General features: G+C 70.9%; 56 protein-coding genes (2 of these 56 cut by a window edge). 39 read left to right on the top strand and 17 right to left on the bottom strand.

The features are described from left to right. From typA to ACIRF9_RS28690, 13 genes are all read left to right on the top strand, one after another. Positions 1-231 carry the end of a translational GTPase TypA gene (gene typA, locus ACIRF9_RS28630; RefSeq protein WP_403827861.1) on the top strand. It extends 1,677 nt beyond the left edge of the window, so the window shows 231 of its 1,908 coding nt (coding positions 1,678-1,908); its start codon lies beyond the left edge, outside the window; it ends in the stop codon at positions 229-231. A gap of 635 nt (positions 232-866) precedes the next feature. Next, entirely contained in the window at positions 867-2,492 is a 1,626-nt protein-coding gene (locus tag ACIRF9_RS28635) for an ABC transporter substrate-binding protein (RefSeq protein WP_403827863.1), read from the top strand. A gap of 142 nt (positions 2,493-2,634) precedes the next feature. Beyond that, complete coding sequence (locus tag ACIRF9_RS28640) at positions 2,635-3,567, top strand: ABC transporter permease (RefSeq protein WP_403827864.1); 933 nt, start codon at positions 2,635-2,637, stop codon at positions 3,565-3,567. Continuing rightward, positions 3,560-4,507 (top strand): ABC transporter permease, encoded by a 948-nt coding sequence (locus tag ACIRF9_RS28645; RefSeq protein ID WP_403827866.1) that lies wholly within the window; start codon positions 3,560-3,562, stop codon positions 4,505-4,507. The genes ACIRF9_RS28640 and ACIRF9_RS28645 overlap by 8 nt, the downstream gene beginning before the upstream one ends. 11 nt (positions 4,508-4,518) lie before the next feature. Then, positions 4,519-5,571, top strand: a complete 1,053-nt coding sequence (locus ACIRF9_RS28650) for an ABC transporter ATP-binding protein (protein ID WP_403827868.1) — start codon at positions 4,519-4,521, stop codon at positions 5,569-5,571. After that, positions 5,564-6,712, top strand: coding sequence for an ABC transporter ATP-binding protein (locus ACIRF9_RS28655; protein WP_403827870.1), 1,149 nt, complete (start codon positions 5,564-5,566; stop codon positions 6,710-6,712). The genes ACIRF9_RS28650 and ACIRF9_RS28655 overlap by 8 nt, the downstream gene beginning before the upstream one ends. A gap of 76 nt (positions 6,713-6,788) precedes the next feature. Beyond that, positions 6,789-7,175 (top strand): VOC family protein, encoded by a 387-nt coding sequence (locus ACIRF9_RS28660; protein ID WP_403827871.1) that lies wholly within the window; start codon positions 6,789-6,791, stop codon positions 7,173-7,175. 785 nt (positions 7,176-7,960) lie between these two features. Next, the gene (locus ACIRF9_RS28665) at positions 7,961-8,176 is read left to right on the top strand and encodes a helix-turn-helix domain-containing protein (RefSeq protein WP_403827873.1); all 216 of its coding nucleotides are present in this window, start codon (positions 7,961-7,963) and stop codon (positions 8,174-8,176) included. A gap of 192 nt (positions 8,177-8,368) precedes the next feature. Then, positions 8,369-9,994, top strand: coding sequence for an ABC transporter substrate-binding protein (locus ACIRF9_RS28670; protein WP_403827875.1), 1,626 nt, complete (start codon positions 8,369-8,371; stop codon positions 9,992-9,994). Between the two features lie 6 nt (positions 9,995-10,000). Next, positions 10,001-10,924 (top strand): ABC transporter permease, encoded by a 924-nt coding sequence (locus ACIRF9_RS28675; RefSeq protein WP_403827877.1) that lies wholly within the window; start codon positions 10,001-10,003, stop codon positions 10,922-10,924. Further along, positions 10,917-11,897: an ABC transporter permease gene (locus ACIRF9_RS28680; RefSeq protein WP_403827879.1), complete on the top strand. Its 981-nt coding sequence runs from the start codon at positions 10,917-10,919 to the stop codon at positions 11,895-11,897. The genes ACIRF9_RS28675 and ACIRF9_RS28680 overlap by 8 nt, the downstream gene beginning before the upstream one ends. A 7-nt stretch (positions 11,898-11,904) precedes the next feature. Beyond that, entirely contained in the window at positions 11,905-12,879 is a 975-nt protein-coding gene (locus ACIRF9_RS28685; RefSeq protein ID WP_403827881.1) for an ABC transporter ATP-binding protein, read from the top strand. After that, on the top strand, positions 12,872-13,915 hold the full coding sequence (locus ACIRF9_RS28690; protein ID WP_403827883.1) for an ABC transporter ATP-binding protein: 1,044 nt from the start codon (positions 12,872-12,874) through the stop codon (positions 13,913-13,915). Before ACIRF9_RS28685 ends, ACIRF9_RS28690 begins: the two co-directional genes overlap by 8 nt. 175 nt (positions 13,916-14,090) lie before the next feature. Here the strand turns inward: ACIRF9_RS28690 and ACIRF9_RS28695 are convergent, their stop codons facing one another. Beyond that, positions 14,091-16,235: a prolyl oligopeptidase family serine peptidase gene (locus tag ACIRF9_RS28695; RefSeq protein ID WP_403827885.1), complete on the bottom strand. Its 2,145-nt coding sequence runs from the start codon at positions 16,233-16,235 to the stop codon at positions 14,091-14,093. Positions 16,236-16,414: 179 nt separating this feature from the next. Here ACIRF9_RS28695 and ACIRF9_RS28700 point away from each other — a divergent pair, with 179 nt between their 5' ends. From ACIRF9_RS28700 to ACIRF9_RS28735, 8 genes are all read left to right on the top strand, one after another. Continuing rightward, entirely contained in the window at positions 16,415-16,609 is a 195-nt protein-coding gene (locus tag ACIRF9_RS28700) for a hypothetical protein (protein ID WP_189934182.1), read from the top strand. Positions 16,610-16,672: 63 nt separating this feature from the next. Then, positions 16,673-17,545 (top strand): N-acetyl-1-D-myo-inositol-2-amino-2-deoxy-alpha-D-glucopyranoside deacetylase, encoded by an 873-nt coding sequence (gene mshB, locus ACIRF9_RS28705; RefSeq protein ID WP_403827888.1) that lies wholly within the window; start codon positions 16,673-16,675, stop codon positions 17,543-17,545. After that, the gene (locus ACIRF9_RS28710) at positions 17,545-17,955 is read left to right on the top strand and encodes a DUF6113 family protein (RefSeq protein WP_403827890.1); all 411 of its coding nucleotides are present in this window, start codon (positions 17,545-17,547) and stop codon (positions 17,953-17,955) included. The genes mshB and ACIRF9_RS28710 overlap by 1 nt, the downstream gene beginning before the upstream one ends. A gap of 154 nt (positions 17,956-18,109) precedes the next feature. Then, positions 18,110-20,584: a hypothetical protein gene (locus ACIRF9_RS28715; RefSeq protein ID WP_403827892.1), complete on the top strand. Its 2,475-nt coding sequence runs from the start codon at positions 18,110-18,112 to the stop codon at positions 20,582-20,584. 177 nt (positions 20,585-20,761) lie between these two features. Next, positions 20,762-21,679 (top strand): ABC transporter ATP-binding protein, encoded by a 918-nt coding sequence (locus tag ACIRF9_RS28720; RefSeq protein ID WP_403827894.1) that lies wholly within the window; start codon positions 20,762-20,764, stop codon positions 21,677-21,679. Beyond that, entirely contained in the window at positions 21,676-22,431 is a 756-nt protein-coding gene (locus ACIRF9_RS28725) for an ABC transporter permease (RefSeq protein WP_403827896.1), read from the top strand. Before ACIRF9_RS28720 ends, ACIRF9_RS28725 begins: the two co-directional genes overlap by 4 nt. Positions 22,432-22,436: 5 nt before the next feature. After that, complete coding sequence (locus ACIRF9_RS28730; protein WP_403828243.1) at positions 22,437-23,639, top strand: sensor histidine kinase; 1,203 nt, start codon at positions 22,437-22,439, stop codon at positions 23,637-23,639. Further along, positions 23,632-24,249: a response regulator gene (locus ACIRF9_RS28735; protein WP_403827898.1), complete on the top strand. Its 618-nt coding sequence runs from the start codon at positions 23,632-23,634 to the stop codon at positions 24,247-24,249. Before ACIRF9_RS28730 ends, ACIRF9_RS28735 begins: the two co-directional genes overlap by 8 nt. A 34-nt stretch (positions 24,250-24,283) precedes the next feature. Here the strand turns inward: ACIRF9_RS28735 and ACIRF9_RS28740 are convergent, their stop codons facing one another. Both ACIRF9_RS28740 and ACIRF9_RS28745 read right to left on the bottom strand, forming a co-directional pair. Continuing rightward, the gene (locus tag ACIRF9_RS28740) at positions 24,284-25,126 is read right to left on the bottom strand and encodes a tetratricopeptide repeat protein (protein WP_403827900.1); all 843 of its coding nucleotides are present in this window, start codon (positions 25,124-25,126) and stop codon (positions 24,284-24,286) included. Next, entirely contained in the window at positions 25,123-26,340 is a 1,218-nt protein-coding gene (locus ACIRF9_RS28745) for a GNAT family N-acetyltransferase (protein WP_403827902.1), read from the bottom strand. Before ACIRF9_RS28745 ends, ACIRF9_RS28740 begins: the two co-directional genes overlap by 4 nt. A 296-nt stretch (positions 26,341-26,636) precedes the next feature. Here ACIRF9_RS28745 and fdxA point away from each other — a divergent pair, with 296 nt between their 5' ends. After that, on the top strand, positions 26,637-26,957 hold the full coding sequence (gene fdxA / locus ACIRF9_RS28750; protein WP_007495984.1) for a ferredoxin: 321 nt from the start codon (positions 26,637-26,639) through the stop codon (positions 26,955-26,957). 130 nt (positions 26,958-27,087) lie between these two features. Next, positions 27,088-28,185 carry a bifunctional succinyldiaminopimelate transaminase/glutamate-prephenate aminotransferase gene (locus tag ACIRF9_RS28755; protein WP_403827904.1) on the top strand — a complete coding sequence of 366 codons (1,098 nt, stop codon included), beginning with the start codon at positions 27,088-27,090 and terminating at the stop codon, positions 28,183-28,185. 74 nt (positions 28,186-28,259) lie between these two features. Here ACIRF9_RS28755 and ACIRF9_RS28760 read toward each other — a convergent pair whose 3' ends face one another. Together ACIRF9_RS28760 and ACIRF9_RS28765 are read right to left on the bottom strand one after the other, a co-directional pair. Then, positions 28,260-28,709: an ATP-binding protein gene (locus ACIRF9_RS28760; protein WP_403827906.1), complete on the bottom strand. Its 450-nt coding sequence runs from the start codon at positions 28,707-28,709 to the stop codon at positions 28,260-28,262. Positions 28,710-29,011: 302 nt separating this feature from the next. Then, positions 29,012-30,010 carry a heavy metal transporter gene (locus tag ACIRF9_RS28765; protein WP_403827907.1) on the bottom strand — a complete coding sequence of 333 codons (999 nt, stop codon included), beginning with the start codon at positions 30,008-30,010 and terminating at the stop codon, positions 29,012-29,014. A 94-nt stretch (positions 30,011-30,104) separates the two neighbouring features. Here ACIRF9_RS28765 and dapE point away from each other — a divergent pair, with 94 nt between their 5' ends. Together dapE and ACIRF9_RS28775 are read left to right on the top strand one after the other, a co-directional pair. Further along, a complete protein-coding gene (dapE, locus tag ACIRF9_RS28770) occupies positions 30,105-31,187 on the top strand; it encodes a succinyl-diaminopimelate desuccinylase (protein WP_403827909.1) in 1,083 nt (360 codons plus the stop codon). Between the two features lie 76 nt (positions 31,188-31,263). Continuing rightward, positions 31,264-32,022 (top strand): TIGR00730 family Rossman fold protein, encoded by a 759-nt coding sequence (locus ACIRF9_RS28775; protein WP_403827911.1) that lies wholly within the window; start codon positions 31,264-31,266, stop codon positions 32,020-32,022. 10 nt (positions 32,023-32,032) lie between these two features. Here ACIRF9_RS28775 and folP read toward each other — a convergent pair whose 3' ends face one another. Then, a complete protein-coding gene (gene folP / locus ACIRF9_RS28780; protein WP_403827913.1) occupies positions 32,033-32,893 on the bottom strand; it encodes a dihydropteroate synthase in 861 nt (286 codons plus the stop codon). 131 nt (positions 32,894-33,024) lie between these two features. Between folP and ACIRF9_RS28785 the strand changes: the two genes are divergently transcribed. Next, a complete protein-coding gene (locus ACIRF9_RS28785) occupies positions 33,025-33,378 on the top strand; it encodes a DivIVA domain-containing protein (protein WP_403828245.1) in 354 nt (117 codons plus the stop codon). Then, positions 33,375-33,956 carry a DNA-3-methyladenine glycosylase I gene (locus tag ACIRF9_RS28790; protein ID WP_403827915.1) on the top strand — a complete coding sequence of 194 codons (582 nt, stop codon included), beginning with the start codon at positions 33,375-33,377 and terminating at the stop codon, positions 33,954-33,956. The genes ACIRF9_RS28785 and ACIRF9_RS28790 overlap by 4 nt, the downstream gene beginning before the upstream one ends. Before the next feature lies 1 nt (position 33,957). Here the strand turns inward: ACIRF9_RS28790 and ACIRF9_RS28795 are convergent, their stop codons facing one another. Continuing rightward, positions 33,958-34,749 (bottom strand): enoyl-CoA hydratase/isomerase family protein, encoded by a 792-nt coding sequence (locus ACIRF9_RS28795; protein ID WP_403827917.1) that lies wholly within the window; start codon positions 34,747-34,749, stop codon positions 33,958-33,960. A 380-nt stretch (positions 34,750-35,129) separates the two neighbouring features. Between ACIRF9_RS28795 and ACIRF9_RS28800 the strand changes: the two genes are divergently transcribed. Beyond that, positions 35,130-35,297, top strand: coding sequence for a DUF3117 domain-containing protein (locus ACIRF9_RS28800; protein WP_003966491.1), 168 nt, complete (start codon positions 35,130-35,132; stop codon positions 35,295-35,297). A 108-nt stretch (positions 35,298-35,405) separates the two neighbouring features. Here ACIRF9_RS28800 and ACIRF9_RS28805 read toward each other — a convergent pair whose 3' ends face one another. After that, on the bottom strand, positions 35,406-36,104 hold the full coding sequence (locus ACIRF9_RS28805; protein WP_403828247.1) for an O-methyltransferase: 699 nt from the start codon (positions 36,102-36,104) through the stop codon (positions 35,406-35,408). Between the two features lie 235 nt (positions 36,105-36,339). On the opposite strand from ACIRF9_RS28805, the gene sigE reads away from it, so the two are divergent. From sigE to ACIRF9_RS28830, 5 genes are all read left to right on the top strand, one after another. Beyond that, complete coding sequence (sigE, locus tag ACIRF9_RS28810) at positions 36,340-37,038, top strand: RNA polymerase sigma factor SigE (RefSeq protein WP_403828249.1); 699 nt, start codon at positions 36,340-36,342, stop codon at positions 37,036-37,038. Further along, positions 37,035-38,003, top strand: a complete 969-nt coding sequence (locus ACIRF9_RS28815) for an anti-sigma factor family protein (protein ID WP_403827919.1) — start codon at positions 37,035-37,037, stop codon at positions 38,001-38,003. Before sigE ends, ACIRF9_RS28815 begins: the two co-directional genes overlap by 4 nt. 307 nt (positions 38,004-38,310) lie before the next feature. After that, complete coding sequence (locus ACIRF9_RS28820) at positions 38,311-40,305, top strand: trypsin-like peptidase domain-containing protein (protein WP_403828251.1); 1,995 nt, start codon at positions 38,311-38,313, stop codon at positions 40,303-40,305. Between the two features lie 235 nt (positions 40,306-40,540). After that, positions 40,541-40,963: a sec-independent translocase gene (locus ACIRF9_RS28825; protein WP_403827921.1), complete on the top strand. Its 423-nt coding sequence runs from the start codon at positions 40,541-40,543 to the stop codon at positions 40,961-40,963. A 211-nt stretch (positions 40,964-41,174) separates the two neighbouring features. After that, complete coding sequence (locus tag ACIRF9_RS28830) at positions 41,175-41,837, top strand: hypothetical protein (protein ID WP_403827923.1); 663 nt, start codon at positions 41,175-41,177, stop codon at positions 41,835-41,837. A gap of 85 nt (positions 41,838-41,922) precedes the next feature. Here the strand turns inward: ACIRF9_RS28830 and ACIRF9_RS28835 are convergent, their stop codons facing one another. Genes ACIRF9_RS28835 through ACIRF9_RS28845 form a run of 3 tightly spaced genes read right to left on the bottom strand, consistent with a single transcriptional unit; the run spans position 41,923 to position 44,987 of the window. Continuing rightward, positions 41,923-43,056, bottom strand: a complete 1,134-nt coding sequence (locus ACIRF9_RS28835) for an Mrp/NBP35 family ATP-binding protein (protein ID WP_403827925.1) — start codon at positions 43,054-43,056, stop codon at positions 41,923-41,925. Positions 43,057-43,099: 43 nt separating this feature from the next. Continuing rightward, positions 43,100-43,708, bottom strand: a complete 609-nt coding sequence (locus ACIRF9_RS28840) for a DUF1003 domain-containing protein (RefSeq protein ID WP_403827927.1) — start codon at positions 43,706-43,708, stop codon at positions 43,100-43,102. Continuing rightward, on the bottom strand, positions 43,698-44,987 hold the full coding sequence (locus tag ACIRF9_RS28845) for a magnesium transporter MgtE N-terminal domain-containing protein (RefSeq protein WP_403827929.1): 1,290 nt from the start codon (positions 44,985-44,987) through the stop codon (positions 43,698-43,700). Before ACIRF9_RS28845 ends, ACIRF9_RS28840 begins: the two co-directional genes overlap by 11 nt. A gap of 232 nt (positions 44,988-45,219) precedes the next feature. Here ACIRF9_RS28845 and ACIRF9_RS28850 point away from each other — a divergent pair, with 232 nt between their 5' ends. Beyond that, the gene (locus ACIRF9_RS28850) at positions 45,220-45,960 is read left to right on the top strand and encodes a hypothetical protein (protein ID WP_403827931.1); all 741 of its coding nucleotides are present in this window, start codon (positions 45,220-45,222) and stop codon (positions 45,958-45,960) included. Here the strand turns inward: ACIRF9_RS28850 and ACIRF9_RS28855 are convergent, their stop codons facing one another. Together ACIRF9_RS28855 and ACIRF9_RS28860 are read right to left on the bottom strand one after the other, a co-directional pair. Further along, positions 45,961-46,473, bottom strand: coding sequence for a hypothetical protein (locus tag ACIRF9_RS28855; RefSeq protein ID WP_403827933.1), 513 nt, complete (start codon positions 46,471-46,473; stop codon positions 45,961-45,963). Positions 46,474-46,508: 35 nt separating this feature from the next. Next, complete coding sequence (locus ACIRF9_RS28860) at positions 46,509-47,654, bottom strand: magnesium and cobalt transport protein CorA (protein WP_403827935.1); 1,146 nt, start codon at positions 47,652-47,654, stop codon at positions 46,509-46,511. 454 nt (positions 47,655-48,108) lie between these two features. Between ACIRF9_RS28860 and ACIRF9_RS28865 the strand changes: the two genes are divergently transcribed. Continuing rightward, on the top strand, positions 48,109-48,693 hold the full coding sequence (locus ACIRF9_RS28865) for a suppressor of fused domain protein (protein ID WP_403827937.1): 585 nt from the start codon (positions 48,109-48,111) through the stop codon (positions 48,691-48,693). A 40-nt stretch (positions 48,694-48,733) separates the two neighbouring features. On the opposite strand, the gene ACIRF9_RS28870 is transcribed toward ACIRF9_RS28865, so the two are convergent. Beyond that, positions 48,734-49,981, bottom strand: a complete 1,248-nt coding sequence (locus ACIRF9_RS28870) for an MFS transporter (protein ID WP_403827939.1) — start codon at positions 49,979-49,981, stop codon at positions 48,734-48,736. A gap of 127 nt (positions 49,982-50,108) precedes the next feature. Here ACIRF9_RS28870 and ACIRF9_RS28875 point away from each other — a divergent pair, with 127 nt between their 5' ends. The 3 genes from ACIRF9_RS28875 to ACIRF9_RS28885 all read left to right on the top strand — a co-directional run bounded on the left by ACIRF9_RS28875 (position 50,109) and on the right by ACIRF9_RS28885 (position 52,388). After that, positions 50,109-50,750, top strand: a complete 642-nt coding sequence (locus tag ACIRF9_RS28875) for a DUF6758 family protein (protein WP_403827941.1) — start codon at positions 50,109-50,111, stop codon at positions 50,748-50,750. Positions 50,751-50,871: 121 nt separating this feature from the next. Continuing rightward, the gene (locus ACIRF9_RS28880; RefSeq protein WP_403827943.1) at positions 50,872-51,729 is read left to right on the top strand and encodes a PHP domain-containing protein; all 858 of its coding nucleotides are present in this window, start codon (positions 50,872-50,874) and stop codon (positions 51,727-51,729) included. Positions 51,730-51,782: 53 nt separating this feature from the next. Then, positions 51,783-52,388 (top strand): MarC family protein, encoded by a 606-nt coding sequence (locus tag ACIRF9_RS28885; RefSeq protein WP_403827945.1) that lies wholly within the window; start codon positions 51,783-51,785, stop codon positions 52,386-52,388. Positions 52,389-52,472: 84 nt separating this feature from the next. Here ACIRF9_RS28885 and ACIRF9_RS28890 read toward each other — a convergent pair whose 3' ends face one another. Then, the gene (locus ACIRF9_RS28890; protein WP_403827947.1) at positions 52,473-52,625 is read right to left on the bottom strand and encodes a hypothetical protein; all 153 of its coding nucleotides are present in this window, start codon (positions 52,623-52,625) and stop codon (positions 52,473-52,475) included. Between the two features lie 193 nt (positions 52,626-52,818). On the opposite strand from ACIRF9_RS28890, the gene ACIRF9_RS28895 reads away from it, so the two are divergent. Beyond that, entirely contained in the window at positions 52,819-53,715 is an 897-nt protein-coding gene (locus tag ACIRF9_RS28895; RefSeq protein ID WP_403827949.1) for an NYN domain-containing protein, read from the top strand. Here the strand turns inward: ACIRF9_RS28895 and ACIRF9_RS28900 are convergent. Together ACIRF9_RS28900 and ACIRF9_RS28905 are read right to left on the bottom strand one after the other, a co-directional pair. Then, the gene (locus ACIRF9_RS28900; protein ID WP_403827951.1) at positions 53,712-54,596 is read right to left on the bottom strand and encodes an alpha/beta fold hydrolase; all 885 of its coding nucleotides are present in this window, start codon (positions 54,594-54,596) and stop codon (positions 53,712-53,714) included. The two genes, ACIRF9_RS28895 and ACIRF9_RS28900, sit on opposite strands and share 4 nt — an antisense overlap. 188 nt (positions 54,597-54,784) lie before the next feature. Continuing rightward, positions 54,785-56,645, bottom strand: the 3' portion of a protein-coding gene (locus ACIRF9_RS28905) for a DEAD/DEAH box helicase (protein WP_403827953.1). Its footprint extends 965 nt past the window's final position; only the last 1,861 of its 2,826 coding nucleotides appear in the window; the start codon falls outside the window, past its right edge — the gene reads right to left on this strand; its stop codon occupies positions 54,785-54,787.

A 56,645-nucleotide genomic window follows, 5' to 3' on the forward strand; every position in this document is an offset into this window, starting at 1 on the left:
GACATGGACGTCAACATCACCAAGGAGAAGAAGCTCACCAACATGCGGTCCTCGACCGCCGACGTGGCCGAGTCGATCGTCCCGCCGCGCAAGCTGTCGCTGGAGCAGTCGCTGGAGTTCTGCCGTGACGACGAGTGCGTCGAGGTGACCCCGGAGGCCGTCCGCATCCGCAAGGTGAACCTGGACGCCCGCGAGCGCGCCCGCGCCGCGAGCCGCGCCAAGCACGGCTGACGGGTCCCGAAGTGAGGAGAGCCAGGTCCCGCGTGGCGGGGCCTGGCTCACTTCGTTCACGCGGAGTCACTGGACAAGCAGGCGCGTGAACACAGTTTTTACTCGGCGAGGACATAGGGATAACCCTTTGATCCCGCCCGGAACCGCCCACCGGGGGCCGTTCGGTACTAGCCTCGGGTGAGTGCGCATTGTGCGCCTGCGGGTGCGGTGTCGACGAACGACCGAACGACCGTACGGCCAAAGGTCGTTGGCGGCGGACATGACGAGTCGACCCCCTTGCACAGCGGCCACGGTAGCCGCAACTGATTTTTCTCTCCCTCGCGTCCGGAATGCGGACACTCATCGTCGATAGATGTGTAACAAGTCCGTTTCGCAGGGATCTTCCCTCTATCCCTTTGTCCGGATTTTGGAAGAAGTAGCCGCAAGGTGTGATCGAACCGAGACCTCGGTGGTGTGGTTCGGCCTTCGCTCATGGCAGATAGTTAGGCGCGTAGAGCTCGGATGGACGGGTCACGCGCCGACAGGCGGCGCAGGCTCGCGAGCGCTGGCGGCACCGATCATTTTCAGGCACTGGCAACGGTGTTGAGTCGTGTGCTGCCCCTGCGCTGAACCTATGGATTCTTGAGGAGGAACCCATGCGCGGTGCGAGGAGTGCCAAGTGGGTCGCGATAGCCGCGGTGGTGGCACTGGGAGCGACCGCCTGTGGTGGTGGCGACGACGACAGCAAGGGCGACAGCAAGGCCGCCGTCGACCCGAACGGCACGTTCACGGTCGAGTCGGGTGAGCCGCAGAACCCCCTGCAGCCCGCCAACACGATGGAGTCCTACGGCAGCATCGTGATCAACTCGCTGTTCACCGGTCTGGTCGACTATGACGACAGCGGCAAGATCGTCTACATGAACGCCGACTCGATCAAGACCACGGACAGCAAGACCTGGACGGTCAAGCTGAAGGCGGGCTGGAAGTTCCACGACGGCACCCCGGTCACCGCCGAGTCCTACGTCAAGGCCTGGAACTGGGCCGCGAACCCGGACAACAAGCAGACCAACAGCTTCTGGTTCTCCGACATCGCGGGCTACGACAAGGTCGCTCCGGAGAAGGGCAAGGCCACGGCCACCGAGCTCTCCGGTCTGAAGGTCGTCGACGACACCACCTTCACCATCGAGCTGACCACGGCGATCCCGTACTACGAGTACAAGCTCGGCTACCAGGCCTTCTCGCCGCTGCCCGACTCCTTCTACAAGGACCCGAAGGCCGCCGGCGAGAAGCCGGTCGGCAACGGCCCCTACCAGTTCGTCAGCTGGGACCACAAGAAGGCCATCACGGTCAAGAAGTACGCCGGCTACAAGGGCTCGAACGCCGCGAAGAACGGCGGCGTGGTCTTCAAGAACTACTCCACCCCGGAGACCGCGTACGAGGACCTGAAGTCCGGCAACCTCGACGTCATCACCCAGATCGCCCCGAAGGACCTGCCGGTCTACAAGCAGGACCTCGGCGACCGCGCCGTGGACCAGGCGTACTCCGCCATCCAGATGATCACCCCCGCCTTCTACACCAAGCAGTGGAAGGACATCGACCCGAAGGTCCTCCAGGGCCTGTCGATGGCGATCGACCGCGACACCATCACCAAGACCGTGCTCCAGGGCACCCGTGAGCCGGCCACCGGCTGGGTCGCCAAGGGCGTCCTCGGCTACCAGCCGGACGTCGCGGGTGACGTCACCAAGTACGACCCGACCAAGGCCAAGGCGCTCATCAAGGAGGGTGGCGGCGTTCCCGGCAACGCGATCACCATCCAGTACAACACCGACGGCGGTCACAAGGAGTGGGTGGAGGCGGTCTGCAACTCCATCACCAACGCCACCGGTGTGAAGTGCGCCACCGACCCGAAGGCCGACTTCCAGGCCGACCTCGACGCGCGTGACGCGAAGGAGGTCAAGTCCCTGTACCGCTCGGGCTGGGTGCTGGACTACCCGGTGAACGCCAACTTCCTCCGTGACCTGTACGGCACCAAGTCGTCCGGCAACCAGAGCGGCTTCTCCAACAAGACGATCGACGCGGACATCGCCGCCGCCGACAGCGCCACCACGCTGGACGACTCGGTGAAGAAGTACCAGGAGGTCGAGAAGCAGCTCGTCAACTACATGCCGAGCATTCCGCTCTGGTACTACAAGGTCAACGCGGGCTACTCGGAGAAGGTCTCGGGCGTCAAGTTCGGCCAGGACGGCGACCCGATCCTGACCGGCGTCCAGGTCAAGAAGTAACCGCAGACAGCCCGTAGCCCGGGGCGCGCACGCCGCGCCCCGGGCACGGCAGCGGCCGGGGGGCCCTTTCCACACGCATCGCGAGACGGTGCGCGGGGAAAGGGCCCGCCTGCTGCCGCTGTGACTTTTTTATGGAGGCACGATGGGGCGCTACGTCGCACGACGACTGCTCCAGATGATCCCGGTCTTCTTCGGGACCACCCTGCTTATCTTCCTCATGGTCTACGCCCTGCCCGGTGACCCCGTCCGAGGGCTGTTCGGGGACAAGGGCGGCAGCCCACAGGTGATTGCCGCGCTGAGGCACGAGTACGGCCTGGATAAGAACATCTTCGTGCAGTACTTCGACTACATGAAGGGCATCCTGCTGCACGCCGACTTCGGCACGCAGATCGCCAGCGGCCGGCCCGTGACCGACGTCCTCGGCGACGCCTTCCCGGTCACCCTGCGGCTGGGCGGCTTCGCCTTCGTCATCGAGCTCGTCCTCGGCATCGGCCTCGGCGTCTTCGCGGGCCTGCGCGCCGGACGCGCCGCCGACACCTCGGTCCTGCTGGTCACCCTGCTGCTGATCTCGGTCCCGGTCTTCGTCCTCGGCTTCATCCTCAAGTGGATCTTCGCCGACGAGCTCAAGTGGCTGGAACCGAACGTCAACGACCCGACGAACTACGGTCAGTTGCTGATGCCTGCGATTGTGCTGGCCACGGCGTCACTCGCCTATGTGTCCCGGCTGACCCGTACGTCGATCGCGGAGAACATGCGCGCCGACTACGTCCGCACGGCCATCGCCAAGGGCCTGCCCCGCCGTCGGGTGGTCGGTGTCCACCTCATGCGCAACTCGCTGATCCCGGTCGTCACCTACCTGGGCACTGACATCGGCGCCCTGCTCGGCGGTGCGGTCGTCACCGAGGGCATCTTCAACATCCAGGGCATCGGTGGCACGATCTACCAGTCGATCGTCCGCCGGGAAGGCACCACCCTCGTGGGCCTGGTGACCATCCTCGTCCTCGTCTACCTCGTCGCCAGCCTCCTTGTCGACCTGCTCTACGCGGTCCTTGACCCGAGGATTCGCTATGCCTGACATGACCAAATCCGACACCGCCACCGCCGCACCGGACGCCGTGGCCACCGCCGCCCCTGCCGGAGCTCCGGTCAAGGCCGAGAAGGTCCGCAGCCTGTGGGGCGACGCCTGGCAGGACCTGCGCCGCAACAAGATCTTCATCATCTCGGCGGTGCTGATCCTGCTGCTGCTGACGATCACGTTCTTCCCCGGCTGGTTCACCAGCGCCAACCCGACCTACGGCGACCTGTCCAAGCACTACCTGCAGAAGCCGCAGCTCGGGAAGGTGTTCTCGCCCGACTGGCTGGGCTACGACGCGCAGGGCCGCAGTGTCTACGCCCGGCTCATCTACGGCGCCCGGGCCTCCATAGCCGTCGGCTTCGGCACCACGATCGTCGTGACGGTCGTGGGCGGTCTGGTCGGCATGATCGCCGGCTACTTCGGCGGGATCGTCGACTCCATCCTGTCCCGGCTCGTGGACGTGTTCTTCGGTATCCCGTTCCTGCTGGGCACCATGGTCGTCCTCAACTCCTTCCCGGAGCGCACGGCCTGGGTCGTCATCGGCGCCCTGGGCTTCTTCGGCTGGACCCAGCTGGCCCGTGTGATGCGCGGCGCGGTGATCACCACCAAGCAGTCCGACTACGTCCAGGCGGCCAAGGCGCTCGGCGCGAGCACCACGCGGATCCTGTTCCGGCACATCCTGCCGAACACAATGGCCCCCGTGATCGTCGTCGCGACCATCTCGCTCGGCGTCTACATCGGCTCCGAGGCCACGCTGTCCTTCCTGGGGCTCGGCCTGAACGGCGTCTCCTGGGGCAACGACATCTCCGACGGCGGCAACTCGATCCGAGTCGCCCAGTGGATCATGCTCTACCCGTCGATCATGCTCACCATCACGGTGCTTGCGTTCATCATGCTCGGCGAAGCGGTCCGCAACGCCCTTGACCCGAAGACGCGCTGAGGGAGGCGTACGTGACCACCATCGAAGAAGTCGCCCCGGTTCCGGCGCCCCGCGACGGCGGGGACGCCCCGCTGCTCGAAGTGCGTGACCTGCACGTCGAGTTCGTCACCCGCGAGGGTGTCGTCAAGGCCGTCAACGGCGTCAACTACAGCGTGAAGGCCGGCGAGACGCTCGCCGTGCTCGGCGAGTCCGGTTCCGGCAAGTCGGTGACCGCGCAGGCCGTCATGGGCATCCTGGACATGCCCCCGGCGCGGATCCCGCAGGGCGAGATCCTCTTCCGCGGCCAGGACATGCTCAAGATGTCCGCCGAGGAACGCCGGCGCATCCGCGGCCAGCGGATCGCCATGATCTTCCAGGACGCGCTGAGCTCGCTCAACCCCGTCCTGACCGTCGGCTACCAGCTCGGCGAGATGTTCCGGGTGCACCAGGGCCTCTCCAAGAAGGAGGCCAAGGCCAAGGCGATCGAGCTGATGGACCGGGTGAAGATCCCGGCCGCCGCGGCCCGCGTCGACGACTACCCGCACCAGTTCTCGGGCGGTATGCGCCAGCGCATCATGATCGCCATGGCGCTGGCGCTGGAGCCGGACCTGATCATCGCCGACGAGCCCACCACGGCTCTCGACGTGACGGTCCAGGCCCAGGTCATGGACCTGCTCGCGGAACTGCAGCGCGAGTACAACATGGGTCTGATCCTCATCACCCACGACCTCGGCGTCGTCGCCGACGTCGCGGACAAGATCGCCGTGATGTACGCGGGCCGGATCGTGGAGCGCGCCCCGGTGCACGAGCTCTACAAGCGCCCGGCGCACCCGTACACCCGGGGGCTGCTGGACTCGATCCCGCGCCTGGACCAGAAGGGCCAGGAGCTGTTCGCGATCAAGGGTCTGCCGCCCAACCTGCTGCGCATCCCCACCGGTTGCGCCTTCAACCCGCGCTGCACCAAGGCGCAGGACATCTGCCGTACGGACGTTCCGGCCCTGCAGCCGGTGACCGAACAGGACGGCAGCGAACTGGTCGGCCGCGCCTCGGCGTGCCACTTCTGGAAGGAGACGATCCATGGCTGAGCTCAGCAAGACCGACGAGCCGCAGGAGGCCACGCCGAACGTCTCCGAGGTGGAGACCGCGGACGTCCACTCCGAGACGGAGGCGGTCGCCGCGATCGAGGCGCCGGTGGACCGCGGCGAACCGATCCTTCAGGTGCGCAACCTGGTGAAGCACTTCCCGCTCACCCAGGGCATCCTGTTCAAGAAGCAGATCGGCGCGGTCAAGGCCGTCGACGGCGTCTCCTTCGACCTGTACCAGGGCGAGACGCTCGGCATCGTGGGCGAGTCCGGCTGCGGCAAGTCCACGGTCGCCAAGCTCCTGATGAACCTGGAGCAGGCCACCGCGGGCGAGATCTTCTACAAGGGCCAGGACATCACCAAGCTGTCCGGCCGCGCCCTGAAGGCCGTCCGCCGCAACATCCAGATGGTGTTCCAGGACCCGTACACCTCGCTGAACCCCCGTATGACGGTCGGCGACATCATCGGCGAGCCCTTCGACATCCACCCGGAGGTGGCCCCCAAGGGCGACCGGCGCCGCAAGGTGCAGGAACTCCTGGACGTCGTGGGTCTCAACCCGGAGTACATCAACCGCTACCCGCACCAGTTCTCGGGCGGTCAGCGGCAGCGCATCGGCATCGCGCGCGGTCTGGCCCTCAACCCCGAGGTCATCATCTGCGACGAGCCGGTCTCCGCGCTGGACGTGTCCGTCCAGGCCCAGGTCATCAACCTGATGGAGGGACTGCAGGACGAGTTCAACCTCTCCTACATCTTCATCGCGCACGACCTGTCCATCGTGCGGCACATCTCGGACCGGGTCGGCGTGATGTACCTCGGCAGGATCGCCGAGATCGGCTCCGACGAGCAGATCTACGAGCACCCGACGCACCCCTACACCCAGGCGCTGCTGTCGGCGGTCCCGGTGCCCGACCCGGAGGCCCGTGAGGGCCGCGAGCGGATCATCCTCACCGGTGACGTGCCGTCCCCGGCGAACCCGCCGTCCGGCTGCCGCTTCCGCACCCGCTGCTGGAAGGCGCAGGACAAGTGCTCGACCGAGGTGCCGCTGCTCGCCGTACCCGAGCGCTTCCGCGGCGAGGACACCCCGGCCGCCCATGAGTCGGCGTGCCACTTCGCCGAGGAGAAGGACGTCGTGCACGCGGCGTGACACCTGATCGGCGACATGCCGGTGCCCGGCACCTCGGCGAGAGGTGCCGGGCACCGGTGCGTTGCCAGGAGGAAGCATGCTTCACCACATCGAGCTGTGGGTCCCCGAGCTGACCCGGGCGGCCCGCTCCTGGGGCTGGCTGCTCGGCCGGCTCGGCTACGAGCCGTACCAGGAGTGGGAGCACGGCCGCAGCTGGCGGCAGGGCACGGCCTACGTCGTCGTGGAGGAGTCCCCGGCGATGCGCGGGGGCGTCGGCCACGACCGGCTGCGCCCGGGGCTCAACCACCTGGCGTTCCACGCGGGAAGCCGGCCCGAGGTCGACGCGCTGGCGGCCGACGGGCCGGCCCACGGCTGGACGCCGCTCTTCGCGGAGCGATACCCGCACGCGGGCGGCCCGGACCACTACGCGGCCTACCTCGAGAACACGGACGGATTCGAGGTCGAGCTGGTGGCCGGCCCCTGAGCCCGCGCTACTTCCACTCCAGGCCCACGCGTTGGCGTCCTCGCTCACGGTGGACTTGTTGGTGATTTGACATCCTCCCGTGGCTGAAGCCAAGGGATTCCAGCCCTTGTGGGCTGAAGTTCACGGGCACTCGAACCCTCACGGGTTGTCACCCCTCCGGCGTGTCCCGCCGCGACGTGAGTGTTGTGCAGTTCGGCGCCCGCTTGGTTGTCGCTCAGCCCCGCGGTGACCTTATCGCTTGTGCGCCGGGGCGTCGAAGCGCCCTGGTGGCGATTCGACGCTTCCTGCCCCGCTCCGCCGGGAGCGGGCATTCCCCCAGGCCCCCGGGATCAGGAGGACAGACGGCGGAGGCCGGAGCGGCCACGCCCGTCACGATGCCGCCCGCGACAACGGCGGTGGAGACGACGGTACTTGCGATTCTCAGCACGAACGATTCCCCCTTCAGGAACTCTGCGCTCACCGGAGCGCGGAGTCAGCATTGGCCGCGTACGGACAAGCCTGCAAACGGGTTGCCGGGGTGGCGGAACACGCCCATGCACTTCGATGCATTGACAGCCCCGAGCGTCGGCGGGCAAAGCGTGCAGACGGGAAGTCACCTCAGGTGCGGGCGCGTTGAATTGGCCCGTCTCCGTGCGAAAGGTCGCTATCGCATCACCTGTATGAAGTGATCAGCGTCTCACCGCGGAGCCGTATGCGCTTTGCGGTATGAAAGGCGTGCTCAAGACGAATTGTTGGTTGCGGCGGATCACAGAGGCGCCGGCGTCGGGACGCCCTTCGGTGCGGCCGTGCGCGCCAGACGGCTGGAGTTGGGGCTCACCCAGGAACGCCTCGCCACCCAGGCGGGCATGACCCAGGGCGCGCTGTCGCGCACGGAGTGCGGCCACGGGGTGCCGACCCTGCCGCTGCTGGAGCGGCTGGCGGCGGCCCTGTCGTCGAACCTGCTGATCTCCATGTCGCCGCACGGCAGTGTCCACGTGGTCTTCAAGGCGCTTCCGCGCTGACCGCGCCCCATGCCCCATCGGTGCGAACACCGACCCCGAACGGCTCAGTCGAGCCGTTCGGGGTCATCCTCCTGACACCCCTTTGAACCCGTACGGGTGGGGTGAAAGTGCACGCAAAGCGCCATGTGCCGATATTGACTGGTAAAGGATCAAGGCACCCCTGGGTCCGGCGCAGTCAAGAGGAGGCACTCCATGCGTGGAGCCACGCACGCCAAGTGGGCCGTATGCGCGGCGGTGGCCGTGCTCGCGGCGGCGGCCTGCGGGGGCGGGGGGAGTGACGGCGGCGAGGGCGGCGCGGTGCTCAGCTCGTCCTGGGGAGACCCGCAGAACCCGCTGGAGCCGGCCAACACCAACGAGGTGCAGGGCGGCAAGGTCCTCGACATGATCTTCCGAGGGCTGAAGCGGTACGACCCCGACACCGCCCAGGCGCAGAACATGCTGGCGAAGAGCATCGAGACGCCGGACTCGCAGAACTTCACGATCACCCTCGAGGACGGCTGGACGTTCAGCAACGGCGAGAAGGTGACGTCGAGGTCGTTCGTCGACGCCTGGAACTACGGGGCGAGCCTGAGGAACAGGCAGAAGGCCGCGGAGTTCTTCAAGTACATCGACGGCTACGCCGAGGTGCACCCGGAGACGGGCACCCAGACCGCCGACACCCTCTCCGGACTGAAGGTCGTCGACGACCGCACCTTCACCGTGCGGCTCAGCCAGAAGTTCTCGTCCTTCCCGGACACCCTCGGCTACGCGGTCTTCGCGCCCCTGCCGCGGGCGTTCTTCGACGATCACGACGCCTGGCTGAAGAAGCCGGTCGGCAACGGGCCCTACACGATCGCGTCGTACACCCGGGGCTCGCAGATGAACCTGGTCCGCTGGGCCGGCTACCCCGGGGCGGACAAGGCGCAGAACGGCGGGGTGACCCTGAAGGTCTACACCGACCCGAACACCGCCTACACCGACCTCCTGGCCGGCAACCTCGACCTCACCGACGACGTGCCCGCCGCCCAGCTCAAGAACGCCCCGAGCGACCTCGGCGGCCGGTACCTCAACCAGCCCGCCGGCATCATCCAGACCATCGCCTTCCCCTACTACGACAAGGAGTGGGGCAAGGCCGGCATGGACAAGGTCCGCAAGGGGCTGTCCATGGCCATCGACCGCGGCCGGATCACCGAGACGATCTACCAGAAGACGAGGGTCCCGGCCACGGACTGGACGTCACCGGTCCTCGGCCTGAAGGGCGGTGACAAGCAAGGGCTGTGCGGCCAGTGGTGCACCTATGACCCCGCCCGGGCCAAGGAGCTGATCCAGGAGGGCGGCGGACTGCCCGGCGGGCAGGTGAGGATCACCTACAACGCGGACTTCGGATCGCACAAGCAGTGGGTCGACGCCGTCTGCAACTCCATCAACAACGTCCTCGGCGACGACAAGGCCTGCGTCGGCAGCCCGATCGGCACCTTCGCCGACTACCGCAACAAGACGACCCAGCAGAAGCTGAGCGGCCCCTTCCGGGCCGGCTGGCAGATGGACTACCCGCTCATCCAGAACTTCCTGCAGCCGCTCTACTACACCGACGCCCCCTCCAACGACGGCAAGTGGTCCAGCGAGAAGTTCGACCGACTCGTCGACCGGGCCAACGCCGAGACCGACCCCGCGAAGGCCGTCGAGCTGTTCCAGCAGGCCGAGGAGGTCGTCCGGGACGACATGGCCGCCATCCCGCTCTGGTACCAGAACGGCACGGGCGGCTACGCGGAACGCCTCTCCGACGTCCGGCTCAACCCGTTCTCCGTCCCCGTCTACACCGACATCAAGGTCGGCTGACCCGCCGTGGGGCGGTACGTCCTGCGGCGTCTGCTGCAGATGGTCCCGGTGTTCATCGGGGCGACGCTGCTGATCTTCCTGATGGTGAACGTGCTGGGCGACCCGGTCGCCGGCCTGTGCGGCGACCGGGCGTGCGACTCGGCGACGACGGCCCAGCTGAAGAAGGAGTTCGGCCTCGACCGGCCCGTCTGGCGGCAGTACCTGACCTACATGGGGAACGTCTTCACCGGCGACTTCGGTACGGCGTTCAACGGCCAGCCGGTCACCGAGCTGATGGCGACGGCGTTCCCGGTCACCGCGCGGCTGACGGTCGTCGCGATCCTCTTCGAGATCGTCATCGGGATCACCCTGGGCGTGATCACCGGCCTGCGCCGGGGCCGTCCCGTCGACACCGGCGTCCTCCTCGGCACCCTCGTCGTGATCTCCGTCCCGACCTTCGTCACCGGTCTGCTGCTCCAGCTGCTGCTCGGCGTCGAGTGGGGCTGGATCAGGCCCTCCGTCTCCGCGGCCGCCGGCTTCGACGAACTCCTGGTGCCCGGCCTGGTGCTGGCCTCGGTCTCGCTGGCCTACGTCACCCGCCTCACCCGTACCTCCATCGCCGAGAACCGGCGCTCCGACTACGTCCGTACGGCCGTCGCCAAGGGGCTGCCGCACCGCCGAGTCGTCACCCGGCACCTGCTGCGCAACTCCCTCATCCCCGTGGTGACCTTCATCGGCGCGGACATCGGCTTCCTGATGGGCGGCGCGATCGTCACGGAGCGCATCTTCAACATCCACGGCGTCGGCTACCAGCTGTACCAGGGGATCCTCCGGCAGAACACGCAGACCGTGGTCGGCTTCGTCACCGTCCTCGTCCTGGTCTTCCTGCTCACCAACCTGCTCGTCGACCTCCTGTACGCCGTGCTCGACCCGAGGATCCGCTATGCCTGAACTGGAGCCCGAGGGCGACATCGCCGCGACCGGCGCGGGAGCCGCGGCCGACTTCGCGGCGAGCGAGGCACTGCCCCTGGAGAAGGCGACCGCAGGGGTGGCGGGAACCGGTGCGGGGGCCACGGGCCGGCCCCGTTCCCTCTGGTCCGACGCCTGGCGGGACCTGCGCCGCAACCCGGTCTTCCTCGCCTCCGGCCTGATCATCCTCTTCCTGGTGTTCGTCTCCCTGTGGCCCTCGGCCCTCACTTGGGAGAGCCCCCTCAAGTGCGACCTCGCCAGGGCCCAGGAGGGCTCCCGGCCCGGCCACCCCTTCGGCTTCGACGGCCAGGGCTGCGACGTCTACACCCGCACGGTCTACGGCGCCCGTACGTCCGTCACGGTCGGCGTCCTCGCCACCCTCGGGGTGGCCGTCCTCGGCAGCGTCCTCGGCGGCCTCGCGGGCTTCTTCGGCGGCGCCGGCGACGCGATCCTGTCCCGGATCACCGACATCTTCTTCGCGATCCCGGTCGTCCTGGGCGGCCTGGTCCTGCTGTCCGTGGTCACCAGCGACACCGTCTGGCCGGTCATCGGGTTCATGGTGCTGCTGGGCTGGCCGCAGATCTCCCGCATCGCCCGCGGCGCCGTGATCACCGCCAAACAGAACGACTACGTCCAGGCCGCCCGTGCCCTGGGTGCCTCCCACTCCCGCATCCTGCTCCGCCACATCGCGCCGAACGCCGTCGCGCCGGTGATCGTGGTCGCGACCATCGCGCTCGGCACGTACATCTCGCTGGAGGCGACCCTGTCCTATCTCGGCGTCGGTCTGAAGCCGCCCACCGTCTCCTGGGGCATCGACATCTCCGCGGCCTCCCCCTACGTCCGCAACGCCCCGCACGCCCTGCTCTGGCCCTCCGGCGCGCTCGCCCTGACGGTGCTGGCGTTCATCATGCTCGGCGACGCGATCCGCGACGCCCTGGACCCCAGGCTGAGGTGACGGCCGGATGCTGCTCGAAGTGCGTGACCTGCATGTGGAGTTCCGTACGCGGGACGGGATCGCCAAGGCCGTCAACGGGGTCAGCCTCGCGGTCGACGCGGGGGAGACGCTCGCGGTGCTCGGTGAGTCCGGGTCCGGCAAGTCGGTCACCGCCCAGGCGGTGATGGGCATTCTCGACGTCCCGCCCGGAAGGATCACCGGCGGCGAGGTCCTCTTCCAGGGCAGGGACCTGCTGAAGCTGAGGGAGGACGAGCGCAGGAAGGTCCGCGGCGCCGGGATGGCGATGATCTTCCAGGACGCGCTGTCCTCCCTGAACCCCGTGCTCTCCGTGGGCGACCAGCTCGGCGAGATGTTCGTCGTCCACCGGGGCATGTCCAGGAAGGACGCACGGGCCAGGGCCGTGGAGCTGATGGACCGCGTCCGCATCCCGGCGGCCCGGGAGCGGGTCGGGGACTACCCGCACCAGTTCTCCGGCGGGATGCGCCAGCGCATCATGATCGCCATGGCGCTCGCCCTGGAACCGGCGCTGATCATCGCCGACGAGCCGACCACGGCCCTCGACGTGACCGTCCAGGCCCAGGTCATGGACCTCCTCGCCGAGCTACGGCGGGAGTACCGCATGGGGCTCGTCCTCATCACCCACGACCTGGGCGTGGTCGCCGACGTGGCCGACCGGATCGCCGTGATGTACGCGGGCCGGATCGTCGAGTCGGCCCCCGTCCACGACCTCTACAAGGCCCCCGCACACCCGTACACGCGCGGCCTCCTCGACTCCGTCCCACGCCTGGACCGCAAGGGCCGGGAGCTGTTCGCCATCAGGGGCCTGCCGCCCAACCTCATGGACATCCCGCCCGGTTGCGCCTTCCACCCGCGCTGCGTGAGGGCCCAGGACGTGTGCCGGACGGACGTACCGCCGCTGTACGAGGCGGACGAGGACCGCAGGAGTGCCTGCCACTTCTGGAGGGAGTGTCTGCATGGCTAGTGCCCCGTCGGCCGAGCCGATCCTCGAGGTGAGCGGGCTGCACAAGCACTACCCGCTCACCCAGGGGGTCCTGTTCCGCAAGCAGGTGGGCTCGGTGAAGGCCGTCGACGGCGTCGACTTCGCGCTCGGGAAGGGCGAAACCCTCGGCATCGTGGGGGAGTCCGGCTGCGGCAAGTCCACGGTCGCGAGGCTGCTGGTGAGCCTGGAACGGCCGACGCGAGGGAGGATCCGCTACAAGGGCGAGGACATCACCGGGCTGTCGGGCAGGGCCCTGAAGGCCGTCCGCCGCAACATCCAGATGGTGTTCCAGGACCCGTACACCTCCCTCAACCCCCGGATGACGGTCGGCGACATCGTCGGGGAGCCGTACGAGATCCATCCCGAGGCGGCCCCGAAGGGCGACCGGCGCCGCAGGGTCCGGGAGCTGCTGGACGTGGTCGGCCTCAACCCGGAGCACATCAACCGCTACCCGCACCAGTTCTCGGGCGGTCAGCGCCAGCGGATCGGCATCGCCCGCGGCCTCGCCCTGCGCCCCGAGGTGATCGTCGCCGACGAGCCGGTGTCCGCCCTGGACGTCTCGGTCCAGGCCCAGGTCGTCAACCTCCTGGAGCGGCTGCAGGCCGAGTTCGAGCTGTCGTACCTCTTCATCGCGCACGACCTGTCGATCGTCCGGCACATCTCGGACCGGGTCGGGGTGATGTACCTCGGCCGGATCGTGGAGATCGGGCGGGACGAGGAGATCTACGACCACCCCACGCACCCCTACACCCAGGCGCTGCTGTCGGCGGTCCCGGTGCCGGACCCCGGGGCGCGGGAGCGGCGGCAGCGGATCATCCTGTCCGGCGACGTCCCGTCCCCGACGGACATCCCCTCCGGCTGCCGCTTCCGCACCCGTTGCTGGAAGGCGCGGGAGCGATGCGCGCGGGAGGTGCCGGCGCTCGCCCTACCGGCCGGGCCGGGGCATCCGGAGGGACCCGCCGCGCATGCCTCGGCCTGCCACTTCGCGAGGGACGATCATGGGGACCCGGGTGCATAGCAGCACATTTGTGCAGCAACTGCGTTAACACGCAGGCAACTTGGCTGACCCGATTCCGATATACGGACGCGTCAGTCTGAACAGCGTACGGCCGTGCGGGTGCCGTAAACGGGCCGGGGCGCGCCATGTCGCCCCGGCCCGTTGCTTTGCCTCGTCTCTTTGCCCGTTGCTTTGTCTAAGCGAGCGGGGCGAGCCCCAGTGAACGCTTCAGGAAGTCCACCTGGAGCAGCAGCAGGTTCTCCGCGACCTGCTCCTGCGGGGTCATGTGCGTGACGCCCGACAGCGGCAGCACCTCGTGCGGGCGGCCGGCCGCGAGCAGCGCGGAGGACAGCCGCAGGGCGTGCGCGACGACCACGTTGTCGTCGGCCAGGCCGTGCACGACCATCAGCGGCCGGTGCGGCTCGGCGGGCGCGGAGAGCCCCTCGTCGGTGACGAGCGAACTCTTCGCGTACGCCTGCGGGTTCGCCGCCGGGTCGCCGAGGTAGCGCTCGGTGTAGTGGGTGTCGTACAGGCGCCAGTCGGTCACCGGGGCGCCCGCGATGCCCGCGTGGAAGACGTCCGGGCGGCGCAGCACCGCGAGGCCCGCCAGCCAGCCCCCGTAGGACCAGCCGCGGATCGCCACCCGGCTCAGGTCCAGGGGGTACCGCTTCGCGAGGTCCTGGAGGGCGTCGATCTGGTCGTCGAGGCTGACCGTGAGGTCGTGGTGGATCGCCTTCTCCCAGCCGGGGGAGCGGCCCGGGGTGCCGCGTCCGTCGGCGACGACCACCGCGAAGCCCTGGTCGGCGAACCACTGCGAGGTGAGGTGCGCGTTGTGCGCGGCCAGGACCCGGGGGCCGTGCGGGCCGCCGTAGGGGTCGAGCAGGACGGGCAGCAGGGGTGCCGAGGGGTGCGAGGTGTCACTGGGGTAGTCCGTAGGCATAAGCACGGCGCACGGGATGCGTCGTGCGCCCCCTTCGGTGAGTGTCACGCGCGGGGACAGACCGGGATCTTCCGCATACGAGCGGACAGTCGCCGTCAGTTTTCCGTCGCGCAGGACCCGCGCCAGACTCCCCGGTCGGTCCGGCGTCGCCGACACCAGCACGGTCACGCCCCCGGCGCGCACCGCCGAGTGCACGCCCGGCTCCTGGGAGACGCGTTCCACCCCGAGTTCGTTGACGCGGTAGACGTGCACCTCGCCGATCTCCGGCTCCTCGGCCTCCTCCCCGGCCGACGCCGAGACCAGCACGTCGTCGGCCGTCACGTCCAGCACCGCCCGCACGTGCAACTGCGCCCCGGTCAGCGGCCGTTCGCCCACCGCGAGGACCCGGGCGCCGCCCTCGTCCGCGATCCGGACCAGCTGTCCCGAGGGGCTCCAGCACGGCACTCCAGGGAAAAGATCCAGCCAAATCGGATCTTCGTCCGCGTGCACCATCCGGGTGACTCCGGAGTCGGTGTCCACGGCCAGGAACAGCTGGCTGCGCTGATCGCGCGCCTGCACCAGAAGCAGTGGCGCCCCCGCCCCTGACCAGTGCACTCGTGCCAGATACGGGTAGCGAACCCGGTCCCAGACGACCTCCGTGCGCACCCCGTCGAGGCCGAACACGAACAGCCGTACGTCCGCGTTGGCCGTCCCAGCAGCTGGATACGGCACGTGTTGTGGGTCACGTTTCGGCTGTGCCGGATCGGAGATCCACCAGCGCTCCACCGGCGTGTCGTCCACCCGCGCCACCAGCAGCCGATCCGACTCCGGAGCCCACCAGAAGCCCCGCGAACGCCCCATCTCCTCGGCGGCGATGAACTCGGCCAATCCATAGGAAACCGTGTCGGAATCCGGCACCGCCACCGCCCGGTCGCCCTCGCCCTCGGCCCCCACGACCCGCAGCGCGCCTGCGGCGACATACGCGACGAGCCGCCCGTCGGGGGACGGACGGGGATCGACCACCGGTCCCGGGACCGGGAGTTCCCGGGCCGTACCGGCCCGCAGCTCGGCCGCGAAAAGCCGCCCTGACAAGGAGAAAGACGCCAACTCGACGGACTCGTCGGTGGCGTAGCCGACGATCCCGGCGCCGCCCTCGCGGCTGCGCTCACGGCGCGCCCGCTCCTCGGGCGAGAGATCCTCCGCGGTGCCTCCCAGGAGGGCGCGCGGGTCGGCGACCACGCGCTCCGTGCCGTCCGCCGGATCGAGGACCCACAGGGCGCCTGCGCGGTCCGTGCCGGAGCCGGAGCGCAGGAACGCGACCCGGGAGCCGTCGGGGGCCACCGTGAACGAACGCGGCGCGCCGAGCGTGAAACGCTGGGTGCGGGCGTGCCGGCGGGGGAAGGAGTCGGACTCGGTCGTCATCCCCTGACCATATTGGCCATGCGCCCCCTTGTGCGGCTGTGCGCCGAGAGATGCGCACGTACTCATAGTTATGATCACTAGCGCACTGTGGGTATGAACCTGCTGGCAGTTGTATGGATTTACAAGTTCCCTCGTTCTGTTCTGCCCCCACGTTCCCGGGTTCTTGGAGGTGAGCCGCCGTGGCACTCTCGATTTCGGCGGTGGTGCTGCTGGCGATCATCGTCTTCTTGTTGATCAAGAAGTCAGGACTGAAGGGCGGTCACGCGGTCGTCTGCATCCTGCTCGGCTTCTACCTCGCCTCTTCGACGGTCGCGCCCACCATCAGCGACCTGACGACGAGCGTGGCGAGCATGATCGGCAGCATCAAGTTCTGACGCGTGCCGTCCCTGCGTCTGCCCCTGCGCGGCCGAGGTAGTCCTGCCTCGTAGGGTGGGCCCATGACGGAACTGCCCGGCCGGCGTCTGCTGCTGGTGCACGCGCACCCGGACGACGAGTCGATCAACAACGGCGCGACCATGGCCCGGTACGCGGCCGAGGGTGCCCGTGTGACCCTGGTCACCTGCACCCTCGGGGAGCGTGGCGAGGTCATCCCGCCGCATCTGCGCCATCTGACCGGTGCCGCCCTGGGCGAACACCGCCTGCGCGAGCTCACCGACGCCATGGCCGAACTGGGCGTCGGTGACTTCCGGCTGCTCGGCGGCGTGGGCCGGTACGGCGACTCCGGGATGATGGGCATCCCGGACAACGACGACCCCGACTGCTTCTGGCAGGCGGACCTCGACGAGGCCGCCGCCCCGCTGGCCGAGGTGATCCTGGAGGTACGCCCGCACGTCGTCGTCGCCTACGACGACAACGGCGGCTACGGCCACCCCGACCACATCCAGGCCCACCGCGTCGCCGTGCGCGCCGTCGAGCTCGCGGGCAGGGCCGGATGGGCGGTCCCCAAGGTCTACTACAACCGCGTCCCGCGCTCCGTCGCCGAGGCCGCCTTCGCCCGGCTCCGCGAGGAACTGCCGGGGCTGCCCTTCACCAAGAGCGCCGCCGTCACCGACGTACCCGGTGTCGTGGACGACGAGCGGATCACCACCGCGATCGACGGCACCGCGTACGCGACCGCGAAGGCCGCCGCGATGCGCGCGCACGCCACCCAGATCGAGGTCGCCCCGGGCGAGCGGTACTTCGCGCTCTCCAACGAGCTGGCGCAGCCCCTCCTCACCACCGAGTACTACGAGTTGGTGCGGGGCGTACGGCCGGATCGGTCCTCCGAGCGGGAGACCGACCTGTTCGCGGGTGTCGAGGAGGTCGCGTGATGTCCGGTCCCGGTTCGATGCTCGCCCAGCCCCTCCGGCGGCCCTCCGGAGGACGGATCGCCGCCTATGCCGGGCTCCTGCTCCTCGGCGCGGTCACCGGCCTGGCCGGTGCGCTCGTGCAGGCCGGCTGGTTCCCGGGCGGGCTGCTGCTCGCGCTCGCCGGCGCGGCCGGGCTGTTCCTCGGCGGGGCACAGGCCGTCCGCAGCCGTGCCGGAGCCGTCGCCCCCGCCGCGGGCTGGATGGTGGCCGTGATCCTGTGCACCGCCGGACGACCCGAAGGCGACTTCGTGTTCGGCGCGGCAGGCGGCTCCTACCTCTTCCTGCTCGGCGGCATGGCTCTTGCTGTGATCTGCGCCACTCTGGGTTTGGGGCGGCAACCGCTCGGTCCAGACGTCCGACTTGGCAAGTGACGTACCACTTCGCCATGGCGCGAGCGTGCGAGTCCCGTGTGGGTTTCAACGGCGGTCGTGGGATACGGGCCAGAAGTGGCCAGTATGGTGGTGCGCGCCGCCGAGCTGCCCGTGAGGTCGTGGCGGGCGGCGGAGCCAACCTGGAGAACCTGCCTTGAGTCGTGAAACTGACACTCCGTCCTCCGGGCCCAACGGGCGCGGAGGGGCCGCGTACCCCTCGGGTACGCCGCCGTACGGAATTCCCGTGGTGTCCGACAGCGGTGCGGACGCGGGCCGTTCGGCCGACCAGCCGGAGGAACGCAAGACCGAGACCACGCTGACGACCCGGATCCGGATCAACATCCCCGGATCGCGGCCCATTCCGCCGGTCGTCGTGCGCAAGCCCGTCGCGGACTCCGAGGGTGACGACACCGGTACCCACGCGCAGCCGAGAACCTCCACGGGCCCCACGGGCCCCGCCGGCCCCACGGGCTCCACCGGGTCCGACACGGGCACCTTCGAGGCGCCCGCGGAACCCGCGCCCGCAGCCGAGGAGAAGACCAGCGACTGGTTCGCCCCGCGCAAGTCCGGCGCCCCCAAGGGCGGTCAGGGCGGCGGCTCCACCAACGGGGCGGGGATTCCGGGCGCTTCGGCCGCGGGTGCGGGCGGAGCCGGTGCTCCGGGTGCTCCGGCCGCTGCGGGTGCTCCGGGTGCCGGTGGCGCGCGTCCCGGTGCCGGCGGTGCGCGTCCGGGTGCCGGTCGGCCCGGTGGTGTGGTCGGTTCCATGAGCGCGCCGGGCGGCTCCCGCCCGGGCGGCACCAACGGCGCGGGGCTCCCCGGCGCCACCGGCGGCCCGGTGGCTCCCGGGCACGGCGGCGGCACCGGTTCCTTCGACGTGACCGAGGCGCTGGCCGCGGGCCCGCTCGGCACCCCCCGACCGGGGCAGACCCCCGGCCAGGGCGGCGGTGCCGAAGCGCGCCGCGACGAGCTGCCGTACTTCTCGGACAACGGCCGCGGCGACCAGAACGGCTTCTCCGGGACGAACGGCCAGGGCGGCACTCCGGCGGGCCCCGGCGGCCTGCACGACTTCAACGCCCCGGCCGGTCCCGGCAACCGGCACGACTTCAACGGCCCGGACGACCCCACCGGCTCCCACGGCCGAGGCGGCCCGCAGGGCCCCGCAGGACCGACCGGCGGCCCGGTCACCGGCGACGGCCCGATGGTGCCCCCGGTGACGCAGGGCGCGGCCGGCCCGGCGATCGGCGCCCCCGGTGCCCCCGGTGCCCCCGGCGTCCCCGGCGTCCCCGGCGCCCCCGGCACCCAGGGTGGCCCCACAGGCCCAGGCGGGTACGGCCGTCCCGGTGGCCCGGCGGGTCCCGGTGGCCCCCGTGGCGCGGCTCCCGGGACCGGCCCCGGCACGGGCAGGCTCCCCGGTGGCGGTCTGAGCGACGACACCGCGATCCTCACTCCGCAGAAGCCGGCCCCCGAGCCGGGCCCGGGCGGCTACGGCCGTCCCGCCGACAACGTCTCCGGGCACACCGTCACCAGCGGCATCCCGGTCGTCCCCGCCGGCGGTCAGGGCGGCCCCGGCGCGCCCTTCGCGCCCGGCGGCGCGCAGAGCGGCGGACCGGGGGCGCAGACCCAGCCCAAGGCGCCCGCGCCGGCCGCGCAGAAGGCGTCCGCGGGTTCCAAGAAGGCGAAGAAGAAGGGCCGCAGCAAGCTGGTCCTGCTCGGCGGAGTGCTCGTCCTCGGCGGCGTCGGCGTCTACGGTGCCGGGCTGCTGATGAACCACTCCGACGTGCCCAAGGGCACCACCGTCCTCGGCGTCGACATCGGCGGCGGCACCCGCGACGACGCCGTCAAGAAGCTCGGCGACGCCTTCGACAAGCGGTCGGCGCAGACGCTGAAGCTGTCCGTCGACGGCGACACCGTCTCCCTCAAGCCGGACCAGGCGGGCCTGCAGTTCGACATCCAGGCCACGGTCGACGACGCCGCGAAGAGCGACTACAACCCGGTCTCCGTGATCGGCTCGCTGTTCGGGCAGCAGCGCGAGGTCCAGCCCGAGATGCCGGTCGACGAGGAGAAGCTGCAGGCCGCCCTGGAGAGCGCGGCGGGCGGCTCCGGCTCGGCCACCGACGGCACGATCAAGTTCGAGTCGGGCAAGGCCGTCGCCGTCTACGGCAAGGCGGGCAAGGGCATCGACGCGGCGAAGGCCGAGGACGCCGTCGTGGCGGCGTACCGCACCCAGGTGGAGTCGGGCTCGACCAGCGCGGTGAAGGTCCCCACCACGACCAAGCAGCCGACGATCACCGACGCCGAGGTCGACCGGATGATGAAGGAGTTCGCCGAACCGGCGATGTCCGGAAACGTCAAGATCGAGGCCGAGGGCACCGCCCAGTCCATCGAGTTCAGCCCGAAGAACTCCCTGTGGAAGTTCCTCGGGGTCAAGGCCATCGACGGCAAGCTGGTGGAGAGCTACGACCAGGAAGCGCTGAAGGAGCTGTACGGCGGCACCTTCGACGGCGTCCTGATCACCCGTGGCACCGGCCAGAAGACCGCCGTCACCGTCCAGGACGTCATCGGCGCCCTGCGCCCGGCCCTGAAGAGCACCACGGACCGCACGGCGGTCATCGAGACCGACCCGAGCTGACGGTCGCAAAACAGTGAAGGGGGCGTCCCGCGGGGCGCCCCCTTCGCCGTGCCGCATGACAGCCGCGCCGCATGACAGCCGTGCCGCATGACAGCCGTGCCGCATGACATCTGTCATGCGGCACTGTGGACGTCCGGCACTGCCGCCGGGCGGGCCCGCCGGGCGACGATCGCTGTCATGACGACGATGACAGCACCCGTGGTCGGCTTCGACCGGGTGAGCAAGAGCTACGGGGACGTGCGGGCCGTGGACGGACTGACGCTCGCGCTGCACCCCGGGGAGACCGTGGCCCTGCTGGGGCCCAACGGCGCCGGCAAGTCCACCACCCTGGACCTGCTGCTCGGCCTCAAGCAGGCCGACGGCGGCTCGGTCCGCGTCTTCGGCACCAGCCCGCGTGAGGCGATCGTCGCCGGCCGGGTGGGCGCCATGCTGCAGAGCGGCGGACTGATGGACGAGGTCACGGTCGCCGAGCTGGTCGGGCTGGCCTGCTCCCTGCACCCCAGGCCCTACCAGGTCTCCGACGTGCTGGCCCGCGCGGGCGTCGCACCGATAGCGGGCCGCAAGGTCAACAAACTCTCCGGCGGCCAGGCCCAGCGCGTCCGCTTCGCGCTCGCCACGGCCGGCGACAGCGACCTGATCGTCCTGGACGAGCCCACCACCGGCATGGACGTCACCACCCGCCAGGGGTTCTGGGCCACCATGCGCGAGCAGGCCGACCAGGGCCGTACTGTCCTGTTCGCCACGCACTACCTGGAGGAGGCCGACGCCATCGCCGACCGGGTCCTGGTCCTGCACCGGGGCCGGCTGCTGGCCGACGGCACCGCGGCCGAGATCAAGGCGAAGGCCGGGGCGCGGAGGGTCTCCTTCGACCTGGCGGAGGACCGGATCGACGAGACCGCACTGCGCGCGCTGCCCTTCCTGACCTCCCTCGACATAGCGGGCCGCACGGTCCGCATCCAGTCCTCCGACGCCGACGCCACCGTCCACGCGCTCTACGGCCTGGGCGTCTACCCCCGCAACCTCGAAGTCGCCGGGCTCGGTCTGGAGCAGGCGTTCGTCGCGATCACCGCCGCCGAGGAGGCGAAGACCAAGTGAACACGCTCGCCTCGCGAAGCCTCATCCGGCTGGAACTCACCCGCGCCCTGCGCAACCGCAAGTTCCTGTTCTTCTCGGTGATCTACCCGTCGGTCCTGTTCCTGCTGATCGCGGGCAGCGCCGACGCCACCGAGAAGGTCGACGGCACCGGTCTGACCCTGCCGACCTACATGATGGTCTCGATGGCCTCCTTCGGCGCCCTCACGGCCGTGCTGATGGGCAACAGCGAGCGGATCGCCAAGGAGCGCGAGAGCGGCTGGGTGCGGCAGTTGCGGCTGACCACGCTCCCGGGTCATGGGTATGTCCTCGCCAAGACCGCGAGCGCGGCCGTCGTCAGCCTCCCGTCCATCGTCGTCGTCTTCGCCGTGGCCGCGGCCGTGAAGGGGGTACGGCTGGACGCCTGGCAGTGGCTCGCGCTCACCGGCGCGATCTGGGCCGGCAGCCTCGTCTTCGCCGCCCTGGGCGTCGCGATCGGCTATCTCGCCAGCGGGGACGCGGTCCGGCCGATCACGATGATCACCTACTTCGGGCTGTCGATCCTGGGCGGCCTGTGGATGCCCACGACGACCTTCCCGCAGTGGCTGCAGGACATAGCCAAGTGGGTGCCCACCCACGCGTACGCTGCCCTGGGGCAGGCCATCGAACAGAGCCGGGCCCCGCATGCCGAGGACATCGTCATCCTGGCCGTCTTCTTCGCCCTGTTCACGGGCGGCGCGGCCTGGCTGTACCGGAAGGACACGCTGAAGGCGTGAGTGCCATGACGGACGACCCGCTGTCCCAGGAGGCCCGGCAGGGACCGCCGCTCCTGCTCGGCCAGCCGGCCCGCAACCGAAGGGAACTGCTGCGGCGCAAGGTCCTGTGGATCGGCATCTGGCTGGTCTTCCTCAGCTCGCCGGTTCACGACCTGGTCACCGGCAGCCACACCGCCGGCGGCACGGCGGGAGGCTGGCTGGGCCTGGGGGTGTTCGTCGCCGTCTACCTCTCCCTCCTGTTCCGGAACATGGGGGCGGCGCCCTACCCGCCCGGACTCGTCGGCAGCCTGATCGCCGCCCTGGCCGGTCTCGCCACCCTCCTCTGCCTCACCCTGGGCTCCGCCTGGCTGGGCCTGTTCTGCTACGTCTCCGTCGCCTGCGGGGTCGCCCTCCCCCTGCGGGCGGCCTACTGGGCCATCCCGGCCACCGCCGCCTCGATGATGATCGTCGGCCTCCGCGCCGGTGAGGAGGAAGCGGCCGACCTGCTCCTGCTGGTGCTGCTCATCGGGTTCGCGATGACGGGCGTGGTCCAACTCGTCCGTACGACCATGGAGTTGCGCAAGGCCCGGGCGACGGTCGCCCAACTGGCCGCGAACGAGGAGCGGTTGCGTCTGGCGAGGGACCTGCACGACCTACTGGGACACTCGCTCTCGCTGATCACCCTGAAGAGCGAACTGGCGGGCCGGATGCTCCCCGCGCACCCCGAGAAGGCGGCCCAGCAGGTCGCCGACATCGAACAGGTCAGCCGCCAGGCGCTGGTCGACGTCCGCGAGGCCGTCACCGGCTACCGGCGCCCCCGCCTCGCCGCCGAACTCGCCGGCACCCAGGTCGCGTTGACGGCTGCCGGCATCACCGCGGAGGTCCCCGCCGAACCCGACCTCGACGGCGTCCCCCAGGAGAGCGAGTCCGCCCTCGCCTGGGCCCTGCGCGAGGCGATCACCAACGTCGTACGGCACAGCGGGGCCGACCGCTGCACGGTGGACCTCGTCAGACGCCAGACCCTCGACGGTCCCGTCCTGGAGCTCTCCGTCGAGGACGACGGCTCCGGCGGCTCCGGCAAGGGCCCGGGCAACGGCCTCACCGGCCTCACCGAACGTCTGGAGAAGGCGGGCGGCACCCTGGAGGCGGGCCGGGGCGGACGCGGTTTCCGCCTGGTCGCCCGCGTCCCGGCGGGCACCACCCCGGACGTAGGATCCCGCCATGAGTGACGGCACGATCAAGGTCCTCCTGGCGGAGGACCAGTCGATGGTCCGCGAGGCACTGGCGGCCCTCCTCGGCCTGGAGGACGACATCGAGGTGGTCGCCCAGGTGGCCCGCGGCGACGAGGTCCTCGCGGCCGCCCGTGCCCACGACATCGACGTGGCCCTCCTCGACATCGAGATGCCGGGCGCGACCGGCCTCGAGGCGGCTGCCCAGCTCAACAGGGAACTCCCGGGCCTGAAACTGGTCGTCCTCACGACCTTCGGCCGACCCGGCTATCTGCGCAGCGCCATGGAGGCGGGCGCCGACGCGTTCCTGGTCAAGGACGCCCCGGCCGCCCAACTGGCCGAGGCGGTACGGAAGGTGCTGGCGGGGGAGCGGGTCATCGACCCGACCCTGGCGGCAGCGGCCCTGGCGGAGGGGGCCAACCCCCTGACGGACCGCGAACGGGAGATCCTGCGGGCAGCGGCCGACGGCTCGACCAACGCGGAATTGGCGAAACACCTGCACCTGTCCCAGGGCACGGTCCGCAACTACCTGTCGACGGCGATCCAGAAACTGGCGGCGAGGAACAGGGCGGAGGCGGTACGGATCGCCAGAGAGAAAGGCTGGCTGTAGCCAACCCAGCGGCGCGAGGCCGTGCCGGACGGCCTCAGTTCAACATCGCTCGCGCCGCCTGAGCCTGCTCCCGAACCTTCTCGGCGGCGGGCTCATCCACCACTTCCACCAACGACGCGTACTCCTCCAACTCGGTCGCCCCGCCGATGAAGTCCCCCCGCTGAACGAGCAACTTCCCCCTCTCGTACCGCAACCGAGCCGGATGCGAGGGGATGAGCAGCGACAACTCCACCGCCCACAGCCCGACATCCGACCGCTCCGGCCGAGCCGCCGCCCAGGACCGGATGTTGTTGAGGATCCGCGTCACCACCTCCATCGGCTCGGCCGGCGTCAGCATCGACGGCTCCAGCCGGGCCCCGGTCGCCCCGGCGACCAGCAGTTCCGCGTCGCCGACCGTCAGCACCCGCCCCCCGTCGAACGGATCGACCAGCACCTGGCGCTCGATGTCCTCCGGTGGCCCGAAGCCCACCACGAAGTGCCCCGGCAGCGCGACCCCGTACACCGGCGCCCCCGCTCGCCGGGCCACCTCCACCCACACCACCGACAGCAGGATCGGCAGCCCTCGCCGCCGTAGCAGCACCTGGTGCAGGAGGGAGGACTCCAGCCGCTGATAGTCGGCGGCGGAGCCGTGGAAGCCGTACCGTCCGCCCAGCAGCTCCCGCAGGGCCACCGCCCAGGCCCGCGGCCCGCCGGGCCGGTACGGCAGCTCCCCGGCCAGCCGGTCGAGCTCCGCCTGCGCGGCGTCCAGCCCGGCCTCGTCCAGCTGCGGATCCGCCGCCGCGCCCACCAGCAGGCACAGCAGGGACAGATCGGGCCGCTCGGACCGCGCCTCCTCGGCGAACAGCCGCCGCACCTCTGCGGCGTCGTACGCGCTCACGACGGTTCCCGGTAGTGGTGGTAGGCGTGGTGCGCCGAGAAGCCCATCCCGGCGTACAGCGCCCGAGCCCCCGCGTTCTCCTCCTCGACCTGCAGCCAGGCGGCCGAGGCGCCCTCGTCCAGCGCCTTGCGGGCCAACGCGGCCATCACGGTCGTGGCCAGCCCCGTGCGCCGATGCGCCGGATCGACCTCCACGGCGGCGAAACCGGCCCACCGCCCGTCCACGACACACCGCCCAATGGCGGCGAGCCCACCACCGGAGGAGGCGGAGGGGCCGACCGAGCCGGGCAGACCGGCCGGAGCGGGGATGCCGGCCGGGCCGGGCGTGCCGGCCGGGCCAGCCACGTCGGCAGGGCCGGTCATGCCAACCGGGCCAGCCACGTCGGCCGGGGTGGCTATGCCGGCCGTGCCGGTCGCGCCGGACGGGTAGGCCACGCCGGACGGGTAGGCCACGCCAGACGGGTAGGCCACGCCAGACGGGTCGGCCGCACCAGACGGGTCGGCCGCACTGGCCACGTCGGTCGCGCCAGCCGCACCGGCCAGGTCGGTAGCGTCGGCTGCACCGGCTGCACCGGCTGCACCGGCTGCACCGGCTGCACCGGCTGCACCGGCTGCACCGGCTGCACCAGCCGCACCGGCCGCACCGGGTATCGACGCGAACCACACCGACGGGCCGCTCCCCAGCACCTTCAGGGCCACCTCGCTCACCCCCTTGCGCTGATACCGGGCCAGCCACGCCTCGTCGGCCTCCCGGGCCGTCACCACACCCTCAGCGTCCGCCCGGTCGGCGATCGGCGCCAGCGCCCCGATCCACAGTTCCGCGGTCACCTCGCGCACCCAGCCGCGCCGCTCCAGTTCGGCGCAGAGCATTTCCTGGGTGCCCTCGGCGCCGGTAGCGGTCTGTACATAGGCGGGCAGACCGCGCGGCGCGTACCAGCGTCGTACGGCATCGAGGGCCTCGTCGAGCGGCAGGCCGGGGTCACCGAGCGGCAGTACGGAGTTGGCGCGGCGGGTGAACCCGGCCGCGGCCCGCAGCTCCCACTCACCGAGCCGCTCGCTCTCCACGGGCCGCCAGGCCCGGGAGGAGACGCGGGCCAGCTCCTCGTAGGTGGCGGCGGGCCCCCGGCGGCGGGCCGGGGCGGCCGGGACGACCTTTCCGGCGACCAGCGAGGACTCGTCAATCCGGACGCTCTCCCCGCTCTTCCGTGTGATCACCAGCACACCGTCGTCCCATGATGTGAGAACACCCACCGTGTCGGTGAATTTCCCCTCCGTGACTCCAGTGCCGCTCAAACACCGCACGGAGACGCGTTTGCCCACGTCAGCAGCGGTGACACGGACCTCGAGGCGTCCGTAGGCCGAGATTTCCACAGGTCGGTCCACCCCTCCTGTTCGGATCATGCCCAAGAACGGAGATACTAGGGGCGGGCATCGACGACGCCGCGCTCCCGCGCGCCAGGCGGCAGGGCCTGAGGAGGCCCGCCAGCGCCCTATCGAGGAGGAACGACAGCGTGACCTACGTCATCGCGCAGCCTTGTGTCGACGTGAAGGACAAGGCGTGCATCGAGGAGTGCCCGGTCGACTGCATCTACGAGGGCCAGCGGTCCTTGTACATCCACCCGGACGAATGCGTCGACTGCGGCGCCTGTGAGCCGGTCTGCCCGGTCGAGGCGATCTTCTACGAGGACGACACTCCGGAGGAGTGGAAGGACTACTACAAGGCGAACGTCGAGTTCTTCGACGAGCTCGGCTCGCCCGGTGGCGCCAGCAAGCTCGGGCTGATCGAGCGGGACCACCCGTTCGTCGCCGCGCTGCCGCCGCAGGCCGAGTAACCGCATCAGCGGCCCGCACCCACCGTGCCGCCTCGGTCCCGTACGGCCTGATGAGTTCTGTCGGCCATGCGGGACCGGGGCGTTTGCCGTCCGTACGAGAAAGTCCGTACGAGAAAGTGAGCCAGAACCCGTGTCCGCAGTCTCCGACCGTCTGCCCACATTCCCCTGGGACAAGCTGGAGCCGTACAAGAAGAAGGCCGCCTCGCATCCGGACGGCATCGTCGACCTCTCCGTCGGCACCCCGGTCGACCCGGTCCCCGAGCTGATCCAGAAGGCCCTGGTCGACGCGGCGGACTCCCCGGGCTACCCGACGGTCTGGGGCACCCCGGCGCTGCGTGACGCGATCACCGGCTGGCTCGAGCGCCGGCTGGGCGCCCGCGAGGTCACCCACCGGCACGTCCTGCCGATCGTCGGCTCGAAGGAACTCGTCGCCTGGCTCCCGACCCAGCTGGGCCTGGGCCCCGGCGACCGGGTGGCGTACCCCCGTCTGGCCTACCCGACGTACGAGGTCGGCGCCCGCCTGGCGCGCGCGGACTACGAGGTCTACGACGACCCCACGGAGCTCGACCCCGAGGGCCTGAAGCTCCTCTGGCTGAACTCCCCCTCGAACCCGACCGGCAAGGTCCTGTCCAAGGCGGAGCTCACGCGGATCGTCGCCTGGGCCCGTGAGCACGGCGTCCTCGTCTTCTCCGACGAGTGCTACCTCGAACTGGGCTGGGAGGCCGACCCCGTCTCGGTCCTGCACCCGGACGTGAACGGCGGCTCGTACGAGGGCATCGTCGCGGTCCACTCCCTCTCCAAGCGCTCGAACCTCGCGGGCTACCGCGCCGCCTTCCTGGCCGGCGACCCGGCGGTCCTCGCGCCGCTCCTGGAGATCCGCAAGCACGGCGGCATGATGACGTCGGCCCCGACCCAGGCGGCCGTCGTGGCGGCCCTGGGCGACGACGCCCATGTCCACGAGCAGCGCGAGCGGTACGCGGCCCGCCGTACCGTCCTCCGCGAGGCGCTGGTCGACCACGGCTTCCGCATCGAGCACAGCGAGGCCAGCCTCTACCTCTGGGCGACCCGGGACGAGTCCTGTTGGGACACCGTGGCCCACCTGGCCGAGCTGGGCATCCTCGTGGCCCCGGGCGACTTCTACGGCGAGGCGGGCGACGCCTTCGTCCGGGTGGCCCTCACGGCGACGGACGAGCGGATCGCGGCAGCGGTGAAGAGGCTCGCCCGGTAGACGTGCCGAGACACACGGCGACGGGGCCCAGGAACTCTCCCTGGGCCCCGTCGCCGTGTGTCACCGGAGGCGGGTCAGCCGATCGGCAGACCCTTCAGGGTGTTGCCGCCGCCCGGCAGTCCGCCCTTGGCTAGGCCGTCCGTCGGCAGTCCGCCCTTGGTGGCCGACTTGGCGGTGTCCCCGACGACGGACCCGGCGGACCCGGCGGCCTCGCCGGCCGCCTTCTGCACCGCGGGCGTGGCCTTCTTCACGGCCTTGCCGCCGGTCTTGCCCGCGGCCGGCACCGTCTGCTTGACCGCCTTGCCGCCGGCTTCACCCGCGAGCCCGGTGGCGCTCTGCGCCGCGCCGTCGACCGTGTTGCCGACGTTCGCCCCGTCCAGGGCGGTCAGCCCACCGAGGTTCGGGGTGGCGGGCAGGGTGGAGGGGGCCGCACTGGCGGAGCCGGCCGCACCGACCCCGGCGGCCGCTCCCGCAGCGACGAGCAGCGCGGCACGGGCGATCCGGCGGGTCAGGGGGAGGGACATGATGCTCCTTCGACGGGAGAGAACAGAGAACAAGTACTGCGACTGTCTGTCCGGGCCCGGACGCAGTGACTACCGCTCGAAGCCCGCGAAGGTTGCGGACGCCCAACGTAAAGAGTTGGCAATGCGTCGCATTATCGGTTGTGGATAAAAATGGGCGAAACCCGTCCGGCGGGCAGGCCCGCACCACCTCCGGAGCCCTTTGTTCCCAAGGCCTTCGCCGCCCACGGGGGTGACGGCGCGAAAACCTGAGCACCCCGCCGGCGTACCACCCCGCCCCTCACTCGACCGGGTGAGGACCCGTACTACTGCCCGGTGACGATCCGTACGCTGCCCGTGCCGCCGCCCGACCCCGACGCCCCGGCGGCCTCCGTGCTGCTGGAGCCCGCCGCCCGCCACTGGCTGTCGGTGTTCCCGGCCGTCCACTCCCGGCCCGCGTACGAGACCCGCTCGATGTGCAGCGCAGAGGCGTTGGCCACCGCCCAGTGCGCCAGCTGCCAGCCCCGCTCACGGACGCTGCGCCCGGCGGCGGTCGTCTCCCGGGACACCGGCAGTGTCACGGTCCGCCCGTTCGTCTCGGCGGCGGGGACGTCGTCGTCGGCCGAGGCGGACGTCTTCTCGGCGTCCTTCGCCTGCGAGTCCTCCTCCAGCGCGTCCCGCCCGAAGTCCCGTACGAGCGCCGCACGCACCGCGGCCGGGCCCGTGCTCGTCGCGGTGGCCACGCGTCCGTCGCAGGTCAGCGTGGCCGCCGAGGTACCGGTGAGCGCGGCGGCCAGCAGCACGGCGTCCGACTCGTGCTTGGCGTACGCCTCCGGGTAGCCGCTGCGCTGCACGCGCTGCGCGGCGACGGTGAGCGGGAGCTCGGTGTAGTCGGGCACCTTGGCGAGGTGCTCGTAGAAGATGTCCGCCGCGTACGCCGGGTCCGTGACCTGCTTCACCGTGCCCCAGCCCTGCGAGGGACGCTGCTGGAACAGGCCGAGCGAATCACGGTCGCCGTGGGCGAGGTTGCGCAGCCCCGACTCCTGGATGGCGGTCGCCAGCGCGATGGCCACGGCCCGCTCGGGCATGTCCCGGTCGGTGCCGACGGCCGCGATCGTCGCGGCGTTGACCGCCTGCTCCGGCGTGAACTCGTACGCCGTCCCGTCCGCCGTGCCGGAAACGACTCTGCAGCCGGGATCGTCGGCTCCGCCGGTGACGTACTGGACCACGACGTAGCCCGCGACGGCGGACAGGACCACGCAGGCCGCCCCGAAACGGAGGAGGCGGCGGCCGCGGCGCTTGGGGGAGGGGGACGGCTCTGGCACGCGTACAAGGTACTGGAGAGTACGGAGGCGGAGGAGACGGCTGCGCAAGGCTGTGAAAAGCGCGACGGTCATCTGGCGCGTTAGGGTCGACCGCATGGCCGACACCCCTCTTGATCTCACGCTGGACGCCGCCGCCCTCACCGCGCAGCTCGTCGACTTCCCCTCTGAGAGCGGCACCGAGAAGCCCCTCGCGGACGCGATCGAGACCGCCCTGCACACCCTGCCGCACCTCACGGTGGACCGCTACGGCAACAACGTGATCGCCCGTACCCGCCTGGGCCGCCCGGAGCGGGTGATCCTCGCCGGCCACATCGACACCGTCCCGATCGCCGGCAACGTCCCCTCGCGCCTGGACGAGGACGGGGTCCTGTGGGGCTGCGGCACCTGCGACATGAAGGCGGGGGTCGCGGTCCAGCTCCGTGTCGCCGCGACGGTCCCGGCCCCCAACCGCGACCTCACCTTCGTGTTCTACGACAACGAGGAGGTCGCCGCCGACCTCAACGGCCTCAAGCATGTCGCCGAGGCCCACCCGGAGTGGCTCGCGGGCGACTTCGCGGTCCTGCTGGAGCCGTCGGACGGCCAGGTCGAGGGCGGCTGCCAGGGCACCCTGCGCGTGCTGCTGAAGACCTCCGGCGAGCGGGCCCACTCGGCACGCGGCTGGATGGGCTCGAACGCGATCCACGCGGCGGCCCCGATCCTGGCCCGCCTCGCGTCGTACCAGCCGCGATGGCCCGTCATCGACGGCCTGGAGTACCGCGAGGGCCTGAACGCGGTGGGCATCACCGGCGGAGTGGCGGGCAACGTGATCCCCGACGAGTGCGTGGTCACGGTCAACTTCCGGTACGCGCCGGACCGCACCGAGGAGGAGGCGATCGCGCACGTCAGGGAGGTCTTCGCGGACTGCGGGGTCGCCGAGTTCGTGGTGGACGACCACAGCCCGGGAGCCCTTCCCGGCCTCTCCCACCCGGCCGCGGCCGCCTTCATCGAGGCGGTGGGCGGCACCCCGATGCCCAAGTACGGCTGGACCGACGTCAGCCGCTTCTCCTCGCTGGGCATCCCCGCGGTCAACTACGGCCCCGGCAACCCGCACTTGGCACACAAGCGGGACGAACGGGTCGAAACGGCCAAGATCCTGGCGGGCGAGGAGCGCCTGCGGGCCTGGCTGACCGGAGCGTGACACGCCGACGTCCCCCGCATGTAACCCGCGTAGATCTACGCTGAGGTACGAACGACCGCAAGCGGAGGGAGCTCATATGGCTACAGGCAACCCCGAGGGCAAGAAGCAGCCGCCGGAGGAACAGCGCCTGGGACCGGTCCTCCGGAGGCGGAGCCAGGTCACCGCGAGCACGACCGACCAGCGTCTGCTGGACGCCGGGGGTCCCTCGGACTGGGTGCACACCGACCCCTGGCGCGTCCTGCGCATCCAGTCGGAGTTCATCGAGGGCTTCGGCACCCTCGCCGAACTCCCGCCCGCGATCAGCGTGTTCGGCTCCGCCCGGACACCGGTCGACTCTCCCGAGTACGACGCGGGCGTCCGCCTGGGCCGCGGCCTGGTCGACGCCGGCTGGGCGGTCATCACGGGCGGTGGCCCGGGCGCGATGGAGGCGGCGAACAAGGGCGCCTGCGAGGCGGGCGGCATCTCGGTCGGCCTCGGCATCGAGCTCCCCTTCGAACAGGGGCTCAACCCCTACGTCGACATCGGCCTCAACTTCCGGTACTTCTTCGTCCGCAAGATGATGTTCGTGAAGTACGCGCAGGGCTTCGTGGTCCTGCCCGGCGGCCTCGGCACCCTGGACGAACTCTTCGAGGCGCTCACCCTCGTCCAGACCCAGAAGGTCACCCGCTTCCCGATCGTCCTCTTCGGCACGGACTACTGGGGCGGCCTGGTCGACTGGCTCAAGAACACCCTGGTCGCCCAGGGCAAGGCAGCCGAGAAGGACCTCCTCCTCTTCCATGTCACCGACGACGTGGACGAGGCCGTGGCGCTGGTGTCGAAGGAGGCGGCCCGCTAGCGGCAACCCTTCAGGCAAGTCCTCGCCGGGCCACCGCCGGTGGGCGGTGGCCCGCGATGGACGCCACCATGTCCAGGACCTGCCGGGTCTCCGCCACCTCGTGCACCCGGTACACCTGGGCTCCCAGCCACGCGGACACGGCCGTCGTCGCCAGCGTCCCCAGCACCCGCTCCTTCACGGGCCGGTCCAGCGTCTCGCCGACGAAGTCCTTGTTGGACAGCGACACCAGCACCGGCCACCCCGTCTCCACCATCTCCGGCAGCCGCCGCGTCGCCTCCAGACTGTGCCGGGTGCTCTTCCCGAAGTCGTGCCCCGGGTCGATCAGGATCGACTCCCTCGGCACCCCCAGCCGCGCCGCCCGTTCCGCCAGCCCCACGGTCACCCGCAGGATGTCGGCCATGACGTCGTCGTACGTCACCCGGTGCGGGCGGGTCCGGGGCTCCGCGCCGCCCGCGTGCGTGCACACCAGCCCCACCCCGTACCGTGCGGCCACCACCGCGAGCCCGGGATCCACCCCGCCCCACGCGTCGTTCAGCAGATCCGCCCCCGCCTCGCAGACCGCCTCGCCGACCTCGGCCCGCCAGGTGTCCACGCTGATGATCACGTCCGGGAACCGCCGCCGCACCTCGGCCACGAACCCGACGGTCCGCCGCGCCTCCTCCTCGGCGGTCACCTCCTCGCCCGGGCCCGCCTTCACCCCGCCGATGTCGATGATGGCGGCACCCTCCGCCACCGCCTGCTCCACGCGGGCGAGCGCCGGCTCGTCGCGGAAGGTCGCGCCCTGGTCGTAGAAGGAGTCCGGGGTCCGGTTCACGATCGCCATGATCACCGGCTCGTGGGCCCCGAATTCACGCCTGCCCAGCCTGAGCATCGCCTGTGACCTCTCCTGGTACGTCCTTCACATCCGCCGCCAGTGACCCTAACCGCCGGACCCTCATGGCACGATCGGACCCACACACATTCGAGATCGAGTACACCGAGCGTGGGGACCCACCGATGGTTATGTTCTTGTTCCTGGTCATCGCGCTCGCCGTCGTGGTCGCCGCGGTGACACTCGCCGTGGTGGGCGGCGGCGAGGGCACCGGCCCGCTGCCCGAGGCGGCGCCGCAGCGGCTGCACGACCCGCTGCCCCCGGACCGTCCCGTCGACCGCACCGACGTCGACCACCTGCGCTTCCCGCTCGCCGCCCGCGGCTACCGCATGGCGGACGTCGACGACGCCCTGAACCGCCTCGCCGCCGAACTCGCCGAGCGCGACGCCCGGATCGCCGACCTGGAGTCCGCCCTGGCCGGCGCCCAGACCTCGCCGGGGCACCACGTCTCCTTCGAGAAGCCCGCCCCCGAGGACCAGCAGTGAGCGACGGCACCGCCGTGGCCGGCCCGGACGGCGCCCTGCGCTGCCCCTGGGCCCTCTCGACCCCCGACTACGTGACGTACCACGACGAGGAGTGGGGCCGCCCGGTCCACGGCGACGACGCGCTCTTCGAGCGCCTCAGCCTGGAGGCCTTCCAGTCCGGCCTGTCCTGGATCACCATCCTGCGCCGCCGCCCGGGCTTTCGCACCGCCTTCGCCGACTTCAGGATCGCCTCGGTGGCCGCCTTCACGGACAAGGACCGCGAGCGCCTCCTCGGCGACCCCGGCATCATCCGCAACCGAGCCAAGATCGACGCGACCCTCGCCAACGCGCGCGTGCTGGCCGACTGGACCCCGGGCGCCCTGGACGAGCTGATCTGGTCCCACGCCCCGGCCACGGGCAAGGCCCCGAAGACACTGTCGGACGTCCCGGCGGTGACGGACGAGTCGACGGCCCTGTCGAAGGCCCTCAAGAAGAGGGGCCTGCGCTTCGTCGGGCCGACGACGGCGTACGCGCTGATGCAGGCGTGCGGCCTGGTGAACGACCACCTGGAAACCTGCGTGAGCCGGAGCGCCCCTTGACTCAACGGCCCAGGTACTTCGGCTTCTCCTTCTGAACGAAGGCCCGAACGGCGATGGTGTGGTCCTCGGACGCCCCCGCCCGAGTCTGCAGCTCGTCCTCCTTCTCCAGCGTCTCGGAGAGCGAGTGCGAGAACCCGAACGCAACGGCTTCCTTGATCGCCGCGTAGGCGACCGTCGGCCCCGAGGCCAACCCCCGCGCCACCTTCTCGGCCTCGGCCCGCAGCTCCGCGGTGGGCACCACCCGGTTGGCGATCCCCAGCTCGTACGCCTCCTGCGCCGAGATGTTGCGCGGGAAGAGCAGCAGATCGGCCGCCCGCCCGGGCCCGACCACCCGGGGCAGGGTCCAGGAGACGCCGGAGTCGGCGGTCAGCGCGACACCCGCGAACGACGTGTTGAAGGACGCCGTATCGGCGACCACGCGGTAGTCCGCGGCCAGCGCGAACCCGAAACCTGCGCCCGCGGCGACCCCGTTCACCGCGGCGACGACGGGCTTCGCCGCCTCCGTCAGCGCCCGGACGATCGGGTTGTAGTGCTCCTTGACGGTGCTCATGACCTGTCCCGAGCCCTCGGCCAGCAGCCCGATGTGCTCCTTGAGGTCCTGGCCGACGCAGAAGGCCCGGTCCCCGGCGGCGGTCAGCAGCACCGCCCGTACGTCCGTGTCGTCCGCTGCCGCGCGTGCCGCGTCCCGCAGGGCGACCTTGGCCGCGACGTTCAGCGCGTTCATCGCCTCCGGGCGGTTCAGCGTGATCGTCGCGAGCCCGTCGCTCACCTCGTAGAGCACGGTGTCGGCCATGGCGTATCCCCTCGGTGTGGCGGCTCTCCGGCGTCCTACTGGTCGGTACGCCGGTGTACGAAGGACAGCATGGCGGAGATCACCGTCCGAGGACCGGACACGACGTGTGACCTGCGTCAAAGAATTCGACCGGGTTTACGGACCGAAGGTGTCTGTGTAGCGGCGCAGTATCGCAGTCACATCGCCGAATTGAGTGGTTTTGCTCGCGCGCGTTGCCCAAGCGATGCCTACTGATGTTGGTCATCGGGTCCTGAGATGCGGGATAATGGCTTGGAAGCAATGTGTTCGATGCCGGTGTCGCGTGTCCCACGCTGGACCGCGCGTGCCCTGCCAGGGCCGTCGGCTTTTGACGTGAGCTGGTTTCAGGAAGGGGAACGAGCATGGCGGCCATGAAGCCGCGGACGGGCGATGGCCCGCTCGAGGTGACCAAGGAGGGGCGGGGCATCGTCATGCGCGTTCCGCTCGAAGGCGGCGGTCGGCTCGTCGTCGAGCTGACCCCTGACGAGGCCGACGCGCTCGGCGACGCCCTCAAGAAGGTCGTCGGCTGACGCGCAAGCGACCATACCCTTTCAGCCGCCCCGGCATCCCCTTGGGTGCCGGGGCGGTTGTTTTGTCCTACGGCGACGGAGTGGTGCCTCGCCCGTACGGCCCAACGGTCATCGTTTGACCGCGCACAGCAGCCCGTCCCCCACGGGCAACAGGGACGGCACCAGTTCCTGGCTCTCGCGCACCGCCCGCAGCAGCTCCCGGATCCGTATGACCTCCGTGGGCTGCGGGCCGGAGTCGACCGTGCGGCCGTTGGCGAAGACACCCTCGAAGACGACCAGGCCGCCCGGGCGCAGCAGGCGCAACGATTCAGCGAGATAGTCCAGGAACTCCAGGCGGTCGCCGTCGCAGAAGACGAGGTCGTAGCCGGCGTCCGCGAGGCGGGGCAGGACGTCGAGCGCGCGGCCGGGGATGAAACGGGCCCGGTTGCTGGCGAAGCCGCAGGCACGAAAGGCCTGGCGGGCGAACTGCTGGTGCTCGGGTTCCGGATCCACGGTCGTCAGGACGCCGTCGGGGCGCATGCCGTGCAGCAGGTGGATCCCGGAGACACCGGTGCCGGTACCGATCTCCGCGACCGCCTTGGCGTCCACGGTGGCGGCGAGCAACCGCAACGCGGCGCCCGTGCTGGGCGACACCGAGCGCAGCCCTGCCTCACGGGCCCGGTCACGGGCCCAGCGCAGCGCGTCGTCCTCGGCGGCATAGGCGTCGGCGAACGCCCAGCTTGCCTGCCGGTTGCCGGTAATGACCCTCTCCTGTCCCCGTGGTTGCCTGGGCGTGACTGTATCCGTTGCCGTCGGGAACCCGCAGATGGGACCGGTCGTTTGAAGGGGTGGGAACGACGACCGGGGGACACAGTTGGATCACGACGAGGGGCGAGAGTCCGAGCAAGTGCTGACGCAGCCGTATGAGCCGTATCAGCACAGATCAAATTCTCGTAAAACCGCTTATCCGGAGCTAACGGGCGAGGTGGCTATGGTAGGGGCTCCACTGGACACCACCAGAGCCGACAGGGGAGGTGCGGCTGCGCCTGTGGATCGGGGAGGAGTGCTGCGGCGCTTCCTCGGATCAGCGGGCAGGCCGAAATCCGTGAACGACACCGCTGACCACAGTCACGCCGGCGACTACGCCCAGACCGCGACCTTCTCCACCGACGCGGACGGGCAGGCGTGGACTCCGCCCACCTGGGAGGAGATCGTCAGCATGCACAGCGGCCGGGTCTACCGGCTCGCCTACCGTCTCACCGGCAACCAGCACGACGCGGAGGACCTCACGCAGGAGGTCTTCGTCCGTGTCTTCCGGTCCCTGTCGACATACACGCCGGGCACCTTCGAGGGCTGGCTGCACCGCATCACCACCAACCTGTTCCTGGACATGGTCCGCCGCAAGCAGCGCATCCGCTTCGACGCGCTCGGCGAGGACGCGGCCGAGCGGCTGGCCAGCAAGGAGCCCACCCCGCAGCAGGCCTTCGCCGACGCCCACTTCGACGCGGACGTCCAGCAGGCCCTCGACACCCTCGCGCCCGAGTTCCGCGCCGCGGTCGTCCTGTGCGACATCGAAGGACTGTCGTACGAGGAGATCGCCGCGACCCTCGGAGTCAAGCTGGGCACGGTCCGCTCGCGCATCCACCGGGGCCGTTCGCAGCTGCGCAAGGCCCTCGCGCACCGCTCCCCGAAGGCACGGGCCGAGCGCCGCTCCTTCGCGGCCCGGGTGCCCGCTCTGGGAGGAGGGGGCGCGACCGCGTGAGTGGAACTCGACGCAACCCCACCGAGGGGCTCCTCGCGGAACAGCATCTGGGAGACCGGCTCTCCGCCCTGGTGGACGGTGAGCTCGGTCATGACACCCGCGAGCGGGTACTGGCGCATGTGGCGACCTGTCCGAAGTGCAAGGCCGAGGTCGACGCCCAGCGCCGGCTGAAGAACGTCTTCGCCGAAGTGGCACCGCCCGCCCCCTCCGAGAGCTTCCTGGCCCGACTCCAGGGACTCCCCGGAGGAGGTGACCCGGACGGCGGCGGCACGCCGCTGGGCGGGGGAGGGTTCGGCGACGGGGTCTTCGGAGTGAGACGGGACGAGCCGTTCTCGTTCGGCTATGTGCCCGCGCGTGAGCACGACTCCGTCCTCCCGCCCGCCGACGGCCGCGGTTTCCGCATCCACCCCGTCGGGCGTGGCGGCGACCGGCACGACAGCGAGCGCTCGCGGAGCATGCGGTTCGCCTTCGTCGCCGCCGGTGCGGTGTCGCTGGCCGCGATCGCCCTCGGCGGCATGAGCACCGGTGTCCCCACCGACACCGCCGCGGACGCGCGTGGCGGATCCGGCGGGAGCAATGTGACGCCGGCCCGCACCCCGGGCTCGGGCTCCGCCACGCCCGAGAACCAGCGCCGCCGGGCCACCGGACCGCTGCTCGCCCAGGGCGGCCAGTTCCTCGGCACCCCGGCGGCACCGACCGAGGTGTCCGCCCCGCTGCTGCCCGGAGTGCCCTCCCCGGCCACCGGGCAGCTGGAACAGGCGGTGCTGCACCAGCTCACCACCCCCGTGGTGGCCGGCGCGGCGGCCATGTCCCCTCTGATACGCCCGCTCGGTACGACCCCGCCGATCGCCCTGACCTCCTGGCCCACCGCTCCCGAGGTCACCGGCGCCGGTCTGCTCGCCGCACCCGTCCCCGACACCACCTCCGCCCCCACCACCTCCCCGTCCTCGCAGAACGCCCGCTGACGCGGTCCCTGCGCCGGTCCCCCGCGAACCTGGTTGAATCCCAGAAGGCGGGGTTCGCCCGGCCGTGACCCGGTCCGACGGTGGGGAGAGCATGGACGAGGGGAAGCCCACGAAGGCGAAGTGGTGGAGCCGGCCCCGACCGGGGACACCGTCGGGGCCGGGGGATCCGGACACACCCACCGAGGGCGACTTCGAACTGGCCCGACCTGCCACGGGCACGGGTGCCGGTGCCGGTGCCGAGACCGGTGCCGGCGCCGCTGACCCCGGCCAGGTCGGCGCCGACGGTGACTACGAACTGAGCCGCCCGCTGAGCCGGGCCACGCCTTCACCCGAGCTCGCGGATTCATCCGGCCATGCCGGGTCCCCTGAGTCCGCCGACGCCTTCGGAGCCGTCGAGTTTCCCGAGCCTGCGGCTTCGGTCGCCGCTCTCCCCGTTCCGGAGGCTTCGGAGACGCCCGCTGAGGCCGCGTCCGAGGTCCTGCCCCCGGTCGTCGTGGCCGACGAGCCTCCCAAGCCCCTGCACGACCCCGACCCGTACAGCACCCCGCCGTACGGCCAGCCGGGGCCCTGGGCCCCCGCGCCGCCCGTCCAGCACCCGGCGGTCACCGTCACGCAGGGGGCAGCGGTACAGTCCCCGCCCCCGCCTGCCGCGCCAGTCCTCCCGCCCACCGCCCCTGGCACCTCGGTCCAGCCGCCGGCCCCCGGCGTCCCGCCTACGGCCGCGGCGGCATTTCCGCCCCCGGCCCCTGCCCCCGGCACCGCCACACCACCCCTCGCCCACACCAGCACCGACTCGCCCGTGCCACCGGCTTCGCCCGCGGCACTGGATCCCACCATCACGCCCCTCCCGACCTCGGCATCGCCCCCCACCCCCGGGCCCCTCCCGCCCCCGGCATCGCCCCCCACCCCCGGGCCCCTCCCGCCCCCGGCACCGACTCCCACCCCCGGGCCCCTCCCGCCCCCGGCACCGCCCCCCACCCCCGGGCCCCTCCCGCCCCCGGCACCGACTCCCACCCCCGGGCCCTTCCCGACTCCGGCACCGGATCCCACCCTCACCCCCGCGTCCCTCACCACCCCCACAGCCCCCATGCCGCCCACCGACCCCTGGCAGCGCTACGACCCCTGGGCCCCCGTCCCCGTCGGTCCGCTTCAGCAGACCGGGGGTGCTGTTCTCAGCGAGGGGGAGCGGCGGAGGGAGGTGCGGAAGCGGATGGTGGGGGGTGCGTTGGCCCTGGCGTTGGCCTCCGGGGTGCTCGGTGGGGTCGTGGGGGCCCAGCTGGAGCGCAACGGCGGGTTCGACCGGGTGGAGCTGCCGCAGGCGTCCGCGGAGCCGACCGGTCGGGCCGCGGACAGCGTCGCCGGGATCGCGGCGCGCGCCCTGCCCAGTGTCGTCACGCTGCATGTCAGCGGCAGTGAGGAGTCGGGTACCGGGACCGGGTTCGTGCTCGACACGCGTGGCCACATCCTCACCAACAACCACGTGGTCGAGCCCGCCGGAAGTGACGGAGAGATAACCGTCGTCTTCAACGGGGGCCAGACCGCCGAGGCGGAGGTCGTCGGCCGGGACAGCGGCTACGACCTCGCCGTCGTCAAGGTCAGCGGTGTCAGTGGGCTCAAGCCGCTCCCCCTCGGCAACTCCGACAACGTCCAGGTCGGCGACCCGGTCGTCGCCATCGGCGCCCCCTTCGACCTGGAAGGCACCGTCACCTCCGGCATCATCAGCGCCAAGGAACGCCCCATCACGGCCGGCGGCGAGAGCGGCGACGGGAGCGATGTGTCGTACGTGGACGCGTTGCAGACCGACGCCCCCATCAACCCCGGCAACTCCGGCGGGCCGCTGCTCGACTCCCGGGGCCGGGTCATCGGCATCAACTCCGCCATCAGGTCCGCCGAGGACGGCTCCGCACAGGACGGCGGCGCGGCGGGCTCGATCGGCCTCGGCTTCGCCATCCCCGTCAACCAGGGCAAGCGCGTCGCCGAGGAACTGATCAACACCGGCAAGGCCACCCATCCCGTCATCGGCGTCACCCTCGACCTGGACTACGCCGGCGACGGCGCCCGGGTGAGCACCAAGGGCGGCGACGGCGGCACCCCGGTGACCCCCGGCGGCCCCGGCGACCTGGCCGGCATCAAGGCCGGGGACGTGATCACCGAGGTCGACGGCACCCGCATCCACTCCGGGGACGAACTGATCGTCAAAACCCGCGCCCACCGCCCCGGCGACCGCCTGGAACTGACCATCGAACGCGATGGCGAGGAACGTACGCTCTCCCTCGTTCTGGGCTCCGCCGGAGGCGACTGAGCGGCCGCCGGGCGCGGAACCCCACAGCGATTGACAGAAACCTCACAGATCGGACCTCGAAACACCGTCCGACAAGGCAAACAACGCGAAAAACCGGCTGCGTCGACCCACTCGGACACGGCGGGACGGTACCGGTCGGACACGTGCGACAGGTACCGTGGACCCGGCCCGGACCACGGAAGACCTGACCTGACCACCGAGGGCCGAGGACCGCGGACATCGCAAGGAGCTTCAGGTGTTCAATGACATAGGACCGCTCGAGGTGGTGACGATCATCGTCCTCGCCGTTCTCGTCTTCGGTCCGGACAAGCTCCCGAAGGTCATCTCGGACGTGATGCGCACCGTCCGGAAGATCCGTGAGTTCTCGGAGAGCGCCAAGCAGGACATCCGGCAGGAACTCGGCCCGGAGTTCAAGGACTTCGAGTTCGAGGACCTCAACCCCAAGACGTTCATCCGCAAGCAGCTGGACAACGACGAACTGGGGCTGAAGGAGATCCGCAACGGCTTCGACCTGAAGAAGGAGATGGCGGAGGTCACCGACGCCGTCCACAGCCGTGACACGGGCTCGTCCTCCGGCGGCGGGTCCATCGACATGACGAAGAAGCCCGAGGAGCCGGGCAAGGACGACCGCCCGCCCTTCGACGCGGACGCCACCTGAGCGAAGCAGCCGGAACCGACCGCGCCTGAGCGCCCCCGGAGCCCCCTTCCGGACGACCCTGAGCCGCCCCGCGCGACCTGCGCGCCGGGCGGCTTCACCGTCCCCCGTGACGGGGTGGCTATGCTGCCTGGTTGTTGTGCGGAGCGGACGAGTACGCCCGAAGGGGGGCGGGCCGGACCACTCCGTCGAGAGCGAGGAGGCGTCCGGGCACATGGAGACGACGAGTCGGGCAGTCGAACAGGCGCCGGCCGCGGAGGGTGGACAACAGGCCCCCTCCGCCCGGCGCACGGTCGACGGCTACTTTGAGGCGCCCTTCCCCTGGTACGGCCTCGACGAGGCCTTCTCGGGGCCGCGCTGGCTGATGCAGGTGGGTACGGCGGCCGACGGGGCCGTCGAGCACGGTTCCATCGGACACGGTGACGAACCGTCGGTACGGCACGAGACGGCGGGCGAGGACCGCGGGAGGTTCGCGGTGGTCGTGACCGTCGCCGCGAACCCGGTGCGGCGCAGCGCGGACGGCACCGGCCTGCTGGAGGCCACCTCGGTGTCCTCGGCGGCCTGGCTGGCGGGGGTGGGTCTGCTGTCGTTCACCTGGCCGGGCCAGATGGACCACAGCCTGCGTGACGACTGGCTGGACCAGCAGACCGAGACGGCGTGGGTGCTGGCCGACGATCTGTCCGGTCCGGACTGGTCGATCCTGTCCCTGCCGGTCGACGGTGTGCCGACGCCCTTCCACTACCGGGAGTCGGAGTTCGGCTGGGTGCTGGCCGGCTCCACCGAGCAGGGGGTGCATCTGGGGGCGTACGGACGGGGCATGAGCGCGTACGGGCTCGGCTTCTCCGTGGTCAAGGACATCGCGGAGTACGACCGGTAGCACTCCGGCAGCACAAAGGGTGCCCTCCCGGCGGAGGGCACCCCAGGGGCGTAACGCCGAACCTGTTCCGCCAGAACGTGTTCTTCTAGAACTTGTTCTTCGGGGTGATGCCCAGCGACAGCCCCGAGAGGCCGCGCTGGCGTCCGCCCAGCTTGCCCGCGATGGCCCGCAGGGCCGAGCCCGCCGGCGAGTCCGGGTCGGTCAGGACGACCGGCTTGCCCTCGTCGCCGCCCTCGCGCAGGCGGACGTCGATCGGAATGCTGCCGAGGACCGGGACGGACGCGCCCGTCGTGCGCGTCAGACCGTCGGCCACCGTCTGGCCGCCGCCCGTGCCGAACACGTCGACCATCTCGCCGCAGTGCGGGCAGGGCAGGCCGGACATGTTCTCGACCACGCCGACGATCTTCTGGTGCGTCTGGACCGCGATGGCGCCCGCGCGCTCGGCCACCTCGGCCGCCGCCTGCTGCGGGGTCGTCACGACCAGGATCTCCGCGTTCGGGACGAGCTGGGCCACCGAGATCGCGATGTCGCCCGTGCCGGGCGGGAGGTCCAGGAGCAGGACGTCCAGGTCGCCCCAGTACACGTCCGCGAGGAACTGCTGCAGCGCGCGGTGCAGCATCGGGCCGCGCCAGACGACCGGGGCGTTGCCCGGGGTGAACATGCCGATGGAGATGACCTTCACGCCGTTCGCCGACGGCGGCATGATCATGTTCTCGACCTGGGTGGGACGGCCGTCGGCGCCCAGCATGCGGGGCACGGAGTGGCCGTAGATGTCGGCGTCGACCACGCCCACCTTGAGGCCGTCGGCCGCCATCGCCGCCGCCAGGTTGACGGTCACCGAGGACTTGCCGACGCCGCCCTTGCCGGACGCGACCGCGTACACGCGGGTGAGGTTGCCGGGCTTGGCGAAGGGGACCTCGCGCTCGGCCTGGCCGCCGCGCAGGGCGTTCGCCAGCTCCTTGCGCTGCTCGTCGCTCATCACGTCGAGCGTGACGTCGACACGGGTGACGCCCTCGACCCGGGAGACCGCCTCGGTCACGCGCTGCGTGATCGTCTCGCGCATCGGGCAGCCGGAGACCGTCAGGTACACGGTGACCGCGACCGCTCCGTCCGCGCCGATCTCCAACGACTTGACCATCCCGAGTTCGGTGATGGGGCGGTTGATCTCGGGGTCGTTCACCGTCGCCAGTGCCTCGCGCACCGCGTCTTCGCTAGCCATAAGGACGATGGTACGGCGCCCACGGGGGCCTCCGCCCAGCCCCTCAGCGGTCGTCTGCGTCACGTCCCCGAGGGTGATCTGCCGGGAATACGACATGGCCGTGGCTGCCGTGGGCGCCGTGCCCGTCCCGCCGGTCGTCCAGTTCCTTGAGCATGTCCTGCAGCTCGTTGCGGATCCAGTCCCGGGTGGCGACCTCGCCCAGGCCCATGCGCAGGGCGGCGACCTCCCGTGTGAGGTACTCGGTGTCCGCGATCGACCGCTCGTTCTGCTTGCGGTCCTGCTCGAGGTTGACCCGGTCGCGGTCGTCCTGCCGGTTCTGCGCGAGGAGGATCAGCGGGGCCGCGTAGGAGGCCTGGAGGGACAGCATCAGGGTCAGGAAGATGAACGGGTAGTTGTCGAAGCGCAGGTCGTGCGGGGCGAAGATGTTCCACAGCACCCACACGATGATGACGACCGTCATCCAGACGATGAACCGTCCGGTGCCGAGGAAGCGGGCGATGCGCTCCGACAGCCGCCCGAACGCCTCGGGGTCCCACTCGGGCAGCAGCCGGCGCCGGGGCGGACGCGGCTGGTCGAGCCGGGCGCGCGGGCGCGTGGTGGCGGTCGCGCCGGAGGGCGTGCGCTCGCGTGTGCTCTCGCGCTCAGGAGACATGCGGAGTCACCTCCTCCCCCTCGTCGAGGTGGAACTCCGTCTCCCGCCAGTCCTCCGGCAGCATGTGGTCCAGGACGTCGTCCACGGTCACCGCGCCGAGCAGCGACCCCGCCTCGTCGACGACGGGTGCCGCGACCATGTCGTACGTCGCGAAGAACCCGGCGACGACCGGCAGCGCCGCGTCCGGGGCGAGGGCCTGCAGGTCGTCGTCGAGGACGGCGCTGACGAGGGTGGGCGGCGGTTCGCGCAGCAGCCGCTGGAAGTGGACCGTGCCGAGGTACTTGCCGGTGGGTGTCTCGTCGGGCGGGCGGCAGACGTAGACCTGGGCGGCGAGCGCGGGGGAGAGGTCGGGGTTGCGGACGCGGGCGAGGGCGTCGGCGACGGTGGAGTCCGGGCGCAGGATGATCGGCTCGGTGGTCATCAGACCGCCCGCCGTGTGCTCCTCGTAGGACATCAGGCGCCGCATGTCGGCCGCGTCGTCGGGCTGCATCAGGCTCAGCAGCCGCTCCTTGTCCGCCTCGGGCAGTTCGGCGAGCAGGTCGGCCGCGTCGTCGGGGTCCATCGCCTCCAGGACGTCCGCCGCGCGCTCCTCCTTCAGCTTGCCGAGGATCTCGATCTGGTCGTCCTCCGGGAGCTCCTCCAGGACGTCGGCGAGCCGGTCGTCGTCGAGGGCGGCGGCGACCTCGGCGCGCCGCTTGGGGGAGAGGTGGTGCAGCACGTTGGCTAGGTCGGCGGGGCGCAGCTGTTCGAAGGTGGCCAGTAGGCTCTCCGCGCCCTGCCCGTGCTCCTCCAGCGAGAACCCGGTGACCGCCGACCACTCCACGGTCAGGGTCTCGCCCTTGGCCCGCCGGAAGGCGCCGGCCTTCTTCCCCTTGCGGACGAAGACCCGGGTGATCTCCCAGTCCCGGCGGGCCGGCAGCTGCTGTACGGCCACGTCGAGGACGGTGACCTCCTCGCCGGTCTCGACGAGCGTGACGCGCCGGTCGAGCAGTTCCCCGAAGACCAGCCGCTCGGTGGGCCGTTGTTCGAAGCGGCGGACGTTGAGCACACCGGTCGTGATGACCTGGCCGGACTCGACGCCGGTGACCCGGGTCATGGGCAGGAAGATGCGGCGCCGGGTGGACAGTTCGACGACCAGTCCGAGCAGGCGTGGGGGACGGCGGCCGACGCGGAGCATGACTACCAGGTCGCGCACGCGGCCCACCTGGTCGCCGTTGGGGTCGAAGACCGGGACACCGGCGAGGTGCGAGACGAAGATCCGGGGGGCACCGGCTGCCATGGCTGTGATTCCTTGCTTCCTGCTCGGCTTCCTGCTGCGTCCTGCGGTACCGCTGGTTTCGTTTTCCGAATCGCCTTCCGAATTGCCCGCTCCTGCGGGCTTCAGGCTAGCCCGTCCCGATCGGATACGCCCTGGTGAGCGCTCCGGACGGACCCGTTCCGACGGCACCCCGAGACCCCGGTACGCTGCCGTACGCCGCTCAGCACACCCCCGCAGAAAGGCAGCCGTCTCTGTGACTGCGATTCCCCAGGGCCGTACCCGCCGGGCCGCGCTGGTGAGCGCCGTGTGCGCACTGGTCGTGGGTCTGGGAGCGGGGTGCAGCGAGGATCCGGACGCGGGGACGAACGGGGTGGGCAAGCTGCCCGCCGCCCAGATCCAGGCGAAGACGAAGACCGCCGCCGGTTCCGTGGACGCGGTGAAGCTGTCCGGGAGCGTGGTCACCAGCGGCCGTACGTACAAGCTCGACATGCGCCTGAAGGACGAGGGCGGCACCGGGTCGGTCACCTCGGACGGGGTCAGCTTCCACCTGCTGCGGGTCGGCGAGCAGCTGTACCTGAAGGCCGACGCGGCGTTCTGGAAGCACGAGGACGGCAAGTCCGGCTCCGACACGGCGGCCGCGGACAAGCTCGACGGCAAGTACGTGAAGGTGCCGACCGGAGACCCCTCGTACAAGAAGTTCAGTGTCTTCACGGACAAGGACCTCCTCCTCGACGGTCTGCTGACCCTGCACGGTTCGGTGAAGACGGACGGGCACCACGAGCAGTCCGGCACGCGCACCATCCGCATCACCGGGGACGGCGGCGACGGCGGCACGCTGGACGTCTCCCTGGAGGGCGAGCCGTACCCGCTGCGCCTGGTGCGCGGCGGCGGCGCGGGCGCCCTGACCTTCTCCTCGTGGGGCAAGGACTTCGCCCTGGACGAGCCGGCGAAAGGCGAGACGGTGGACTACGGCAAGCAGCTGCCGACGTCCTGATTACCCCCGCCGTCTCCTCAGCAGCAGCTTCGGCAGTCCGGACGGGATCGGCTCACGGGTGGTGGCGGGGGACGGCACGGGCCGAGCCGCCAGATCGCCGTCGGGCAGCGGCAGGGTCGCCCCCGAGGGCTCCAGGCGGAGCACCGTGCACTCGCGCGCCCATCGCTGCGGCATCGCCTCGCCGTCGTGCGCGTTGAGCCGTTTGCCCTTCAGTTCGGCGACGGCCGCGTCCCACTCCGGCGTGCCGGGCGTGAGCCGGACGATCCTCGCCGTCCAGGAGACCAGCCGGCCGCCCTTGTCCTTGCTGCGTACGGTGACCTCGGCCGAGCCGCCCTCGACGAGCCCCGGCAGCGGCTGCTCGCCCGGCCCGTCGCCGACCACACAGGCCGCGCCCTCGTGCCAGGCGTGCCACAGGGCACGCGCGGCCGCCTCGCCGGCACCCTTGACCCAGATGAGGCCGGACTTCTTGGTGGCCTCCTCGACGAGGGCCTGGTCGAGCAGCTCGCTTGTCATGGCACCCAGCCTAGTCAGGGCCTGCCCGGGGGCGGTCACAGCCAGCCGTTGCGCTTCAGCGTGCGGTGGATGCCGACACACATGCCGACCATGACCGTCATGACGACCGGGTAGCCGAACTTCCAGTGCAGTTCCGGCATGTAGTCGAAGTTCATGCCGTAGACGCCGCAGACCATCGTCGGTACGGCGATGATGGCCGCCCAGGACGTGATCTTGCGCATGTCCTCGTTCTGCGCGACGGACGCCTGCGCGAGGTTGGCCTGGAGGATCGAGTTGAGCAGTTCGTCGAAGCCGAGGACCTGCTCCTGGACGCGGGCGAGGTGGTCGGCGACGTCCCGGAAGTACTTCTGGATGTCGGGGTCGACCAGCCGCATCGGCCGCTCGCTCAGCAGCTGCATCGGCCGCAGCAGCGGGGAGACGGCCCGCTTGAACTCCAGCACCTCACGCTTGAGCTGGTAGATCCGGCCGGCGTCGGTGCCGCGCGGGGTGCCCTTGCGGCCCGGCGAGAACACCTCGGTCTCGACCTCGTCGATGTCGTCCTGCACGGCGTCCGCGACCGCGATGTAGCCGTCGACGACGTGGTCGGCGATGGCGTGCAGCACCGCCGAGGGACCCTTGGCGAGCAGCTCCGGGTCGTCCTGGAGGCGGTGGCGCAGCGCGCGCAGGGAGCCCTGGCCGCCGTGCCGGACGGTGATGAAGAAGTCCTTGCCGGTGAAGCACATGACCTCACCGGTCTCCACGACCTCGCTGTTGGCGGTCAGCCGGTCGTGCTCGACGTAGTGGATCGTCTTGAAGACGGTGAAGAGGGAGTCGTCGTAGCGCTCCAGCTTGGGGCGCTGGTGCGCCTGCACCGCGTCCTCCACGGCCAGCGGGTGCAGCCCGAACTCGCTCGCGATACCGGCGAATTCCGCCTCGGTCGGCTCGTGCAGCCCGATCCACACGAAGCCGCCGTCGCGCCGGACCTGACGCATGGCCTCCTGCGGGGTCAGCGGCTGCGTGAACGGCACCCGGGCGCCGTCGCGGTAGACGGCGCAGTCGACGACGGCCGACGGCATCGCGGGGTCCCGGGTGGTGTCGTACACGCCGGTGTCCACCCGGACACCGCCCTTGCGGACGCCGCCCTTGAGCAGGGAGGGGCGGGCGGGACGGACCACGGCACGCAGGTCGCGGATCATCGACATGGCAGGGCTCCTTCGCGTCGGGCAACGAAAGGCCGTGGTGACGGGTGGAACTACCCGGAATGGGGACGTCCTGCTTCGGATGTTTGGCACGTCCACAAAGCGGGGAGCACCGCACCGTCGCGGTGGCGGGTTCGCTGCTGATTCAGATCAGACAGATCAGGCAAAACGAAACGAAGTGCTCTTCCGCGTGAAGACGCGAACAGGAAAGGCGGCGGTCGGCCGAAACCAGAGGAGCTGCGTCAGCAGCCGGAAGAGCGAGTGGTACTGCACGGGTGACTTCGATCCATGACAGCCCCACCTCCTCCAGCCGGTCCCTCGTAAGGGAGTCCCTTCGGCGTCGGAGCAAGATCGCGACGCTTCTGCGTGCTGCCCCGAACGACCGGCCCAGAATATCAGCCGCCTGAAGTGTCAAGGCGCTGCTTTGCCCGGTACTGACGAGTTCTATGCTCGCGACATGGCTGATGTTCTTCCTCTCGTCGAGGCCCGGTTGCGTACGGCGCTGGGTGAGCCGGACGCCCGCGCGGCCGTCACCTTCCTGGGCACGGACCGCATCGAGGTGCTCCGTTTCCACGAGGGCGACATCGTCCGCTACGCCACCCTCGGCATGTCCGCGCAGCCGATGACGGACCCCACCGCGGTGCTCGCCGACCCGGTCAAGGGCCCGCGCGCCGAGCTGGTCATCTCCGTACGGGGCGGGCTCGCCGAGACCGACAAGGTGCTCCGCCCGCTCGCCGTGCTCGCCGCGTCCCCGCAGGTCGAGGGCGTGGTCGTGGCGCCCGGAGCCTCCCTCGAGGTGGGTGAACCGCTGTGGCCCGGCGCCCCGTTCACCTCGGTCCTGGTCGCCGAGCCGGGCGGACTGGTGGAGGACCTGGAGCTGGACGAGCCCCTCGACCCGGTGCGCTTCCTGCCCCTGCTGCCCATGACCCCGAACGAGGCGGCCTGGAAGCGTGTGCACGGTGCCCAGGCACTCCAGGAGCGCTGGCTGACGAACGGGACGGACCTCCGGGATCCCGCCCGCAGGTCCGTTCCGCTCGACTGACGCTTCGTGAGGAAGGTCACCAACCGGTGGCCGAAAACCGTCAGTTGGCAAAGACCGCCACACCGTCCTCGGTCGCGTGCTGCGGAGCCGGTTCCGCCGCCATGGGGGTCCCCCCGCTCGAGCGAAGCCGAGAGTGGGGGAGCGCAAGTGCCTTCCGCCGTACGACGACCACGGCCGCACCGACGAGCGCCGTGACCGCCGCGACCGCGAACGGGACGTGGACGTCGGTCCACTCCTCGATCTTCGGCGCGAAGTAGGGCGCGGCCGCCGCCGCGAACCAGCGCACGAAGTTGTAGCCCGCGCTCGCCACCGGACGCGGGGCGTCCGACACGCCCAGCGCCAACTCGGTGTAGACGGTGTTGTTCACGCCGATGAACGCGCCGGACAGGACCGTGCAGACGATCGCCGTGGTGTGGTCGCCGTAGCCGAGGATCAGCACGTCGGCCGCGAGCAGCACCAGGGAGCCGCCGAGCACCTTCAGCGAGCCGAACCGCTCCTGCAGCCGGGGCGCCACGACCACCGAGAAGACGGCGAGCAGCACACCCCACGCGAAGAACACCGCCCCCGACTTGTAGGGGGTCATGTCCAGCACGAACGGGGTGAAGGCCAGCACGGTGAAGAACGTGTAGTTGTAGAAGAACGCCGAGGCGGCGGCGGAGGCGAGGCCGCCGTGACCGAGCGCCTTGACCGGGTCGAGCAGTGAGGTCTTCCGGGCCGGCTTCGGCTGTTCCCTCAGGAACACCGTGATGCACAGGAATCCGACCGCCATCAGGAACGCGGTGCCGAAGAAGGGGTACCGCCAGCTGGCGTCGCCGAGCAGTGCGCCCAGCAGGGGGCCGCAGGCCATGCCGAGGCCGAGGGCGGACTCGTACAGCAGGATCGCGGCGGCGCTGCCTCCCGCCGCCGCGCCGACGATGACCGCGAGGGCCGTCGAGACGAAGAGGGCGTTGCCGAGGCCCCAGCCGGCGCGGAAGCCGACGAGTTCGGCGACCGAGCCGGAGGTGCCCGCGAGGCCCGCGAAGACGACCACGAGGGCGAGGCCGAGCAGCAGGGTCCTGCGGCCGCCGATGCGGCTGGAGACGAAGCCGGTCACCAGCATGGCGAACGCGGTGATCAGGAAGTACGAGGTGAAGAGCAGGGAGACCTGGCTGGGTGTGGCGTCGAGGCCCTGGGCGATGGACGGCAGGATCGGGTCGACCAGGCCGATGCCCATGAAGGCGACCACCGAGGCGCCGGCGGTCGCCCAGACGGCCCCCGGCTGGTGCAGAAGGCTGTTATTGGTTGGCATATACACACAGTAAGTTAGGTCGGCTAATTAATGCAACCTACATCTAATCCCGTCTTCGGGGGCCGTTTCCGTCCGGACGGGTGATCGTCCTTGACGTGGGCCTGCTCGGGTAGGACCGTGGGGCCCTATGAGGGGCGAACCCAGTTGCCCGAAGTGTGGTGGCCGGGTCAGGGCTCCCGGACTCTTCTCCGACTCCTGGCAGTGCGATGTGCACGGGACGGTGCATCCGCTGCAGCCCGTGATCCCGCCCAGCGTCGAGGCCCTCAGTGTCGTGGTGCACCGCACGCAGGTGCCCGTGTGGATGCCGTGGCCCCTGCCGGTCGGGTGGTTGTTCACGGGCGTGACGTACGCCGGTGACGACCGCAGCGGTGGCCGTGCCACCGCCGTCGCTTGCTCGGGGCCCGGGCCGCTGGGTGGGGTCGGTGAGCTGATCCTGGTCGCGGAGGAGCTCGGGGTCGGTCTCGGCGCGCGGTACGCGGGGGTCGACGGGCCGGATCCGGGGCCGTACCTGAGCGTCGAGAAACCCCCGCAGGCCAAGGTGCTGGCCGCCGGCCGCCCGACCCCGCTCTGGCATGTCTCCGCCACCCCGGACGATCGGGCGGTCTTCGCCGGAGAGGCGCAGGGGGTGTGGCTGTGGGCGGTGGTCTGGCCCGAGCAGGCGGGGTTGCTGCTGTACGACGAGCTGGTGCTGACGGATCTGCGGGATGCGGGGGCGGAGGTGGAGTTGGTGCCGTGCGGGGCGCTTTCGCCGCGCTTGCTCAAGCCGTAGGGGGTGCGTCTTCGCTCTGGGTGTAGGGGGTGAACCTTGATTTCGGGTGTGACATCCGGTGTTCGAATTGACGGTATGCTGAAGCGTCTCTTCCGTCCCCACCCGCCTTGGAGTCCGTGTCGTGCGTATCGATCTGCACTGCCACTCCACGGCTTCCGACGGTACGGACACCCCCGCTGAGCTGGTGCGCAATGCTGCCGGCTCCGGGCTGGACGTCGTCGCGCTGACCGATCACGACACCACTCGTGGGTACGCCGAGGCCGTCGCCGCGCTGCCGCGGGGGCTCACCCTGGTCACCGGCGCCGAGCTGTCCTGCCGTATCGACGGCGTCTCCATGCACATGCTGGCCTACCTCTTCGACCCGGAGGAGCCCGCGCTGCTCGCCGAGCGTGAGCTGGTGCGCGACGATCGGGTGCCGCGGGCGCAGGGCATGATCGCCAAGCTCCAGGAGCTCGGTGTGCCCGTCACCTGGGAGCAGGTCGCACGGATCGCGGGCGACGGTTCCGTGGGGCGGCCGCACGTCGCGACCGCGCTCGTCGAGCTCGGTGTCGTACCGACCGTGAGCGACGCCTTCACTCAGGACTGGCTGGCCGACGGCGGCCGGGCCTTCGTCGAGAAGCACGAGACGGACCCGTTCGAGGCGATCCGGCTGGTCAAGGGCGCGGGCGGGGTCACCGTCTTCGCGCACCCGGGCGCCAGCAAGCGCGGCCGTACGGTCCCCGAGTCCGCGATCGCCGAGATGGCCGCCGCCGGCCTCGACGGCATCGAGGTCGACCACATGGACCACGACGAGGACACGCGGGCGCGGCTGCGCGGGCTGGCGAAGGAACTGGGGCTGCTGGTGACCGGCTCCTCGGACTACCACGGCAGCCGCAAGACGTGCGTGCTCGGCGAGTACACGACCGACCCCGAGGTGTACGGGGAGATCACCCGGCGCGCCACCGGGGCGTTCCCGGTACCGGGGACCGGCGGGGCCTGAGGCTCACCTCGGCTCGCCCATCCGCACTTTCTTTCCGCAAGGCCTCTGCACTGATGTTCGACGTCGCCGTCTTCGGCTCTCTCTTCCTCACCCTTTTTGTCATCATGGATCCCCCTGGGATCACCCCGATCTTCCTCGCCCTCACCTCGGGACGCCCCGTCAAGGTGCAGAAGCGGATGGCCTTCCAGGCCGTCTGCGTGGCGGCTGGTGTCATCGCCGTCTTCGGGCTCCTGGGTCACCAGATCCTCGACTATCTGCACGTCTCCGTGCCCGCGCTGATGATCGCGGGCGGGCTGCTGCTCCTGCTGATCGCGCTCGACCTGCTCACCGGCAAGACCGACGAGCCCAAGCAGACCAAGGACGTCAATGTGGCGCTGGTCCCGCTGGGCATGCCGCTGCTGGCCGGTCCCGGTGCGATCGTCTCCGTCATCCTGGCCGTGCAGCGGGCCGACAGCGTCGCCACGCAGGTGTCGGTGTGGGCGGCGATCCTCGCCATCCATGTCGTGCTGTGGCTGGTGATGCGGTACTCGCTGCTGATCATCCGGGTCATCAAGGACGGCGGCGTGGTCCTGGTGACACGGCTCGCGGGCATGATGCTCTCCGCGATCGCCGTGCAGCAGATCATCAACGGGATCACCCAGGTGATCCGGGGGAGCTGACCGCTCGCGGAGCCCCGCACGCACAGAGCCCCGTACGGGCGTCGTTGCCGTACGGGGCTCTGGGGGCTTCTACAGGGGATCCTGTTACGAGGCCGTGGTCTCGGCCGGACGGATCCACAGCCGCTGCCCGATGGCGGCGGCGTCCTGAACGATCCGGTTGACGGAGGCGGCGTCCACGACGGTGCTGTCCACGGGCGTGCCGTCGACGTCGTCGAGTCGCATGATTTCGAAGCGCACGGGCTTCTCCCTTCGTCTGGTCATCCTCCTGGAGGATTGCTTGCTACGTGAGTAGTCAACGGGCTGCGTGTTACAAACATTCCCTACGCTAAAGAAATTTTTCGAACGGCTAATTACCAGCCGGTAAGAGAGCTTGCGGAGACTGAACGGGATCGGTTGTGTTCACAGCGTGACCGCCGAGACAATAGAGGCGATGAACGACGACCTCGCGGCCCTCGCCGCCCGCATCGACCGCACGAACGAGCTGCTGACCCGCATGCTCGCCGAGGTGGCCAAGACGCCCTCGACCCATGCGATCTTCGTCGACGCGGGGTATCTCTACGCGGCCGCGGGCCGGCTGATCGCCGGAACGGAGGACCGCAGAGCCTTCGACCTCGACGCCGAGGGACTGATCGAGGCGCTCATCGACCGCGCCCGCACGATCTTCGCGGACAGTCGGCTGCTGCGCGTCTACTGGTACGACGGCGCCCGGCGGCGCATCCACACCGCCGAGCAGCAGTCCATCGCCGAACTTCCCGACGTGAAGGTCCGGTTGGGCAATCTCAACGCCAACAACCAGCAGAAGGGCGTCGATTCACTCATCCGGACGGATCTGGAGTCCCTCGCCCGGCACCGCGCCATCAGCGACGCGGCCCTGCTCGGCGGCGACGAGGACCTGGTCTCGGCCGTGGAGGCCGCCCAGGGGTACGGCGCACGCGTCCATCTCTGGGGCATCGAGGCCCCCGAGGGCCGCAACCAGGCCGAGCCGCTGCTCTGGGAGGTCGACAGCCAGCGCACCCTCGACCTCGACTTCTTCAAGCCGTACGTCGCCCGGCGCACCGCCCCGGCCTACGAGGCGAGCGGCGCGAGCCGGCCCACCCGCGAGGACGTCCGTTTCGTCGGCGCCCAGATCGCGGCGAAGTGGCTGGCGGCACGCGGCCGGGAGTCCCTGGTCGAGCTGCTGCCCGGCCACCCCTATCTGCCCGGCTCCGTCGACCAGGACCTCCTCGTGGAGGCCGAGGGCATCCTGCAGTACTCCCTGCGCGGCCAGGCCGACCTCAGGCGCGCGCTGCGCGACGGGTTCTGGGAGCACGTGCAGACGCAGTACTAGTGCCGCTCGCGGCGGTCCCAGAAGTCGGCGAGGGCGTGGGCCGTCGGCAGGGGCTGGTCGAGGTTCGGTGAGTGCTCGGCGCCCGGGACGACCGTGCGGTCGGCGCGCAGCTGTACGGCCATCTCGTCCAGGAGCGGCACCGGCCAGGTGTCGTCGCGTGCGCCCGACAGCACGTGGAACGGCAGCGGGACGGCGGCGAGCTCGGCGACGCGGTTCGGCTCCGTGCACAACTGGCGGCCCGTGGCGAGGAGTTGGGCGGGCTTGTGGTTCAGCCAGCGCAGCCGCAGCTGTTCCGGGTCGCCGAAGCCGCGGGCCGGACCGCCGACCTCCTCCGGCGGGCCCATCGCCAGGATCGCCTCCCACACCTGCGGCATCGTCATCACGGCGAGCGCGTCGTGCAGCAGCTTCACCCGCTGCTTCTGGGAGTCCGAGATCTCGGCCGGCCCCGAGGCGACCAGTGTGAACGAGACGAAGGGGGAGTGGTCCAGGAGGACGCCGGCGCGGGCGATCTGGCCGCCGAGGGAGTGCCCGACGAGGTGCAGGGGCGTGTCCAGGGCGGCCGCCTGCGCCAGTACATCCCGTGCCAATTCCTCCCGCGCGTACGGGGATTCGTCGTCGGCCGGCCCGTCCGACTCGTTCTGTCCGCGGCCGTCCACGGCCACGGTCCGGTAGCCGCGTGCCGCGAGGGGCCCGTGCAGCAGGTGGAAGTCCTCCTTGCTGCCGGTGAACCCGGGCAGCAGCAGCGCGACACCCCGCTGCTCGACCCCGGCCGCCACGGGCGAGTCGACGACGGCGAAGTCCCCACGCACGGTCCGCAGCGCGTACGCACGAGCGCCGGGGGGCGGAGGGAAGGGGGTCGAGGAACTGGTCGGCCTGGTCACGTGCCGAGGCTACCCGGAGGGCCGCCGTCGGGGGCGTCCTGGGGGCGAACGCCGGGTGCATGAGCGCCGAGCGGACGGACGGCGGGTGGCGCGAGCGCCGAGCGGACGAACGCCGAGCGCACGAACACCGACGGCCCGGCTCCTCCGGGTGGGAGGAGCCGGGCCGTCGGGCCGTGTCAGCCGGTCGGTCAGCCGTCCGCGGGCTCCGCGGCGGCCGTCGCCTTACGGGTGCGGCGCACCCTCGGCTTCGCCTCGGCCGTGTCGGAAGCCTCGGCCGCCGCCGGGGCGGTGGCCGCGGTCTTGCGGGTGCGGCGCGGCTTGGTCTCCGGCTCCTGCGTGGCCTGGGCCGGGATGGCGACGGCCGTGGTGGTCGCGGCGGTCGTCTTGCGCGTGCGGCGCGGCTTGGCCTCGGTCGCCTCGGCGGTGTCGACGGCGGCCTCGGCCGGAGCGGTGGCCGCGGTCTTGCGGGTGCGGCGCGGCTTGGCCTCGGGGGCCTCGACCGTGTCCACAGCCGCGGCGGCCGTCTTCCGCGTCCGGCGCGGCTTGGCCTCCGTGCCTTCCGCCGTGTCGACCGCGGCTTCCGCTGCCGCAGCCGCCGTCTTGCGCGTGCGGCGCGGCTTGGCGGCGGCCTCCGTGGCCGCTTCCGTGGCCGCTTCCGGGGCCTCGACGGCCGGGGCCGTGGCCGCGGTCTTGCGCGTGCGGCGCGGCTTGGCCTCGGTCGCCTCGGCGGTGTCGACGGCGGCCTCGGCCGGAGCCGTGGTCGCGGTCTTGCGGGTACGGCGCGGCTTGGCTTCCGTGCCTTCCGCCGTGTCGACCGCGGCTTCCGCCGTCGCAGCCGCCGTCTTGCGGGTGCGGCGCGGCTTGGTCTCCGGCTCCTGCGTGGCCTGGGCCGGGATGTCGGCCGTGGTGGCCGTCTCCGGGGCCTGGGCGGCCTTGCGGGTGGTCCGGCGGCGCGGCTTGGCCTCGGTCGCCTCGGCGGTGTCGACGGCGGCCTCGGCCGGAGCCGTGGTCGCGGTCTTGCGGGTACGGCGCGGCTTGGCCTCCGTGCCTTCCGCCGTGTCGACGGCCGTCTCGGCGGCGGCGGCCGGAGCGGTGGCCGCGGTCTTGCGGGTGCGGCGGGGCTTGGCCTCGGTGGTGGCCTCCGGGGTCTCGACGGTCTGGACCGTCTCCACCGCCGCCTCGGCGGCCGTCGCCGCGGTCTTGCGGGTGCGGCGCGGCTTGGTCGCGACGGCGTCCGGGGCCGTCTCCACAGGCTGTACCGCCTCGGCGGCCGGAGCCGTCGCCGTCGTCTTGCGGGTGCGGCGGCGGGGCTTGGCCTCGGTGGCCTCGGCCGTGTCCACGGCCGTTTCGGCGGCCGGGGTCTGAACCGGCGTCAGCTCCGCCTCCGGGGCGGCCGGGGCCGTCTCCGCGGACCTGCGGGTGCGGCGGCGGCGCGGCTTGGCCGGCGTCTCGGCGGTCTCCGGTGCCTCGGGGCCGGTCAGGGACGGGCCCTCAGCCGTCGCCACGGCCGCTTCCGCGGCCTCGGGGGCGGCGGACGTCACGGACTCCACGGCCGGCACGGCAACCGTCTCGGCGGCCGCTCCGCCGCGCGTACGGCGCCGACGGCGCGGGGTGCGGGACGCGGGGGCCGCCTCGGCCACCGGCGTCTGCTCCGCCGTAGCGACCTCCGGCGTCCCGTCGAGGACGGCTCCGCCGCGCGTACGACGACGGCGGCGCGGCGCACGGGCCGAACGCTCGTGCTCGGAACGGTCGGCGGAACGGGACTCGCCCCGGCCACCGCGCTCGCCGCGGCCACCACGGCCGCCGCGTGCACCGCGGCCGCCCGGCTCGCCCAGGTCCTCCAACTCCTCAGCGTCCAGCCCCGCGCGCGTGCGCTCGGAGCGCGGCAGAACACCCTTGGTGCCCGCGGGGATGTTCAGCTCCTCGAAGAAGTGCGGGGAGGTGGAGTACGTCTCCGGCGGATCGTTGAACGAAAGCTCCAGCGCTTTGTTGATCAGCTGCCAGCGCGGGATGTCGTCCCAGTCGACGAGCGTGACCGCGATGCCCTTC

This window comes from Streptomyces sp. NPDC096132 (assembly GCF_044763345.1).
Classification (GTDB): domain Bacteria; phylum Actinomycetota; class Actinomycetes; order Streptomycetales; family Streptomycetaceae; genus Streptomyces.

Coding starts and splice junctions, on each gene's coding strand:
- ACIRF9_RS28885 (WP_403827945.1), top strand. CDS start 51,783: ATGTTCGACGTCGCCGTCTTCGGCTCTCTCTTCCTCACCCTTTTTGTC.
- ACIRF9_RS28840 (WP_403827927.1), bottom strand. CDS start 43,708: ATGTCTCCTGAGCGCGAGAGCACACGCGAGCGCACGCCCTCCGGCGCG.
- ACIRF9_RS28655 (WP_403827870.1), top strand. CDS start 5,564: ATGGCTGAGCTCAGCAAGACCGACGAGCCGCAGGAGGCCACGCCGAAC.
- ACIRF9_RS28845 (WP_403827929.1), bottom strand. CDS start 44,987: ATGGCAGCCGGTGCCCCCCGGATCTTCGTCTCGCACCTCGCCGGTGTC.
- mshB (WP_403827888.1), top strand. CDS start 16,673: ATGACGGAACTGCCCGGCCGGCGTCTGCTGCTGGTGCACGCGCACCCG.
- ACIRF9_RS28720 (WP_403827894.1), top strand. CDS start 20,762: ATGACGACGATGACAGCACCCGTGGTCGGCTTCGACCGGGTGAGCAAG.
- ACIRF9_RS28860 (WP_403827935.1), bottom strand. CDS start 47,654: ATGTCGATGATCCGCGACCTGCGTGCCGTGGTCCGTCCCGCCCGCCCC.
- ACIRF9_RS28635 (WP_403827863.1), top strand. CDS start 867: ATGCGCGGTGCGAGGAGTGCCAAGTGGGTCGCGATAGCCGCGGTGGTG.
- ACIRF9_RS28695 (WP_403827885.1), bottom strand. CDS start 16,235: ATGACGACCGAGTCCGACTCCTTCCCCCGCCGGCACGCCCGCACCCAG.
- ACIRF9_RS28830 (WP_403827923.1), top strand. CDS start 41,175: ATGGAGACGACGAGTCGGGCAGTCGAACAGGCGCCGGCCGCGGAGGGT.
- ACIRF9_RS28690 (WP_403827883.1), top strand. CDS start 12,872: ATGGCTAGTGCCCCGTCGGCCGAGCCGATCCTCGAGGTGAGCGGGCTG.
- ACIRF9_RS28710 (WP_403827890.1), top strand. CDS start 17,545: ATGTCCGGTCCCGGTTCGATGCTCGCCCAGCCCCTCCGGCGGCCCTCC.
- ACIRF9_RS28855 (WP_403827933.1), bottom strand. CDS start 46,473: ATGACAAGCGAGCTGCTCGACCAGGCCCTCGTCGAGGAGGCCACCAAG.
- ACIRF9_RS28680 (WP_403827879.1), top strand. CDS start 10,917: ATGCCTGAACTGGAGCCCGAGGGCGACATCGCCGCGACCGGCGCGGGA.
- ACIRF9_RS28760 (WP_403827906.1), bottom strand. CDS start 28,709: ATGTCCCTCCCCCTGACCCGCCGGATCGCCCGTGCCGCGCTGCTCGTC.
- ACIRF9_RS28685 (WP_403827881.1), top strand. CDS start 11,905: ATGCTGCTCGAAGTGCGTGACCTGCATGTGGAGTTCCGTACGCGGGAC.
- ACIRF9_RS28640 (WP_403827864.1), top strand. CDS start 2,635: ATGGGGCGCTACGTCGCACGACGACTGCTCCAGATGATCCCGGTCTTC.
- ACIRF9_RS28785 (WP_403828245.1), top strand. CDS start 33,025: ATGTTCTTGTTCCTGGTCATCGCGCTCGCCGTCGTGGTCGCCGCGGTG.
- ACIRF9_RS28660 (WP_403827871.1), top strand. CDS start 6,789: ATGCTTCACCACATCGAGCTGTGGGTCCCCGAGCTGACCCGGGCGGCC.
- ACIRF9_RS28800 (WP_003966491.1), top strand. CDS start 35,130: ATGGCGGCCATGAAGCCGCGGACGGGCGATGGCCCGCTCGAGGTGACC.
- ACIRF9_RS28795 (WP_403827917.1), bottom strand. CDS start 34,749: ATGGCCGACACCGTGCTCTACGAGGTGAGCGACGGGCTCGCGACGATC.
- ACIRF9_RS28670 (WP_403827875.1), top strand. CDS start 8,369: ATGCGTGGAGCCACGCACGCCAAGTGGGCCGTATGCGCGGCGGTGGCC.
- ACIRF9_RS28735 (WP_403827898.1), top strand. CDS start 23,632: ATGAGTGACGGCACGATCAAGGTCCTCCTGGCGGAGGACCAGTCGATG.
- folP (WP_403827913.1), bottom strand. CDS start 32,893: ATGCTCAGGCTGGGCAGGCGTGAATTCGGGGCCCACGAGCCGGTGATC.
- ACIRF9_RS28645 (WP_403827866.1), top strand. CDS start 3,560: ATGCCTGACATGACCAAATCCGACACCGCCACCGCCGCACCGGACGCC.
- ACIRF9_RS28875 (WP_403827941.1), top strand. CDS start 50,109: ATGAGGGGCGAACCCAGTTGCCCGAAGTGTGGTGGCCGGGTCAGGGCT.
- ACIRF9_RS28870 (WP_403827939.1), bottom strand. CDS start 49,981: ATGCCAACCAATAACAGCCTTCTGCACCAGCCGGGGGCCGTCTGGGCG.
- ACIRF9_RS28835 (WP_403827925.1), bottom strand. CDS start 43,056: ATGGCTAGCGAAGACGCGGTGCGCGAGGCACTGGCGACGGTGAACGAC.
- ACIRF9_RS28895 (WP_403827949.1), top strand. CDS start 52,819: ATGAACGACGACCTCGCGGCCCTCGCCGCCCGCATCGACCGCACGAAC.
- ACIRF9_RS28865 (WP_403827937.1), top strand. CDS start 48,109: ATGGCTGATGTTCTTCCTCTCGTCGAGGCCCGGTTGCGTACGGCGCTG.
- ACIRF9_RS28775 (WP_403827911.1), top strand. CDS start 31,264: ATGGCTACAGGCAACCCCGAGGGCAAGAAGCAGCCGCCGGAGGAACAG.
- ACIRF9_RS28730 (WP_403828243.1), top strand. CDS start 22,437: ATGACGGACGACCCGCTGTCCCAGGAGGCCCGGCAGGGACCGCCGCTC.
- dapE (WP_403827909.1), top strand. CDS start 30,105: ATGGCCGACACCCCTCTTGATCTCACGCTGGACGCCGCCGCCCTCACC.